At 32.5% G+C, this 57671-nt stretch carries 52 protein-coding genes (2 of these 52 cut by a window edge); 47 read left to right on the top strand and 5 right to left on the bottom strand.

The genetic code is table 11. The features are described 5' to 3' along the window. The 5 genes from JN09_RS01885 to JN09_RS01865 form a co-directional block, all read left to right on the top strand. Positions 1-164, top strand: the final stretch of a protein-coding gene (locus JN09_RS01885) for an ABC transporter ATP-binding protein (protein ID WP_204432095.1). It extends 502 nt beyond the left edge of the window; the window shows 164 of its 666 coding nt (coding positions 503-666); its start codon lies beyond the left edge, outside the window; its stop codon occupies positions 162-164. A 105-nt stretch (positions 165-269) separates the two neighbouring features. Then, the gene (locus JN09_RS01880) at positions 270-2051 is read left to right on the top strand and encodes an ABC transporter permease family protein (RefSeq protein WP_204432094.1); all 1782 of its coding nucleotides are present in this window, start codon (positions 270-272) and stop codon (positions 2049-2051) included. A gap of 8 nt (positions 2052-2059) precedes the next feature. Next, complete coding sequence (locus JN09_RS01875; RefSeq protein ID WP_204432093.1) at positions 2060-4615, top strand: ABC transporter ATP-binding protein; 2556 nt, start codon at positions 2060-2062, stop codon at positions 4613-4615. A 44-nt stretch (positions 4616-4659) separates the two neighbouring features. Continuing rightward, complete coding sequence (locus JN09_RS01870) at positions 4660-4851, top strand: DUF4250 domain-containing protein (RefSeq protein ID WP_204432092.1); 192 nt, start codon at positions 4660-4662, stop codon at positions 4849-4851. Then, complete coding sequence (locus tag JN09_RS01865) at positions 4848-5603, top strand: SDR family NAD(P)-dependent oxidoreductase (protein WP_204432091.1); 756 nt, start codon at positions 4848-4850, stop codon at positions 5601-5603. The genes JN09_RS01870 and JN09_RS01865 overlap by 4 nt, the downstream gene beginning before the upstream one ends. A 91-nt stretch (positions 5604-5694) precedes the next feature. On the opposite strand, the gene JN09_RS01860 is transcribed toward JN09_RS01865, so the two are convergent. Further along, on the bottom strand, positions 5695-6084 hold the full coding sequence (locus tag JN09_RS01860) for a TetR-like C-terminal domain-containing protein (RefSeq protein ID WP_204432090.1): 390 nt from the start codon (positions 6082-6084) through the stop codon (positions 5695-5697). Positions 6085-6202: 118 nt separating this feature from the next. Next, a complete protein-coding gene (locus JN09_RS01855; protein ID WP_204432089.1) occupies positions 6203-7054 on the bottom strand; it encodes a hypothetical protein in 852 nt (283 codons plus the stop codon). A gap of 254 nt (positions 7055-7308) precedes the next feature. On the opposite strand from JN09_RS01855, the gene JN09_RS01850 reads away from it, so the two are divergent. The 7 genes from JN09_RS01850 (at position 7309) to JN09_RS07675 (ending at position 13872) form a co-directional block, all read left to right on the top strand. Continuing rightward, positions 7309-7449, top strand: coding sequence for a hypothetical protein (locus JN09_RS01850; RefSeq protein WP_204432088.1), 141 nt, complete (start codon positions 7309-7311; stop codon positions 7447-7449). Between the two features lie 498 nt (positions 7450-7947). After that, positions 7948-8358 (top strand): IS3 family transposase, encoded by a 411-nt coding sequence (locus JN09_RS07680; protein ID WP_204432163.1) that lies wholly within the window; start codon positions 7948-7950, stop codon positions 8356-8358. A 689-nt stretch (positions 8359-9047) separates the two neighbouring features. Next, the gene (locus JN09_RS01840; RefSeq protein ID WP_204432087.1) at positions 9048-9446 is read left to right on the top strand and encodes a hypothetical protein; all 399 of its coding nucleotides are present in this window, start codon (positions 9048-9050) and stop codon (positions 9444-9446) included. A 214-nt stretch (positions 9447-9660) separates the two neighbouring features. Further along, on the top strand, positions 9661-10818 hold the full coding sequence (locus JN09_RS01835) for an AAA family ATPase (protein ID WP_204432086.1): 1158 nt from the start codon (positions 9661-9663) through the stop codon (positions 10816-10818). Next, the gene (locus JN09_RS01830; protein WP_204432085.1) at positions 10790-11314 is read left to right on the top strand and encodes a hypothetical protein; all 525 of its coding nucleotides are present in this window, start codon (positions 10790-10792) and stop codon (positions 11312-11314) included. Before JN09_RS01835 ends, JN09_RS01830 begins: the two co-directional genes overlap by 29 nt. Positions 11315-11350: 36 nt before the next feature. Then, entirely contained in the window at positions 11351-13657 is a 2307-nt protein-coding gene (locus JN09_RS01825) for an AAA family ATPase (RefSeq protein WP_204432084.1), read from the top strand. A 92-nt stretch (positions 13658-13749) separates the two neighbouring features. Then, positions 13750-13872, top strand: a complete 123-nt coding sequence (locus tag JN09_RS07675; RefSeq protein WP_268939089.1) for a hypothetical protein — start codon at positions 13750-13752, stop codon at positions 13870-13872. A 326-nt stretch (positions 13873-14198) separates the two neighbouring features. Here the strand turns inward: JN09_RS07675 and JN09_RS01820 are convergent, their stop codons facing one another. The 3 genes from JN09_RS01820 to JN09_RS01810 form a co-directional block, all read right to left on the bottom strand. Continuing rightward, positions 14199-14837, bottom strand: coding sequence for a hypothetical protein (locus JN09_RS01820; RefSeq protein ID WP_204432083.1), 639 nt, complete (start codon positions 14835-14837; stop codon positions 14199-14201). Between the two features lie 58 nt (positions 14838-14895). Next, on the bottom strand, positions 14896-16275 hold the full coding sequence (locus JN09_RS01815; RefSeq protein WP_204432082.1) for an AAA family ATPase: 1380 nt from the start codon (positions 16273-16275) through the stop codon (positions 14896-14898). Positions 16276-16795: 520 nt separating this feature from the next. Continuing rightward, complete coding sequence (locus tag JN09_RS01810) at positions 16796-17281, bottom strand: hypothetical protein (protein ID WP_204432081.1); 486 nt, start codon at positions 17279-17281, stop codon at positions 16796-16798. Positions 17282-17548: 267 nt separating this feature from the next. On the opposite strand from JN09_RS01810, the gene JN09_RS01805 reads away from it, so the two are divergent. The 35 genes from JN09_RS01805 to JN09_RS01640 all read left to right on the top strand — a co-directional run. After that, positions 17549-18736, top strand: a complete 1188-nt coding sequence (locus JN09_RS01805; protein ID WP_204432080.1) for a GHMP family kinase ATP-binding protein — start codon at positions 17549-17551, stop codon at positions 18734-18736. Between the two features lie 8 nt (positions 18737-18744). Next, on the top strand, positions 18745-19482 hold the full coding sequence (locus JN09_RS01800) for a nucleotidyltransferase family protein (RefSeq protein ID WP_204432079.1): 738 nt from the start codon (positions 18745-18747) through the stop codon (positions 19480-19482). A gap of 143 nt (positions 19483-19625) precedes the next feature. Continuing rightward, positions 19626-20246: a winged helix-turn-helix transcriptional regulator gene (locus tag JN09_RS01795; RefSeq protein ID WP_204432078.1), complete on the top strand. Its 621-nt coding sequence runs from the start codon at positions 19626-19628 to the stop codon at positions 20244-20246. 12 nt (positions 20247-20258) lie between these two features. Continuing rightward, complete coding sequence (locus JN09_RS01790) at positions 20259-21425, top strand: nucleotide sugar dehydrogenase (RefSeq protein WP_204432077.1); 1167 nt, start codon at positions 20259-20261, stop codon at positions 21423-21425. Positions 21426-21434: 9 nt separating this feature from the next. Continuing rightward, the gene (locus tag JN09_RS01785; protein ID WP_204432076.1) at positions 21435-22442 is read left to right on the top strand and encodes a GDP-mannose 4,6-dehydratase; all 1008 of its coding nucleotides are present in this window, start codon (positions 21435-21437) and stop codon (positions 22440-22442) included. A 6-nt stretch (positions 22443-22448) separates the two neighbouring features. Next, positions 22449-23078: a sugar transferase gene (locus JN09_RS01780; protein WP_204432075.1), complete on the top strand. Its 630-nt coding sequence runs from the start codon at positions 22449-22451 to the stop codon at positions 23076-23078. 10 nt (positions 23079-23088) lie between these two features. Next, the gene (locus JN09_RS01775; RefSeq protein WP_204432074.1) at positions 23089-23940 is read left to right on the top strand and encodes an NAD-dependent epimerase/dehydratase family protein; all 852 of its coding nucleotides are present in this window, start codon (positions 23089-23091) and stop codon (positions 23938-23940) included. Positions 23941-24024: 84 nt separating this feature from the next. Continuing rightward, entirely contained in the window at positions 24025-24837 is an 813-nt protein-coding gene (locus tag JN09_RS01770) for a glycosyltransferase (protein WP_204432073.1), read from the top strand. 39 nt (positions 24838-24876) lie between these two features. After that, positions 24877-25749, top strand: coding sequence for an ATP-grasp fold amidoligase family protein (locus JN09_RS01765; protein ID WP_204432072.1), 873 nt, complete (start codon positions 24877-24879; stop codon positions 25747-25749). Positions 25750-25804: 55 nt separating this feature from the next. Next, entirely contained in the window at positions 25805-26773 is a 969-nt protein-coding gene (locus tag JN09_RS01760; protein WP_204432071.1) for a glycosyltransferase family 2 protein, read from the top strand. A 15-nt stretch (positions 26774-26788) separates the two neighbouring features. Then, positions 26789-28012 (top strand): O-antigen ligase family protein, encoded by a 1224-nt coding sequence (locus tag JN09_RS01755; RefSeq protein WP_204432070.1) that lies wholly within the window; start codon positions 26789-26791, stop codon positions 28010-28012. A 5-nt stretch (positions 28013-28017) separates the two neighbouring features. Then, positions 28018-29028: a polysaccharide biosynthesis protein gene (locus JN09_RS01750; RefSeq protein ID WP_235985158.1), complete on the top strand. Its 1011-nt coding sequence runs from the start codon at positions 28018-28020 to the stop codon at positions 29026-29028. Between the two features lie 17 nt (positions 29029-29045). Next, positions 29046-29897: an SDR family oxidoreductase gene (locus tag JN09_RS01745; protein WP_204432069.1), complete on the top strand. Its 852-nt coding sequence runs from the start codon at positions 29046-29048 to the stop codon at positions 29895-29897. Next, the gene (locus JN09_RS01740; RefSeq protein ID WP_204432068.1) at positions 29890-31089 is read left to right on the top strand and encodes a glycosyltransferase; all 1200 of its coding nucleotides are present in this window, start codon (positions 29890-29892) and stop codon (positions 31087-31089) included. The genes JN09_RS01745 and JN09_RS01740 overlap by 8 nt, the downstream gene beginning before the upstream one ends. 1525 nt (positions 31090-32614) lie before the next feature. After that, the gene (locus tag JN09_RS07605) at positions 32615-32794 is read left to right on the top strand and encodes a hypothetical protein (RefSeq protein ID WP_235985153.1); all 180 of its coding nucleotides are present in this window, start codon (positions 32615-32617) and stop codon (positions 32792-32794) included. 163 nt (positions 32795-32957) lie between these two features. Next, positions 32958-33128, top strand: a complete 171-nt coding sequence (locus JN09_RS01730) for an IS3 family transposase (RefSeq protein WP_204432067.1) — start codon at positions 32958-32960, stop codon at positions 33126-33128. A gap of 66 nt (positions 33129-33194) precedes the next feature. Further along, positions 33195-33329 carry a DDE-type integrase/transposase/recombinase gene (locus tag JN09_RS07750; protein WP_506737257.1) on the top strand — a complete coding sequence of 45 codons (135 nt, stop codon included), beginning with the start codon at positions 33195-33197 and terminating at the stop codon, positions 33327-33329. A gap of 15 nt (positions 33330-33344) precedes the next feature. Continuing rightward, entirely contained in the window at positions 33345-33734 is a 390-nt protein-coding gene (locus JN09_RS01725; RefSeq protein WP_204432066.1) for an integrase core domain-containing protein, read from the top strand. A 218-nt stretch (positions 33735-33952) separates the two neighbouring features. After that, on the top strand, positions 33953-35419 hold the full coding sequence (locus tag JN09_RS01720; RefSeq protein ID WP_204432065.1) for a sugar transferase: 1467 nt from the start codon (positions 33953-33955) through the stop codon (positions 35417-35419). After that, positions 35419-36552 (top strand): glycosyltransferase family 4 protein, encoded by a 1134-nt coding sequence (locus tag JN09_RS01715; RefSeq protein WP_204432064.1) that lies wholly within the window; start codon positions 35419-35421, stop codon positions 36550-36552. Before JN09_RS01720 ends, JN09_RS01715 begins: the two co-directional genes overlap by 1 nt. Continuing rightward, positions 36545-37831, top strand: a complete 1287-nt coding sequence (locus JN09_RS01710; protein WP_204432063.1) for a nucleotide sugar dehydrogenase — start codon at positions 36545-36547, stop codon at positions 37829-37831. Before JN09_RS01715 ends, JN09_RS01710 begins: the two co-directional genes overlap by 8 nt. A gap of 1 nt (position 37832) precedes the next feature. Then, a complete protein-coding gene (locus JN09_RS01705; protein WP_204432062.1) occupies positions 37833-38801 on the top strand; it encodes an SDR family oxidoreductase in 969 nt (322 codons plus the stop codon). A gap of 2 nt (positions 38802-38803) precedes the next feature. Further along, the gene (locus tag JN09_RS01700) at positions 38804-39883 is read left to right on the top strand and encodes a glycosyltransferase (RefSeq protein ID WP_204432061.1); all 1080 of its coding nucleotides are present in this window, start codon (positions 38804-38806) and stop codon (positions 39881-39883) included. 11 nt (positions 39884-39894) lie between these two features. Beyond that, on the top strand, positions 39895-40764 hold the full coding sequence (locus JN09_RS01695; RefSeq protein WP_204432060.1) for a polysaccharide deacetylase family protein: 870 nt from the start codon (positions 39895-39897) through the stop codon (positions 40762-40764). Continuing rightward, complete coding sequence (locus JN09_RS01690; protein WP_204432059.1) at positions 40746-41693, top strand: lipid II:glycine glycyltransferase FemX; 948 nt, start codon at positions 40746-40748, stop codon at positions 41691-41693. Before JN09_RS01695 ends, JN09_RS01690 begins: the two co-directional genes overlap by 19 nt. A 9-nt stretch (positions 41694-41702) precedes the next feature. Next, positions 41703-43247, top strand: a complete 1545-nt coding sequence (murJ, locus tag JN09_RS01685) for a murein biosynthesis integral membrane protein MurJ (RefSeq protein ID WP_204432058.1) — start codon at positions 41703-41705, stop codon at positions 43245-43247. Position 43248: 1 nt separating this feature from the next. Further along, positions 43249-45585, top strand: coding sequence for a glycosyltransferase (locus tag JN09_RS01680; RefSeq protein ID WP_204432057.1), 2337 nt, complete (start codon positions 43249-43251; stop codon positions 45583-45585). Positions 45586-45600: 15 nt separating this feature from the next. Then, positions 45601-47052: an O-antigen ligase family protein gene (locus JN09_RS01675; protein WP_204432056.1), complete on the top strand. Its 1452-nt coding sequence runs from the start codon at positions 45601-45603 to the stop codon at positions 47050-47052. Positions 47053-47163: 111 nt separating this feature from the next. Further along, positions 47164-48153: a UDP-glucose 4-epimerase GalE gene (gene galE, locus JN09_RS01670; RefSeq protein ID WP_204432055.1), complete on the top strand. Its 990-nt coding sequence runs from the start codon at positions 47164-47166 to the stop codon at positions 48151-48153. A 20-nt stretch (positions 48154-48173) separates the two neighbouring features. Then, positions 48174-48419: a hypothetical protein gene (locus JN09_RS01665; protein ID WP_204432054.1), complete on the top strand. Its 246-nt coding sequence runs from the start codon at positions 48174-48176 to the stop codon at positions 48417-48419. Positions 48420-49006: 587 nt separating this feature from the next. Then, positions 49007-49717, top strand: coding sequence for a LytR/AlgR family response regulator transcription factor (locus JN09_RS01660; protein WP_204432053.1), 711 nt, complete (start codon positions 49007-49009; stop codon positions 49715-49717). Further along, positions 49717-51066 carry a sensor histidine kinase gene (locus JN09_RS01655; RefSeq protein WP_204432052.1) on the top strand — a complete coding sequence of 450 codons (1350 nt, stop codon included), beginning with the start codon at positions 49717-49719 and terminating at the stop codon, positions 51064-51066. Before JN09_RS01660 ends, JN09_RS01655 begins: the two co-directional genes overlap by 1 nt. A 124-nt stretch (positions 51067-51190) precedes the next feature. Next, positions 51191-55594 (top strand): glycoside hydrolase family 3 C-terminal domain-containing protein, encoded by a 4404-nt coding sequence (locus tag JN09_RS01650; RefSeq protein WP_204432051.1) that lies wholly within the window; start codon positions 51191-51193, stop codon positions 55592-55594. A gap of 178 nt (positions 55595-55772) precedes the next feature. Further along, positions 55773-57533 carry an InlB B-repeat-containing protein gene (locus JN09_RS01645; RefSeq protein WP_204432050.1) on the top strand — a complete coding sequence of 587 codons (1761 nt, stop codon included), beginning with the start codon at positions 55773-55775 and terminating at the stop codon, positions 57531-57533. 21 nt (positions 57534-57554) lie between these two features. Further along, on the top strand, positions 57555-57671 hold the 5' end (the start) of the coding sequence (locus tag JN09_RS01640) for a beta-glucosidase (protein WP_204432049.1). Its footprint extends 2757 nt past the window's final position; only the first 117 of its 2874 coding nucleotides appear in the window; its start codon is at positions 57555-57557; its stop codon lies beyond the right edge, outside the window.

Below are 57671 nucleotides of genomic sequence, written 5' to 3'. Positions count from 1 at the left end.
CTTTAGATGAACTGACTTCTATCCTAGTTATGGATTGTCTGAAAGAACTCAGTAAAACCTCTATGGTTATTATCGTAACCCACGATGAAACACTCGCTAAACACTATGCAGATAGAATCATTCGACTAAGAAAAGGCATTATCGAGAGTGATTCATCAGATTAGATTGAAATCATTAAAACAAAGACTACCGAACATAATACAAAGATTCCTTATAGAGTACTACTTTCTCAGACGTTATCCTCATTTAAGTATAAGAAGACCAAACTCATGTTAGCAACATTCATTCTTTCTTTAATTTTGTTGTTTATAACCAGTTCGCTTTTGGTTATTCGTAATGATTTTTCAAAGAATTACTTAATGGCTGCAAAAGAAGATAAAGTCGAATACACAAGTTTTAGAAAAGATAGTTTCTACAAAGTCGAAGGGGTTCTTCAAGAAAGAAGTGCTTATTTCACAAGAAATGATTATAACTTCTTAAAACAAATAACCAATGAAGACGTCTTATATGCAATAGATAATCCTACATGTAACAATCAAATCCGTACAAATCTATTAGAACATGGGTATCCTAACTATAAACTTGAAATGCCTGTTAATGATGCATTAATAGAAACATTAGGGTATGAACTTAAATACGGAAGAATGCCAGAGACTACTGACGAGACAATGATATCCTTACTTTATGCGGATCTTATCTTATCTTTAGGGAAACCCAATTTGGGCATCGATAGTTACAACGACTTAGTTGATGAAGAGACGATTTTACCCTATGTCGGGAATGTCGTTGGAATTATCGACACAGGGCTAAGAAAAGAAGACGTTATAACGGACGATTCCGATTTAATGCCCCTTCTAGAAATTGACCCATTTCATCTTACGAAGTTTTCATGTGAGACCTGTCTGTTTAATCATTTTAGTCTAGATTATCTATCGACAAATTATGGCGATAAAATCGTTGTCGACTATGACAAAGAAGGTATTATTTCAAAGACGATTACTTCGATTATGAGTCACGATTACGTGACAGAAAATGAAAGACAAAGAGAACCGCTTTATGACAACCTAGTAAAATCAGAAAGCTATGCCATTATTCATATATCAAGTTTGGATGACCTAACACAAACTAGTCTTATTAGTGGAATCGAAACATTAAAATATCAACAGGCATCTGATTATGTAGAATCAAATTATGAAGCACTAAAAGAACAGTATGATTTAACTTTAGATAAAGCACACTATCTAGACTACATACTAACAACCTCTTTAAATGAATACACCCCTGGGATTGACAGACATTACTTCAATCAGTCCAGTTATCAAAGTGTGATTGAAGCTTACTTAAGCGATAATCCTGTGAATGTTACCATTACAATCGAAACGGAATCAGGCATAAAGTCTAAAGAATTAGAAGTTAAATGGATTGATATGAGTAGTTCCAATTCAAGGTCAATCATTGTCGATAACGGGTTTTTGAATGAGTTTATGAATGATGTCCAAACCCCTTTTGACTTAGTATTTATTTCTAATGACCTAAGTGAGGACGCCCTTAAAAAGATCATCAGTCTTGATCCTTATAAGGACTTTAAGACCTATAGTGGGACAAACCCCCTTTATCACAGAGTAGAAAACTTATCAGAGTTCATAAACTCATTTAGAGTATTGGCTTTATCTCTTGGGTTAGTCTCTATCGTGCTTTTTGTGTTATTTATTTATCAATACACGACATTCCTTTTAGAGAAAGGCTCTATTAAAATTGGTTTATATCTTTCATTAGGTTTGACTAAACTAAATATAAGAATGATATATGCAATTGAAGTATTAGTGTTAGTGATTATAAGTGGGTTAATCTCGCTACTTGGACATAGAATACTCGTTACTCAAATCCAAAGGATACTATCCAACCGATTTGATAGTTCTACAAGTTTTATTAACCTTTCAAATAATACGCTTTTACTCATTGGATTAATTGGGCTTTTCTGTGTCACCTTAATCTATCTGATACTATCCAATAAAGTATTAAAAAAACCACTCATTGAGTTAATGAAATAGGAGGAGAAATGAAACTAGTAGGGATAAGGAAAATCTATTTATCAAAAACAGATGAAATCACAACGGCCATCAAAGACATTAATTTATCATTTGAGGAATTTGGATTGACCGTTATTGAAGGACCTTCTGGGTCAGGAAAGACTACGTTACTAAATATCATTGGTGGGTATGATGAACCTACAGGAGGGACTATCTATTACAATAACACCGAGAGATCCCGTCTAACTAAAACAGAGTTAGTAACGATTAGACGTCATGATATTGGGTATTATTTAAGTGACTATAACCTAATTGAACACTTAAACTTATATGATAACATCGCACTTTCATACAAACTCAAACATGAACCGGTTAATCAAACTGAAATCGATAGCATTCTTGATAAATTGGATATCAGTCATTTAAAAAATAGATATCCAAAAGAACTTTCAACAGGCGAACGTCAAAGAGGCGCACTAGCGCGTTTAATGGTCAAAAAGCCCGCGTTATTGCTTGCGGATGAACCAACAGGCGCCTTAGATGAAGTGAACGCTAAAATCGTCATGGATGTGTTTAAGGCATTAAGCAAAACAAGTTGTATTATCATGGTAACGCATGATGAGACACTAGCGTTAGACTATGCCGATAGAATCATCCGTTTGTCAAACGGTATCGTGATAGAAGATAAAAGATTTAAAGAGACTCCCAAAACTGTTATTTTCAAATCACTTAACCCTACCAAAGAGAAGTTCTATTATAGACCAATAGAATTAATTAAAGGCTCTTTTAGTAGGTTATTGAAACAGTCAATAAAAACAGTGGTTGTTAGCGTAATGCTTTTTCTTATCATTACGCTAGGGATGGTTATTCGAGGGTTTGGAAACTATAATACGAATAACGCCGTTTATGATACAGCTAGAAAAAACCAAATTAACGCCATATCGATTACTAAAAGAGATAGTAAAAACACCCCAAGTAATCTTAAGTTTGAAGACATAAAAACACTTTCTAAAAGGTTTGGGTCTAATGTCTTGTTTAAGTATGAAGAAATCGACTTAGATATGGATGACTATCGAACTAACTCTATAGAAGAAACCGATCAAGACTTATACCATGTGAGTTTTACAACCTCGTTATCGATAGACCAAATGACTAAATTAGGGTATGACCTCATTTCTGGGGTTTTACCTCAAAAAAATGATAATAGCAAAGAAATCGTCATCACGAAATTCATGTTTGATCAACTAAAGAAGTTCGGACATAGCGACATCGATACACCGATCACCGATTACGCTTCAATACTTCATAAGACGGTTTATTTAGGCGACTATTATGAGATTGTAGGCATTATTGACACAAAGCTTGATTCTAACTTATATAAAGCCTTAGATAAACCAGTAACCAGTTCAAAAGAAGAACGAATCTATCAAAACACTAAAACAAGTTATCAAAATGAACTTATAGAGTCATTTCATTTAGCACTTTTCTTATATGATGGGTATTTAGATGACTACCTAAATGAAATGGACTCAGTATTTATGGTTACAGATAATCAGTTTACAATTCCCTTTAAAGATGGGAAAGTGATTTACATCGATTCTTTTACCAAGTATATCTCTGGAACTAAGTATTATGAATATAAACTGCCTTATACCTTATTTGATAAAGACGTTAGAGACCAAATGGAATTATCAGCAGAAGAAGGATTGGATCGTGAGTATCACAGTCATGCTTTCATTCATTTCTATGACGTTAAAGATATGTTCCCTCCAGAATCTACTTGGTTAGACTATTATAGTTACCTACAATCAAATGAAGAAAATAGTTATGAACCTACCTATAATAGAGCCTACTTTTATCGAGAATCTCTGTATAGTGCAGTAACAGGCTATCTCATTAACAACAGTATTAGACCATTAATAGACAATAAAGAGCTAACTTATCAAACGTTATTAAGAGAAGTCTTGATGGATTCAGATACCGTGTATCTAAATGAGAACATGTATGATAAAATGCTCAAAGACTTAAATACCAGTGTCAGTGGGTTTTATCTAATTGGTAATGAGTCTAAAGAAGCAATATCGTTCGTTAACTCTAACTCAAATTATGGATTAGACGGGCATTTATTAGAGTCTATCGGTTTAATTGATCAGAAAATCATCAACATTAAAGACATTTCTATTTACTTAATCATTGGAATCATTGTGTTATTAACTTTAATGTTTCTTTGGCATATTAAAGAGACCCTTGACAGCTCAATCGAGGATATCGCAATCTATAAGAGTTTAGGTCTGTATGATTTTGAACAGTTTGTTATCTTTTGGATTTTAAATGCGATGACGGTACTTCTGTCAGCTATCTTAAGCTTAATTGCAACAGTAATCATAACAACCATCATCAACCATGTATTTAGTAATGAAATGCCTATATTATATAAACTAATTAGCGTAAATTACCTTGAGAGCATCGTTTTAATCATTTTTACTTTAGTCATCTATTTTGTGATGTCATATTTAATGTTTACTGCTAAGTTAAAACGTAATACAACAACACTATTTAGAGAAATATCTAACAGAGAGGTATAAACCTGCATAAATTTATGTATAATAAAGAAAAAGGGTGTGTTTACATGAATATCAATATGGATATCAGACTATTAGTTAGCATCATTAACACAAAACTCAGAAACGATTTTGAAACCTTAGAGATTTTATGTGAAGATGAAAACTTAAATCACAATGACCTCTTAAATAGGTTATTCAAAGAAGGGTATCATTACGATCACAACTTAAACCAAATCAAAGTAGGAGCAGGATTATGAAACTTAAAGATAAGAAAGTAGTTATCACTGGCGCTTCTTCAGGCATTGGATTAGAAGTGCTAAAGCTGTTGTTGAATGAAAATGCATACGTGTTAGCTGTATCGAGAACCATGTCCAAAAACCCGATTGAACATGAAAGACTGATCAAAGTAGATTTGGACTTAAGCTTAGAAGATTCCCCATATCAGTTATTAGAACTCGCTTATAAGAAATTAGGCGATATTGATATACTAATATCTAATGCAGGTTTTACATACTATGAACGCTTAAAGGTCTATGATTCCAAACACGTAATGGATATCTTTAACTTAAATCTATTTCAAACCATTAAGCTTGTAACAAAACTAAAAGCGATTAAGAAAGATAAACCCTTTCAGTTTGTAACAACCCTAAGCGCAGTTAGTTTTGTTTCATTACCAGGATATGCCCTATACTCAAGTACAAAAGCAGGCTTAAAAGGCTTTATTGATGGCTATCGATTTGAAATGGAGAAGAATCAGATCCTTCAAGCTGTATACCCGGTTGCAACAGAAACAAACTTCTTCGATAGAGCCAATCAAACCCATAAACCTTGGCCAGTTCAAACCCCACTTCACGTAGCTAAGAAAATCATTAAAGGCATAAAGAAAAAGAAAAAACACATTCACCCATCGTTAATCTTTAGATTAGGGTTTATGTTTGCTCCATGGTTCTTTACACTTTATAACAAAAGAGAAAAACGCATTTTTGATGAAACAATTAAGAAAGACTAGATGGCTTGATATGATCCCCTTAAAGTAGACACTACAAATAATTAAAGTTGTAGAAGTTTACAGAGAGGGGATTTTTCTTTTGATGAGCTTGTTATGGTTTTATAAGCCCTTTGATGAACTCTGTTGCGAGTAGTCCCATAGATCGATTGGATTCTTTCATACCATTTTTCAACCAATGAATAAGCATTTGAAATAATCCACCTTCAATAAATTCGATGATATAGTCCAGTTTATCAGGGTCTATTTGATGGTCTAAGTCTAGGTATTTAAATAGATGTCCGATATAGGCATCAAATTTTTTATAAAACACAAATTTATAAAAATAATAAAAAGGCATGTTTTTATTATGAATTGGTGTTATAATTGGGGTGTATTCAGCTATTCCATCATAAATATGATTTTCTAAGAGTTCTTTTTCATAACTCATTTTTTCACTAACAATACTCGTTAATCTCCTTTTTTTGCCATGATAAGATGACAAAAGGGATTTGGTCTTGTTCCCCACTTTTTATTCTGAAAATTCCATATGGTTTTATACCAAAGTCATTTTGTCAAACGAAAAGGAAGATTGCATTCAACCTTCCTTTTTGTCGTTTATATTAGGATTTTAGTGTAATTCTAGGGCCATCTGTGATTAAGAAGTTTGAAGAGTTAATCGCATATGTATTGGTATTGTCCCCTTCTATTTGTTCTGGGTTTGTGAAGTATAGTTCGCTATTACCCTCAATCTTAACACCTAGTAAGCTGGTGATATTGATATACATCTTTATCTTAGTGAACTTGTTGATTTCATTGGTGATGTAGAAGGTTGTATCCTTCTTCATCACAAGATTAATTATGACGTTGTTTCGTTTGGTTCTTTCATTATAAAGAATGAATGCTCTTGCTTCATTGGTTGGATCATTAGGGAAAAACTCATAGTTAACACCTTCTCGTTCAAATCTGAGTTTATCGAATGTAACAGAAGAAACAGTCTTACCATCTACTACTTTAAAAGGAATCTTTAAAGATAGAAATTGATAGTTATCGCTATTAGTATAGACATCATTAATATCAACACCTTGTTCGAACATATGAAATGAACTATTTTTTTGTTTAATGAATTTATCTACATAACGTTCAGATTCTTTATAGATTAGCATACGGTCGATAAAGTCAATGATTGAGTAGTTTGATGATGCAAACTGAAGTTCTCTAAACATCTCAGCACGTTTGTTTGTGTCATCATTAATTCTAACCACAGTCTTGTTGTGGATTAAGATTAATAAGCTAAATAACATACTGGATAAAAACGAAGCAAACGATAAGAATAAGGCAACGACACGAATTCCAATAACGTTATACATTCTATCGAGATCATCGCCGTAATGAAGCATCAATAGGCTAATGATGAATACAACTAACCCTGAAAAGGATATTAAGGATATGATTAATTTTGTTTCTTTTTTCATAGAAAATGACCCCCTGTTTTGTGTATATCTATTATAGCATTTATTAATAAATTTAGAAGTAAAATGAGTGAATATAATAGCCACTGATTTTTCTAAGAAAACCACAATAAAATCTTGTAATATGCATAAAACGATATCTTTTTATCAAAAAAATGAAAAACCAATAAAATTTTAAAAAATACCTTATTACTTAATAGTTATTTCAATTCAAAGTGGTAGAATCAAAGTGTCTTATAGACAAGGAGTGATTTAATATGGGATTCGAAAAAAAAGATTTTTCTAAAGGCGGTTCAAAACCTGGTGTACAAGCAGCTCCAAAAGCTCCACAAAAAGTAGTTCAACAAAAACCAGTAGAACCAACCCCTAAGAAAGTGGTTGCAGGCAATAAAAAATAACAGTCACACACAACTTGTTTATTCCAACTAAGGGTACTTAGTGAATAAGAAATTCAATTTACCCCATGTCACATAGCTTGTGACGTGGGGTTTTATGTATATTTTTCCTATAGATAGCCATAATTAGTTAATTCTCGTTTCAGTATTAAGGGTACCGTGGAAAAAATAGTATAAAAGCTATTTTTTTAGTTCGTATTAATATAATCTGATGATTGAATAATATGCTCATGTATACGATAATTTTCGAATATGGTAGGCTTTTGGTATAGAACAGTAGACATGAATAGATTAATAATTTACTCATGTAATAACCAATATGTAAAACATAATTTAGGAGGATTAAGGTGAGAAAGTATTTTTCAATACGTTTTCAAAACACTATTGACATCTGAGCGAAGAACCCAAATAATATAAGAACTCGTTAGTAAGGAACCTGGTATTTCGGTTAACAGAGTGCTGAAGTCATTAAACGTATCCAAATCAGGTTACTATTAATGGCTGAAAAGAACCCCATCAACTCAAGTAGCACAAAAACAAGAAGTCAAACAGGAGATTCAAAAAGAGTATGATGAGGCTAATCAAATCTATGGTGCACCCAAAATAACTGAAAATCTAAATGAACGAGGCATCTCATTTTCAACAAAGACTGTAGGAAACTATATGCGAGAAATGGGCATTATGGCTATTTATCGAAGTCGATGGATTAAAACCACAATCAATAGTGATTTTAGTACTGAACTAGAAAATATTCTTAAACGAGATTTCAAAGCAGATAAACCAAATACAGTTTGGGTAACGGATATCATGTATATTTGGACCTATGAAGGCTATGTATATTTAGCTAGTGTTATGGATTTATTCTCAAGAAAAATCATCGCTTGGGAACTCACAGACCATTTAAATGTGTAAAGAAAGCTAAATCGAGACGAGAACTAGATGAGGCAATCATAATACATAGTGACCGTGGGTCTCATTTCGTGTCTGAAGCTTACCGAAATCTAGTTGATGAGGACAACCTTGTGTGTGGGAACATATTCACATGCTTTTGAAGGTGAATTATGCTCTTAACTATGACAAAAAGAGACTCTTACATGTTAACTAAAAAACGATTTATTTTTCAGTTTTTCATAAGAATGACACAAGAAAGACAGTGCTTGAGCATGGCTTTCATAAGGACAGACAGTCGCGATAGCAGAAGGGTGCCACCGCCACCTCTAAACTAGAACGGTCGATGATTTGGCATGTGAATACAGTGAGTTGACATCTATTACACCTGAAAATGAAGAATTGATACAGATGGGACAAAATCCTATCTTTTTTTATTGTTTTGAACTGTTTTGTCCATTTAGTGTTTTATTTTACATAAGAGAATATTGACTTCATAGCAGAAAGAAGGCTATATGAGGTTTTCAAAAAAACGAGATTTTATAAAAAGTATGTCAGCTCACTACATAATCATTATAAGTTATTTCCGATAAAAGAATGAGTTCACGAGAATGAAGGATCACACTTGATTAACATCATCTTTTAAGTGATATATATACATCCCAAAGATATATACAATGGAAGGTGATTTAATCATGAGTAAGGAAATAAGCATGAAAGATTGGGTTGAACGATTCAATGACGGCAAATACGCATCTAGTGATGTACAAGCGCAGATTGAAGCTGGATGGTATGATTGGTTTTGTAGGGATAGCAGTTTAGTGAATAAGACGAAAAGAATGGGTAACATTATTAAACAGATCAAACCAGGTGGTAAGGTAGATCTTGAGAGTAATTTTGTATGGTTTAAGAACAACTGTCCTCTTGATGGACCACTCTATGATGATTTCAGAATTGCAGGTATTAATTCTGACCCAACTTTGATAGTTATTCAAATAAATAATCGAGCAAACGAATGTCGTTACACAGTATTTGGTAGACTAAACGACTTCAGGACACCAGTTTTTAGTTCTAACTCATTAAGAAAAATAATAAAGTGGCTGAATACATAATAAATATCCGAATAATTTAAGTATGCTGCTTCGGAGATAGACTAATATAATATAAAAAGTCAACTTAGTTTTAAGCTGGGTTGCTTTTTCCAACTAAACAACTCAAAAAACACTTAAAAAAGCATATGTAATATAATTTCAAACGAAATAAACGTGTGAATGTTTACAAATGACCGATTTGGGTATATAATGAAAATACTAGGAGGAATCTAAAATGAAAATACTTAAAATAAACATTTCGGGATACAAGTTGCTAGAAAACAATTTTGAAATAGATTTTTTAAATAAAGCTCGTGTGAATAGTTCTGATAAGGACGATGAAGTCATTGAGTTAGACGAAGGTTTATATATACCAACCACCATTGTTTTTACAGGTAAGAACGCCAGTGGAAAATCATCCGTGTTATCGATGATAGAATTCGTCAATGAGTTGCTTCTGAGTGGACGAATCAAATACGATAAATTAGATTTTAGATCAAAGACAATAAAGTTAACAGTCTTTTTCTATTTGCTTGAAACGGTATATAAGTACGAAAGCAATATCAGCATTCCAGAAGCAACATTACTAAACGAAACAAGTTACTGTAAGTTTTCTAATGAAAAGCTATACTCAAAAAAATATTCAAAGAGCTACAGCAAGCGAATCCTCGATTTAGATTTTGATGAAGACAACACTTACACTAGTAACGTTTCAGACACATCTATCCTTTATAAACTTACAAATAAGCGAACGCTTGTAATTAATACAAATAATTGGATCCATAATTATCGTATTGAAAGTATATTTGATATTTTTAATCTTGTGGAAGTTTCAACTGAGTTAATGTTGAAAATTACTAATTTATTTGATGAGGGGATCAAAAAATTCGAATACGATCTAGATAAGAAATTATTCGTTCTGGACTTGAATGGTATTGGAGCAAAAACTTACAGTGAGAAGGAAGTCGATATGCTTCTTTCAGACGGTACTAAAAAAGGATTGATTATGTTTGGATTAACCATCGCAATTCTAAAAATGGGAGGAACTCTCATTATTGATGAAATCGAAAACAGCTTCCATAAAAATCTCGTCGAAAACATCATTATGATTTTTAATGATAAGCGGATTAATGTTATGAACGCAAATCTAATTTTTAGCACACATTATGTGGAGATACTAGATATTTTTAGAAGAAGAGATAACATCTTTGTTATGAGAAAGAATGATCACATTACAGCATGCAATTTATATAAAGATTTTAAAGATCGCATTGACTTAAGCAAGAGTAATCAGTTCAATAACAATACTTTCCAAACCCTTATCAATTATGATCGTTTAATGGAGTTAAAGAAAGAATTGATTAATGAAATATCTAATACTGTTAGAGGGTAATACTGAAAAAGCATTTATTGAATTATTAATGGATAGGGGATTATTCAAAATAAATGCAGACGATATGTTAGATTTAAGACCACACCAAAAACGTCAGTTAGATACATACCTGCTTGCCATGATAAGACAACTTGAAAATGATGAAAAAGTGATTATTATGAGAATTGGTGACAAGCTGACAGATAAACTGAGAATTCCAAAAGATATAAAAGAAAAGATTCATTCAGAAGAGAAGTATTGTACAAAACCGGAATTTGAAATGCTTATCATAATTGCAGAAGGTTTATATGAGGAATATCAAAAAGTAAAAAGTACTATAAAACCAAAAGTATTTGCAAAACAAAGGGCAATGATTAGTGGCAAGAGGTATGATAACTCACAATTTTGGATCAAGAAATATTTTGAAGAAATTGATGTAGAAAAACTATTAAAAAAATATAGAAGTATGGCACATCATTCATTAGAAGAATTGTTCTTATGCGAGTTAATAAAATAAGCACCAATTATTACAGTAAAAGGAGGAAATCTTAATATGATTATAAATGAAATTCGTAAAGTTGGTTGTATAGATGCTATAACAAGTCAAGTCAACTTAAGTAAAAATGCTTTCATATATGGGTTAAATGGTTCAGGAAAGACGACTATAAAATCAATAATAAAAAGTTCATTTCTAGAAGGATCCAAGTTAGAACCTTCTTTCGGTTCAAAACCAAAAGATAGTGAAGCAAAATTAACCATTTTTAATGAAACTGTCGAGTTTAGATCTGGAAAACTTATTAAACCATTTTCAAACAAAATTAAATTATACGTGTTTGATACGGATTATATAGAGAACAATATCTATATTAACGGTGAAATCTCTGATAACCACAAACATGAATATTTTAAAATGTTTGTTGGTGATAATGTAAGTTCAAAAATTCAAAATTTGTTAGAAAAGTATACAGAATATTCAAATAAGTCGAAAGAACACACAGAATTAATCACTAAACTAGAGTTTGACTTTCAAGCATTAGAAAATTTCAACAATAATATAGATGAATCAGTAACATTACTAAGAATGGGTTATGACCAAAAATATCTATTAGAAGAAGTTGTTAGAAAAAGGATTCTTAGTAATGTTAAAGAAATAAATGAAACAACAATAGAATGGTTGCAAAAAGGAAACAAGATTCGGAAAAATGATGAACTTTGTCCATACTGTGGGCAATACACAAACGATGAAATCGAAAAAAACTTAATAGGCATGTATAATGAAATTACCGCTGAACTAAATCACCTAAATGAAGAAACGAAAAAACAAATTGATAATCTTTATGCAAATATTGCAAGTTTTGATACAAAGAAGATATACGCCCTTATTGAGATGGATCTTACGACTTTAAAAAACGAAGTCTTGCAGAAACTCATTTCAAAAAAAACTGATTTATCGAAAAAAATAGAGTTATCTTCTGCTAGCGAAAAGAATAATCTTAAAGAGAGACTTAGATATTTTAAACCATACATTGAAGAACTAAGAAGTATTAGTGAGGAACTAAAATTTGATGACATATTTTCTATTCCAGACGATAAAATAGAACATAGCAAAATCACAAACATTAACAATAGAACCGACAATTTAGTCAAAGATGAATCTCTACAAAAAGAGCTAAAGTCTTTGAATTCAGATGTTTATAAGAAAGCTAAGACTATCCAGTCAAAAATGAATGATATAAAGTTGAAACAAGAAGCTGAACTAGGTACTCATATCGACAAAATCAATAAAAAACTAAGAGAATATAATGTTAAGTATCAAGTTACATTTGAAAAGTACAAACAAAAAACAAACACAAAACAGAATCAAGCACAGTTAGAATTAGAACTTGTTCCAATTAGTAGTCCAACTATTAAAAAAAAGTTTAACAAGGATACATTGAAAAGAGTTTTAAGCGAAGGTGAAAAAGCAATGCTTGCATGGATTTTTTTCATCGTAGACTTAGAAAACAAGCTTACAGGAGGTAGGAACGTCATAATTATAGATGATCCAATTTCGAGTTATGATTCGTATCGTCGCTTCAATCTTGTTAATGATCTAAGAAAAGTAATATCCATACAGGTTGATAAAGAACTACTGATACTTTCACATGAAAAAAGTTTTACTAACGCAGTAGCATTTTTACCGAAAACTAAACATTTCAATCTAATAGATGGACAAATCAAAAATATTGATTTAAAAGAAATTATTGAAAGTGATCTAAAGTTCGATATTGAGTTTATAAAAGAAAACTCAGATAAAATAACGCAGGATAATATCTTGGAGTTCGTTATTAGATCGAGGAACTTTCTTGAATATATAAGGATGTTAAATACATTTGCAAAAGGAAAGTTTTTCAGAATAACCGAATATAACCTTTATTTTTCTGAAGCAAGCAAGCTGATTCACTTTAAAACTAATTTTATTAGTGAAGGTTATTTTAAATATGTTGAGAAGAAGTATCGTCAACTCACTAACCAAAGTATAACCTTCGACCTATCAAAAATTGATATAACTAACATCAACTTTGATCTTATAACCAATGGATCAATTGATAATATTTACAACGCTCGCTTAAAGATAGACAAATATTTGTTCAAAGTATTAAATGACAATAGTTTTGTTGACTTTAACGGAAAAGAAACAACTCATGATTTATTGAGATATGCTCGAAAATTCATACCTATTGTTCTTTCAGAAGGGCTAGAGTTACATATACCAATTATTAACACCTATAACCATCCAAATCAAAACTTTGGACTTAGAAGAGTAGATTGTTCTGAAATCTCGAAACAAAACTTATATGATTTTGTTAATTCTTTATAATTGATTATTTTAATTAAATTCATTAGTAATGATGATAAATGTTAGTTTGTGTTGTACCAAAAGAGATGAATCATCATAAGGAGGAAATTGATATGATAGAAAGTATGATTACAAAGAGAGATCTTCTAGATTTCATGAGAAAGGAATTGCCAGTTAAAGAACCATATGAGGTTTCATATAATATACTTGACAGATTTATTAATTTATCTAATTAGTATCCTAAAAAAAATAGAATCGAAGAAAACAACTATAGATCAAGACTTCACATATCAATATGGTATATATTTTTCCTATATAGTTACTGAATTGTCAATATTACTTCAACTTGATGGTAAGTCTTGTATATCGTAATATAAAACTGAGCCACCCATCGTCATTTAAAATTGAGCCACCTGGAAACTTCTTCTAAACTATAATAAATAATATAATAAAAGTTATGAAAAGTGTTTTAATCATGTGTTTAAAAAAACATTTTTTATAAGCTTTTCGCAATCAAAAAAAAGCAATTGCATGTACTGTGCAATCACTTTTTTGAATTAATTTATGATTTAGGCTTAAATTTTGCTAAATATAGATTGAAATTTGACCCACGGCTTAATGAAAGAAAATCTTTTTGAATCTCATTCCATGTATCAGAGTAATTTCCTCCTAATGCGATTTTGGAGTCTTGCATAAAATCAATAAAATCATTTTCTCGGTTGTAAAATGAATCACTGAATTCGGTAGCATAAGAAGTCTTTTTATTGGACTCAAGATTTCTTTCATCGTGTAAAACATGATCTAAGTTGCATGACATAAAATAAATAGAATATGGAACATAGTAATCCTTTTGAACTTCAAGTTTATTAATAGAAGACAAATGACTTAACACTGCCGATTTCAAGGCATTTCTTCTTTCGATTTTGTCTTTATGTTTTGTTAGAATTTGCTCATCTTGATATTCAATATCACCGTATAACTTGCTAACGACATTATCATTATCAATGAAAGCACCATCAGTATCAACAATATGTATTATTTCTTGTAAATCGCTCACAATAAATGTACTGCCTAAAAATTGTCTTACTCGTTTAGATAAGTGCAATTCGATATTTGTTACTGTAATGAAACTATAATCCCCTGTTAAATCAGTCTCTGTAACCTTAAATTTGATTGACCTGTTTGAAATTATCTTATTCAAAATTGGTCCTAGAGCATTTTCATCTGAAGGTCCTTCCACAATTAATAATATAATTTTCTTAGTTTGCATTTTCATATGTCTTTCCAGCCATTCTGAATGCTCGACCTATTTCATAAGGATCTGTTTCTTCATAAACACATTCCTTTTGGCCTCCAATTTCTATTGTTCTAAGATAAACATTCCGAAGGTTATGATTATTTTTAATATTTGAAAATCTTATGAATTTATTCATGTTATTTGTAGTTGAAAAATATATGCTATCTTTATTAAGAACTTCTAGAGCCCTTAAATTGTGGGAAGTGAATAGTAATTGTCCTTTACCAGTATCACTGATAACTTTTAAAATCTCTCCCAACAAGTACTCAAATATACCAGCATCAAGTTCATCTATAGCTACACAAATAGACTCACGATTATACATCGCAATTAAAGCGCTCAAAATAGAAATAATTTTTTTAATCCCATCTGATTCGTATTTAATTGGAATTTCCAAGTCACCACGTTTTGATAGAAGCTCTATACTATATTCCAAATCACCATTTTTAGATGTTTCTTTCCCATACTCTTTGTATATTAATGTCATTCCTGGAACTATTGCATTTATAAGGACACTCATTTGATCAATCAAACGCTTGAATACGTCCAGGTTTTTTTCTTCTAATTTATTAATGCCGAATTCTATTGGAAATTCACCAGACTGAATTGTTCTATTATCATCCAGTCTCATTGTCATAGGAATTAAAAAATTCGCATTTATTACACCATGGTGGTCCATTTGTACAACGAACAAATTAACGCGAGCAAAAAAGTGTAAAGCGCTGATAATATTCCTGTAATCTTTATTTTCAAATTCCTTAAAAATAGCAACACTTTTATCTCGAAATATAAACGACTCGCTTTTCTCATAGGCTAGTTTTTTTGATACAATGAGATCAGTTGCAAAAGTCTTCTTGATCTTCACAAGTTCATCATGTCTGACTTGAGGAACAAAAGCTCTACTATCATCTTCCTCGGTTGATTCAATGATAGTAGTACGAGAATGACTCTCATCAGTTAAATCCTTATAAGCTAGTTTCTCATAGAAAACAACAGGTATGTTGTTTTCGTTTTTTCTTATCTTAAAATCATAGAAAACAGTGAAATGTTTGCTTTCCCTATCAATTGAAAACTCAAAATTGAAAGTAGACTCAATAGACTCTTTGTTAATTATGTTGATTGTATCTCTATTTAAAGATCTTCCCGACATTATTACTTTCAATATATGCACAGAGTTTACGAGGGCTGATTTTCCGGAACCATTCTGACCATAAATACCAACTATTTCAGATTGTCTTTCTTTTACATCTTTATTTTGATAGGGAAAAGAAACACTACCAGATTTAACGTTTTTAACATTGTGGATTTCAACTTCTCTAATCTTAACTACAGCTTTATTCATAATGACCTCCGCTTTGATACGTATACTATTATAACATAATCTTTCAAATGTCAACACTTAAATCAATAATATGAAACAAATTGTTTCGATTTAGTCTATAAAATAATACATTGGAAAATTTAAGTCTTATTTAATAAATGCTTTAAAACGTAAAAATTACTATAACATAGGTAGTTTATTAATGAATTTAAAATAAAGAAAAAAGCGGAGTTACCCGATCTAGTTTAGGAGCTAATCTCCCCTTCGTCAGTGACATGCTATCAAACTAATTACCAAAAGTCAATAAAATGACTGATGATAGGTGCAACACACAGAAAAAAATTATCGATTATATCTACATCAACATGATTTTACAGTTTAATTGGCAACTGTTGCTAGATTTCGATTTACAACTACTCTCAAGTAGCGGATTAATCTCTGTTGCTTTTTTAATTGTTTCATTATCGATTTTTTTGCCACTGATATTTATAACAAGCACATAATATTCTGGATTGACAATAACCATAACATCGAATATTTCTTAAATCGTATCAATTGGCAATTCATCCATAGGCAGTTGAATAGATGAAATTGCTTTCTTAATGTCTTTGAATCGTATTAACTTATCATTGAATGGTATTGTTTCATCTTCAATTTTGATGTACCGAATACTTAACTTAATTATTGTTTCTTCAAGTTCATACATCAAACTATGTTCAGCTTCATCAAGTTCTGGTTTCTGTCTTAATATGAGGTATTCCTTTTTATAGGATCTAATCTTTTCAGCTATTTTTGCCATTTGCATATCATAGTGACTTGTATCTAAATGTTCTTTGACTTGCTTGTCAAACTTGGCTTCTAAGTCGCAAAAATTGCGTGCTAAGGCGATGGTTGCTTTCCTTAGGACATGAGTTGCATCTCTTGAATAAATGCGCGGAGAACCTGGTTTTCTAGCATTTTCATTTTCCACAAAATCATACTTAGGGTTATCTTTAACTTTTTGTTTTACATGGAGATATTTTTTCATGCATTAATGAGTAAACAAAACGATTTGCCCACCCCATTGTGTTTTTAGCTAATCTATAAGCAATTTCAACTGTATTAATTTAATCAAGAGTTTTGTTGTAGGTTTTCATGTAGTTTACTTTTTCTTGGAGTTTAATTCATATAAAAGCTATTGTTTATCTGTAAACCTTAGAAGTATTTCTTTGTAAAATGAGTTATAATTAACCTAGTTACTAGCGAATATCAATTTGAATTAGGAGGATGGATGTAATAGGCATCTGAAATTGTTATGAATGATCTAATCTACAAGCTTGAAGAAGTATATAAAGTTAAACCTTTAAGAGCAGTTAAATCCCCACTAAGAATATGTCCTCTTGGAGCGCATGTTGACCACCAAGGCGGACTTGTTACTGGGGTTGCAGTTGATTCAAGTGTAAACCTTGTTTACGCTTCGAATGATAAGGGATTTGTTAGAGTACAAAGCCTAGACTTCCCTGATGAAGAATACTTTTCTATGAGCAATGTACCTGAGATGGTTCCAGGATCATGGGGAAACTATATCAGAGGTGCAGTCTTATCTTTAAAACGCGATTACGTACTTAAAAAAGGTATTACAGGTATTATTAGTGGAAAACTGCCGATAGGTGGTTTGAGTTCATCTGCAGCAGTAACAACCGCCTATTTGATGGCCGTATGTGATGTAAACAACATCAAATTAAGCAAAATCGAACTAGTTAAATACAGCCACTGGGTAGAAACCGATTTTATCGGATTGAAGAATGGTATTTTAGACCAGTCTTCTAATATTTTGAGTGAAAAGAATAAACTCATGGTGATGGACTGTCACACAGATCAATACCATTTAGTAGATCTAGATGATAGAGTTGAAGATTTAGAGTTTGTTATCGTGTATTCTGGAATATCTACAGGATTAATGGGGACAGACTATAATAATCGTGTTGATGAATGTAAGGTAGCTTCATGGTTATTAAAAGAATATAATAACGAGTCGCTTCCCCGACTAAAAGACTCAATACTAAGAGATGTGGATAAATCAATATTTGATCGTTATAGAGACTTGCTTCCTGGTAGGTTCCAAAGAAGAGCTGCTCATTACTATACAGAACAAGAAAGAGTATCCCAAGGGATTAAGGCTTGGAGTAATGGGGACCTTGTTACATTTGGAAAACTTATGAATGAATCTGGTAATAGCTCTGTTTACTTGTATGAATCTGGATGCCCAGAACTCATCACCATCTTTAATATCTTAAAGAATACACCGGGTGTGTATGGGGCTAGATTTAGTGGTGCAGGCTATAGAGGCTGTTGTATAGGACTTATAAACCCTAGAGATAAAGAAAAAATCAAAAAGACAATTGATGAAAGCTATCCAAAACTACATCCTTTATACAAAGATGTCTATAAAGTTAGCTTCGCGAAACTAGACGATGGCGCAAGATACATCGAAATAAACTGAGGTAATTCATGAAATGTATTATATTGGCAGCTGGGTATGCAACTAGGTTATATCCGCTTACACAAAATAAACCCAAACCACTGTTAGAAGTATCAGGCATTACTATTTTAGACCGTATAGTAAATAAGATAGAAAGAGTGACTAACATTGATGAAGTAATAGTCATCTCAAATGATAAGTTCTTTACACACTTTCTAGAGTGGAAAGAAACCTATAAAGGATCTAAGAAAATAGTAATCGTTAACGATAAAACGAGTTCTAACGAGACAAGACTCGGCGCTGTAAAAGATATTTTATACTCAGTAGATGAACTGAACATTGTGGACGATTTAATGGTTCTAGCTGGTGACAATCTATTTGATTTTGAACTCGATGAGTTTGAGGCATTCTTTAATGAGAAGAAGACCAATGTGATTACGAGTCACGTAATCACAGACAAAGAACGACTCAAACGTACTGGGGTTGCATTGTTAGATGAGAACCAAAAACTCATTCACTTTGAAGAAAAACCACAAGAACCTAAATCTAACTTAGCAGTACCTCCATTTTACATATACACTAAAGAAACCATAAGCCTGATTAGACAGTTTATTCTAGAGGGTAACAATGGAGATGCTCCGGGTATGTTATTAGGATGGTTATTGAAGAAGTCTGACATTCATGCGTATTTATTCAAAGGTAATCGTTACGATATCGGAACCATTGATTCTTATAATGAGGTTCAAAAAATCTTTAAAGACAGATAAAACGCTTTAGCATAACACTATTCAAGGTAAAGATTAACATCTTGTTCACTTTTCGAACATGATGTCCGTTTTTACCTTGTTTTTATTATATAAATAGAGTAAAATACAATTATTCAATAAACGAACAATGGATGGTGGACACTTTGAACGATAACAGTTTTTTTAAGCCCACAGTATTGTATAAAGAATATATGATACTTGATATGATTGAGAAGAATCCAAATATTACCCAAAGAGAGATCAGCAAAGAAATTGGGATAGCTGTCTCTATGGTTAATGAATACTTGGATCAATGTGTAAAAGATAAACTTGTGAGAAAAAAGAAATACTCTATGAAAACAGTAGAGTATTTTATTACGAAAAAGGGTATTGAAAGAAGAAAAATGCTTAATATTGGGTACTTAAGCGCTTCTCAAAATCTCTATAGTTATGCTAAACAAGATATAGAGAAATTTTTAGTTTCTATTGAAGAAAAAGGGTTTAGAGACCTCATTCTTTATGGTGCGGGTGAGGTTTGTGAGATCTTATTAAACACGCTTGCGAGTAACCCGAGCATTCACTTAAATTGTCAGGCAATCATTGATGATGATTTAAATAAGGTTGGATTGAAAATGCTAGGTATCGATATTATCAAACGAGATGATATATCAAACTTTTTATACGATGGTGTATTAATCTCAAGTTATACAAATAAAGACTCAATAAGAGAAAAACTATTAGCAAAAGAAATCAAGCCTACTAAAATATTAGACTTTTTCAAATAAGGAGAATACAATATGAAAATCGCAATTATCGGTACTGGCTACGTTGGATTATCCAATGCAGTATTATTTAGCCAACATAACGAAGTGGTTGCCTTAGATATTATCAAAGATAAAGTTGAGATGATCAATAAGAGAATCTCTCCAATCGTAGATACAGAGTTAGAGGAATACTTAAAATCTAAACCGCTCAATCTAAAAGCAACCCTTAATAAAGAAGAAGCCTATAGGGATGCATCCTTTGTTGTGGTAGCTACCCCAACAAATTATGACCCTAAAATGAACTACTTTGATACATCGTCAGTTGACAATGTAATCAAAGACGTTAGTCTCTATAACCCTAACGCAACCATCATTATTAAATCAACCATTCCAGTTGGATACACCGAAGAACAAAAGAACGCACATCCAGCATTAAAAATCATTTTCTCTCCAGAATTCTTAAGAGAAGGTAAAGCTTTATATGACAACCTTTATCCCTCTAGAATTGTAGTAGGAGAACATTCTAAAGAAGCAGAAACTTTCGCACATTTATTATTAGAAGGCGCAATCAAGAAAGATGTTCCAATTCTATATACTGGTTCAACTGAAGCAGAAGCCATTAAATTATTCTCTAATACATACTTAGCATTAAGAGTGGCATTCTTTAATGAACTGGACACCTATGCAGAGATTAGAGGATTAGACACTAAAGAAATCATTGAAGGTGTAGGGTTAGATCCGAGAATTGGTTCTCACTACAATAACCCTTCGTTTGGATATGGTGGGTATTGCCTACCAAAAGATACTAAACAACTATTAGCTAACTATAGTGATGTGCCTCAAAACATAATGTCAGCGATTGTAGATGCCAACAGAACTAGAAAAGATCACATCGCAGACATGGTGATATCCAAAAATCCAAAAGTGGTTGGAATTTATCGACTTGTTATGAAATCCAACTCAGATAACTTTAGACAATCTTCGATTCAAGGCATTATGAAACGTATTAAGGCTAAAGGGATTGAAGTGGTTGTTTATGAACCGGTACTAAAAGAAGAAGCCTTCTTCGGTTCAAAAGTCGAAAGAGATTTTGAAAAGTTCATCAATACTTGTGATGTTATCGTATCAAACCGCTTCTATAAAGAGTTAGATGTAGTGAAAGATAAAGTCTACACAAGAGACTTATTCAACAGAGATTAGAGGGTTCGTATGAGTGATATATATTTAGTAACAGGGGCTGCCGGATTTATTGGGTATAACCTATCTAAAAGACTTTTGAAAGAAAATAAAATCGTGATAGGTGTTGATAATCTCAACGACTATTACGATGTCGGTTTAAAACTAACGAGATTATCTTTACTAGAAAAATACGATAACTTTACTTTTAAAAAGATAGATATTTCTGATAAAAGTACATTAGAAAATCTTTTTAAAAACCATAAAATCACGTATGTCATTAATTTAGCGGCACAAGCTGGGGTTAGATACTCAATAGATAATCCGGATGTCTACATTCAAAGTAACTTAATCGGATTTTACAATATCCTTGAACTATGCAGACATTACCCTGTTAAACACCTAGTTTATGCTTCAAGTAGTTCAGTATATGGTTCTAATCAAAAGGTTCCATTTGAAGAAACTGACTTTGTAGATCATCCAGTTTCCTTATACGCTGCTACAAAAAAATCAAACGAACTAATGGCTCATACATATAGTCATTTATATAAGATTCCATCAACTGGACTAAGGTTTTTTACAGTCTATGGCCCGATGGGAAGACCAGATATGGCATATTACTCATTTACGGACAAATACTTCAAGGATGAAGTAATTAAAGTTTTCAACAATGGTGATTTTGAGAATGATATGTATAGAGACTTCACATATGTGGATGATATCATAGAAGGCATTATTCAAGTATTGAATACGCCACCAACCGATATCAACCCAATGCACAGAGTCTTAAACATTGGAAATAATAATCCGGAAAAACTAATGTACTTTATTAATACATTAGAAGAATGCCTATCTAACTCGCTTGGAAAGAAAGTAGAGTTCAAGAAAGAATTTGAACCAATCAAACCTGGAGATGTTCATAAGACTTACGCTTCAACAGAAGCTTTAGAAAGGCTAGTTGGGTTCAAGCCTAAAACGTCAATAAAAGACGGACTACAAAGATTTACAGATTGGTATGTTTCATACTACAAGAAGGTGTAATGAATAATGTTTTATTTGAAATTTAAGAGATTCTACGACTTTGTATTAGCTTTAATTGGGCTAATTGTATTATCGCCACTGTTTTTGATTCTAATGATCTTTATTAAACTTGATTCTAAAGGGCCAATTCTTTTTAAACAAAAAAGAGTTGGCAGACACAAGAAGCATTTTAATATTTTAAAGTTTAGAACCATGAGAATCGATACACCAAGAGATATGCCAACCCACTTATTAGAGAATCCAGACCAATGGATTACTAAAATGGGTAAGTTATTACGAAAAACCTCTTTAGACGAACTTCCTCAAATTATCAATATCTTAAGGGGAGATATGTCTATAATCGGACCAAGACCTGCACTTTGGAATCAATTTGATTTGATGGAAGAAAGGGATAGATACGATGTTCATAGACTCTATCCGGGATTAACTGGTTATGCACAAGTTCATGGTAGAGATGAACTTACAATTGCAGATAAAGCCAAATTAGATGGTTTTTATGTAAAACATATATCTTTATGGTTGGATATTAAAATCTTCTTCAAAACAATCATTAGTATTTTTAAATCTGATGGCGTTGTTGAGGGTGGGACCGGAACCATCGAGAAAAAACAAATAGAAAAGAAAGAAAGTAAGTAGGTGAACACTCGTGAAACGGGTATTAATAACTGGCGCAAATAGTTATGTAGGAACAAATGTTGAAAAATGGTTAATGAGAGACCCAAAACAATATTATGTTGAAACTTTGGATATGATAAATCCTAACTGGAAAGACTTTGATTTCTCTAGGTTTGATGTCGTGTTTCATGTAGCAGGTATTGCTCATGTTTCTACAAAAAAGAGCATGAAAGACTTATACTTTAAAGTCAATAGAGACCTTACGATAGAAACGGCAATAAAAGCCAAAGAATCTGGGGTTAAACAATTTATTTTCATGAGTAGTATGATTGTATATAGTTCCAAAGAAACAAGGATTACACTTGAAACTAAACCAAATCCAGATAACTTCTATGGTTTAAGTAAACTTCAAGCTGAAGAGGGAATTTTACCGTTACAGTCTGAAGATTTTAATGTGTGTATCTTAAGACCGCCGATGATTTATGGGCCAAGATCCAAAGGGAATTTTCCAAAACTAGTTCAACTATCTAAAATGAGTTTTATTTTTCCTAAGTACCATAACAAAAGGAGTTCATTATTTATAACTAATTTATGTATTTTTATTAAATATTATATCGATAATGCTTCAAAAGGAATTAATCTTCCTCAAAATGATTCTGTTTTTTCTATTTATGAAATCGTAAAACAATCAAGAAAGTTTTTTGGAAAGAGGACGGTTTTTATTAGTACTTTTAACCCATTCATTTTTTGTTTGACTAAGTTACTGTCGGTAGTTAGGAAGATGTTTGGTGATTTTTATTATGATGTTTTTGAAGAAAATCATTTGAGTTTGGTATCTTTAGAGGAGAGCATTGTTAAGACGCTATCATATTGTGAGACTTAGGATAATTATGATGGATTAGTATAGAAAATTTATCAATTATATTGCGAAGTAGTTGTATATGAATACATAGTAAGGAGAGAAAATATGGATTTTTCAGTTTTAATGTCATTGTATGACAAAGACAATGAGGATTATCTAGTTCAATCTATTGAAAGCTTATTAAATCAAACAGTGTTAGCAAACGAGATAGTTTTAGTGATAGACGGGCCAATAAACCAAAAACTACAAAATATCGTAAATTTTTATAGTATTCGGTACAAGGATCTTTTCAAGATAATACAACTTCCCGAGAATATGGGTTTAGGCAAAGCATTGGATCAAGGTATTTTTCATTGTACAAATGAGTATGTTGCCCGCATGGATGCTGATGACATTTCTTTGCCAAATAGGTTTGAAAAGCAAGTTGAGTTCATAGAAAAAAATCCAGATATTGATATTTTTGGGGCTATAATTGATGAATTTAATGAAAATGGTGAAGTTGTATCTACGAGAACAGTTCCTCTAACGGATAAGGAGATTAAGAAATACATAAGAAGAAGAAGCCCTTTTAATCACCCGACTGTATTTTTCAAGAAGTCAAAAGTAATTTTGTTTGGTGGATATGGGAATTTAGGTAGAAAGCAAGACTATGACTTATTTTCTAGAATGCTAATGAACGACTGTAAAGGTGCAAATCTGAATGAAAGTCTTTTGTTATTTAGAAGTGATAACAACAGTTTTAAGAGAAGAAAGAGTATCAAAAATGCTAAGAGTTATGTAAGGGTAGCTCGTAATAATTATTCTAGAGGTTATTGTAGCTTAAATGATTTGGTATTTGTTATTTGTAGCCAAATTCTTGCAGTTATACTGCCTATATGGGTGTTTAAAATTATCACTAAAAAGTTTTTAAGAAAATAACAAGTTTTGAATGATAGAAATAAAGAGAGGCGTCCGGCAATGAATAAAATGAGATTTGTTAATTTGATTTTTAAAATGATTCCTGACAGAATAGCTGTTAAAATGACGTATAAGTTTGTTACTAAAAGAAAGCTTAATTTAAGCGAACCCAAAAGATTCACCGAAAAAATTCAGTGGTATAAGTTAAATTATCGAAATCCGCTAATGACGATATGCGCCGATAAATACAAAGTGAAATCGTATCTATCTAGCAAAGGATTTGATGATTATATTATTAAGACGTATCAAGTTTTGGACAGAATAGAGGATATGAACTTAAATCTTTTGCCTCAAAGTTTCATAATTAAATCAAATAACGGATCTGGAGATAATATCGTTGTTAGAGACAAAAGAAATATAAACTTGAAAGAAATACATGAGACAGCGAAAAAGTGGAAATCAACATCAACAATAAATATTGGTAAAGAATGGGCATATAAAAAAATAAAACACAAGATAGTTATTGAACAATTTTTAGATGATCGCGAGGACAATGAAACGGATCTTAGAGACTATAAAGTCTTATGTTTTCACGGTAAAGCAGAAGTTGTATGGGTAGACTTTAACAGATCAACAAACCATAGAAGGAACTTTTATACGCCACAAATGGTATTGATCGATATTAAAAGTGATAAGCCTAATGAAGAAAAAAAGATTATTTCTAATTCCAAAGAGATTGAAGAAATACTAAGAATATCTGAAATTATTGCACAAGATTTTCCTTTTGTTAGAGTAGACTACTACATAACAAAGTCTAAGAAAATTTACTTGGGCGAAATAACGTTTTATCCTTGGAGCGGGAATATTAAGTTTGAACCGGATAGTTTTGATTTTTATTTAGGGAATTTGCTACAGATTAATTGCATTAATTAAATGATAAGGTAAAGGAGATATGCTCAGTTAATTTGAGTATATGTGGTTAGATAACATGATAACAGATGAGTGCCTAGTTTCGATCATAATTCCAGTATACAATAGCGGTACAAGAGTTTTAAATCTCATTGATGATCTAGAAAGACAAATGAATTTAAACATGTTTGAAGTATTATTTATTGATGACTGCTCAAAAGATAACTCTGTGGAAATTTTAGAGCAAGGTCTTTCAAAAGTAAGTTTCAAACATAGTGTGATAATGAAAAAAAATAACGACGGTCCTGGTGAAACACGAAATATTGGTATTTGCAAATCAAAGGGGAACTATATAACATTTATAGATGCAGATGACAGAATATCTAGCGACTTTATGTCTATAATAGTTAATGCTATACGTTATAATGAAAATAAAGACATTTATTGTTTTGATGCAAGATATGTAAATAGAAATAACAAAACGATTAAAATGTATGCACACAGTGAATATATCAATCGCGAAAACGCATCGTTGTACATGAATACTTCTACATGGGGTAAAGTAGTTAAAGCAGACTTATTAAAACTAAACGGAATAAGGTTTACAAGATTTTTTAGAGGTGAGGATCAAATCTTTTGGCAGAATGTTATTTCTATTTCGGAAAGTTTCTATTATGAAGAAAAGTGTATTTACTATTATGAGCAAAACGATAGTTCTCTTACGAAAAATAAAGGCATAAAGGTTGATTTCGAAGAGACGATTAAGAAGTATGAATTATCTGTAACTCGGGCAGAAGATAACTATAAAATTAAAATATTTGTTCATAGGTTTCTATTTTTAATTGCCAAAAGTATTCAAATAAGCAAAAAGACAAAAAACAGAGTAAGTTATGCAAATATTAATCTTCCGTTTGATAAAAAATCTATTTTAGACGAAATTAAAGTATCAAAATTAAGTATTTCAAAAAAAATTATTTGTAGATGGTTTATAAAAGATAGAAAGCTAGCTCTTTATTTATATTTTAGATTATATAATATAATCAGGTAAAGTTGGAGGATATAAGTGAAAAAAAGCATTTTAACCGCGTTTTCTTTTCAAAAGATTTTGTTCGTTTTTTGCATTGTTGTTTTATTGTGGGTAACACAAAATCAAAAGATCACGAATCAAGGCGTAACTTTGCCTTATTTTAGTTTTAATCCAGTTATTATTTTGTTCACAATATCAGTTATTTCGTTAGCGCATAATTTTATCTTTAAAATAAAGTTAAAGTTGCCATCAATATTGTTTTTTGCTGTTTTGTTTGTAGTTGTTAGCATTATTCCTATTGTTTTTATAAAGGATCCTGATACCTACTATGGAAATTTGTTAGGGAGATCCTTGATAGTTTTATTTTTTTTGATGGGATTTTATATGGCAAACGAAAAAATAGTTTTCAACTCGCTTATATTATTAGGGGTTATAATGTCTATTCAAATAGTACTAACATTTATGCTGGTTAATATACCTTTTGACGCGCTTTATTATAAGCAATATATGGTTATTCCTGTAGGAGCTAGTAATCATCTTTCAGTAATGTTGCTGCCACTATTGATTATTAACGATTTTTATACAGTTAGAATATTCAGAAAAATCCTATACAGTCTCATTCTAATCATTGGTATATTTTTAACAAAATCTAGAACAGGTCTAATTATTCTATGTTTTTTATTAATTGTTAAATTTATATACTATTTAATAATATTATTGAGGAAGTCAAATAAACAAAATATTACGATAGCAATAACACTAATAACAACGGTTCTAAGTGTAATTGTTTTACTCTTAACTAAGATTGATTTAGGGTTTATTCGTGATTTTCTACTTGGATTTGCGAAAGAGGATAGTACAATTTCTATAGATGCGTTATTAAGTGGAAGACTATCTCTACTAATTGAAGGATTTAAGACAAGTCTTAACAATCCTTTGTTTGGTCAAGGATTAGAATATGAACTTGGTGCAGCAAAAATACATAATTGGTTAGGTCAATTGTTTTATGAAGTTGGCTTATTTGGAGTAATTATATTTTCAATCATACTTATTGATATATATCAAAAAATAAAAAAGTACGATACAAAATCTAATGTGTATAAAGCAGTTGTTACTGTTTTATTAATAAATTCTCTAATAGAACCGGGGATATTTACTTATCAAGTTGATTTTATTTTTTGGATAATTATAGGTACTTTGTACGGAGTGTCAAGAATGAATAAAGGAGAAAAACCTCTTGAAAATTTAGAGGAAAAGTGATGAAAATGGATATTTTTAAGGATAAGGTTTTATTGGTCACTGGAGGGACAGGATCATTTGGAAATGAAGTTGTTAAGAGGTTTTTAAACTCTGAACTTAGAGAAATAAGAATATTATCGAGGGACGAAAAGAAACAAGATGATATGAGAAAAGTATATAATAACAATAAAGTTAAGTTTTATATTGGTGATGTAAGAGACTATAAATCTATAAGTAGTGCATTTGTAGGTGTAGACTATGTTTTTCATGCTGCTGCACTTAAACAAGTTCCTTCCTGTGAATTTTTTCCGATGGAAGCGGTTAAAACTAATATTATTGGAAGCGATAATGTTATAGATGCTTGTATCGCAAATAAAGTTAAGAAAGCTGTATTTTTATCTACCGATAAAGCTGCATATCCAATAAATGCAATGGGGATTAGCAAAGCTTTAATGGAGAAAAATGTGATAGCGAGATCAAGACAACTAGGAGAGAGTGATACAATTTTATGTCTAACCAGATACGGAAACGTTATGTCTTCAAGAGGATCAGTTATTCCATTATTTCTTGAAAAAATAGCAAATAATCAACCGCTTCCTATAACAAATCCTGACATGACAAGATTCATGATGACGTTAGACGATGCTGTTGAGCTAGTAATCTATGCGTTTCAAAATTCTAGCCAAGGCGATTTGTATGTTCAAAAAGCTCCTGCAGCATCAATTGAAGTTTTAGCTAAATCAATTTTAGAAATTACGAAATCGGATGTAGGAATGAAAATCATCGGTGCAAGACATGGAGAAAAAATGTATGAAGTCTTAGTCACTGATGAAGAAATGAGCAAAGCAGTTGATTTAGAGGGATTCTATTGTATTAAAGCCGACAATAGAGATTTAAACTATGAGAAATATCTCGTTGATGGTAACAATAAAATTATTATGGGAAAACAGTATACATCGCATAATACAAAGCAGCTTAATATTTCAGAGATGAAACAATTATTAATGAAACTAGATGATTTTAAAACCTATAGATGAGGAAGTTGGTAGATATGATGAAAATACTAGTACTTGGAGCAAATGGTATGGCTGGACATATGATAAGTATGTTTCTCGACAAAAAAGGTTATGACGTATATGCTTTTGCTAAAAATAAAAAGATGAATAATATCAAATATATTATCGGAGATGCCCTTGATACGGAAAAATTGATTCAAGTTATTATCGAAAATGGATTTGATTATATAGTGAATTGCATAGGTGTACTAAATAGTGATTGTGAAGTTAGGGAAGACGAGGCAATTTACCTCAACTCATATTTGCCCCATCTATTAGCTCGCATTACAAAAGGATTAGCAACTAAAGTAATTCATTTGAGCACAGACTGTGTTTTTTCAGGATATGATGGACCGTATTATGAAAATAGTACTAAGAACGGAAAGGGTATTTATGCCTTAAGTAAATCATTGGGAGAACTAGAAGATGATAAAAATATAACCATTAGAACGTCAATAATTGGGCCTGATATGAATTTCAATGGTATTGGTTTATTCAATTGGTTTATGAATCAGCAAGGCGCCATAAATGGATACTCGAGAGTGTATTGGACAGGTATTACGACATTAACTTTGGCCAAGGCGATCGAAAACTTACTAACTTCCAATATAAGCGGTATATATCATCTTGTAAATAATGATAAAATATCCAAATATGATTTGTTAGTACTCATATCAAGTGTATATAATAAAACTATTTTGATTAAACCAGTTGATTATCCAGTTTTTAGTAAAGAACTAATAAATACTAGAGCAGACTTTAAATTTTCCGTACCTACTTATCTGGAAATGTTAGAAGAACAAAAAGAATGGATTCTAGAAAATAAGGAGCTGTACCATTACAATGTCTAACACTACTTTATTATCAATTGTGATGCCAACTAGAAATCGGCAAAAATATGCATTAGAAGTAGTGAAGAATATTCTATTATTCAATAAAGCGGAAGTAGAAATAGTAATTGAAGATAATAGCGACGATGAATGTTTGAGGCTTATGCTCGGTGATTTGATTAATGATAACCGAGTCAAGTATCGATACAACAAAAAGAGAGTATCTTTTGTAGAAAATTTTAATAATGCTATATCAAGTTCTACCGGAGAATATATTGTAATAGTAGGAGATGACGATGGAGTGCTCCCGGAGATTGTAGATGTCGTTTATTGGGCTAAAAGAAACGATATTGAAACGATACAATACAATAGGTCATATTCATACGTATGGCCAACAGAAGAAGGTTCGGGGAAGTTAACGCTTAGAGGATTTAGGTTTAACAGAAGATGTATTGACACCAATAAAGAGTTAAAAAAGATGGTAATATCTGGAGATTTTTACTATACGAAATATAAACTTATGAACATATATCATGGAATAGTAAAAAGGAAATGGCTTGAAAAAATAAAAGAGATAACTGGAGCATATATAAATGGACTTACCCCTGATATATATGCCTCAGTGTCGCTCTCGTTATTGATTAACAAATATTGTTACTTAGATTACCCTTTAACTTTTAACGGAGTATGTAGACAAAGTGGTACGGCACAAGCTATAAGAGGTGAACATACCGGAAATGACATTTATAGAGCACCTCACTTTATTGGACAGGATAGGTATGAATGGGATCAAAGATTTCCAAAAGTTTATACAGTTAGCACCATTTGGGGTGAAACAGCTATAAAAGCGCTAAATGATATAGATCAAAGTGGAACATTCGAGAAAATGATAAATTTCAAACGGGTTTATAAAAATATAAATTTGAGACATCCGGAGTTCTATCAACAAATTTTCGATTGTGCCAAACACAACAATAGTTCATTTTCTAAAGGTTATTTTAGCAGATTTATTTGGTTTCTTGCCAAAAGGAGTGAAAAGATTTTAATTTATTCTTTAAGACTAGTGAAGTATTTATTTTATGGAAGACAAATCAAAGAAAATGTTAACAGTACTACAGAGGCTTTAAGTACAATTGAAAAAGTTAGGAATTATAGAAAAAATAGAAGAAAATTGTACCGTTTTCTAGATGATGAAAGAAGCAGAAAATGCTAGAAAAATCGCATTATGGAAATATCTTAAGAGTCGTTATTAGCAATTTTCTCAAACTAATATCGAGTATAATGACAATGCTTTTAATTCCTATGATTTACAGTGAACTTAATTATAGTTACTATAAGTTGTTTATCTTATTTATGTCATATGCCGGAATTTTTAATTTTGGATTAATTGATGGTATATATCTTTATTATGCGGGGAGTAGTCTAGAGGATTTACCTATTAATGAGTTTAAATACTATACAAAATTTCTTTCTCTATTCATCGTAATCGCGGCATTTCCTTTTGTTTTATTTAGTACCACTTTAAATGGAGATAGATCCATTATTGTTCTTGTGTTTTCTCTAAATATTATTCTTATTAATTTGACAGGATATTTCCAGTTTATATCTCAAATAACTAGTAGATTTAGAGAGTTTGCAATTAGAAACTTCATATTTACGATTCTTTCATTGATATCGGTCCTCTTAATCTTTATTTTTGAAAATGATAATTACTTGTCAATGGTAGTTTCTATGACGATTATTAATTTTGTTATTCTCATTATGTATGTGATCACATATAGAAGATTTTTACCCTTTGGACTATCACCAAATAGCAAAGAGCATGGTAATAAAATGACAAGAAAAATGTACAGGATGGGAATTCCGCTTTTATTGTCAAATCTTATTGTTATTTTAATTGGAAACATCCCAAAACAATTTGTTGAGTTTTATTATCCAATTGAAAATTATCCAAATGTGTTTGCCCATTTCTCATTTGCTTACACGCTAATGACGTTCACTAGTGTTTTTTTATCAGCAATAAGTCTAGTTATTTATCCAGTACTCAATAAAACTAATGAAAGTGTGTATATTGGTGCATATAATAAATTAAATACTATCATTATTGTGTTTAGTTCGTTTCTACTTATAGGGTATTTCCCTCTATTTTATATAGTAGATAATTATATTCCCAAATATTTTCCGTCATTAGAGTATTTTTACATACTTATACCAGGAGTAATTTTTACTTCCTCGATTACTGTAATTCAACACAGTTATTATAAAACTATGAAGAAAAACTTTCAGTTTTTGTTAATTGGAGTTTCAGTGCTATTCCTTCAAGTGATAATGATTTATATATTATATTATGTTTTTAATAAGAGCTTAGTAATGATAGCTATTTCGACTTTAGCAACTCAAATTCTTTGGTTCTTGATATCTGATCAATATATTATTAAGATAACAAAGCAATCTATAGCTAAAAAGAATTACTTGTACATTTCTTCCGTGATAGCAGCATTCTATTCAATTAATGCAATATCGAATATATTTTATCAATTTGTCGTATTTTCTGTTTTATTGTTATTGATTTCCTTATTTGTTTATTTCAATGAAATAAGAACAATTATTGATTATTTATTATACCAATGCAAAAAAGATAGAAAATAACTAAAAAATCAGTAATACTGGTTATCAATTAATACTTATCTTTTGCTGTTAATATAGAATAGTAGACACGATGAGTAAGAATCCTTCTTATGTTAGAATATAAGAAAAGAGTTAATTTCATGTCTTCAACAGGCAATCGTTATTCAAACGAATTTAAACAACAAATCGTCGAACAATTTCAATCAGACAATCAGTATCTAAGCTGTTTCGTGAGTATGGCATCCCCATCGGGACAATCTACAAATGGACAAAAGAGCTTACACCTGTGATCACGGAAGATGGAAAGTTTGTTACACCAAAAGAAGTTAAAGCATTAGAAAAGCGAATCAGGGAACTTGAAATGGAAAATGAAATCCTAAAAAAAGCGACCGCCATATTCGCACGAAAACCCTAAATGAAAAAGTCGATTTTATCGAGTTATTCAAGCATTAAATGTCTGATAGAGACATCAAACGATTAGAACTCGAATCCAAGATTATTGAAATCTATACCGAGTTTGATAGCGTCTACGGTGCACCAAAGATTCGTAGAGAACTTATTAAACAAGGTTATTACGCTTCACTTAAGCGCGTCAGCGTCTATATGAAGCGATTAGAGCTTTGATCCATCATTTCCAAGAAATATAAGCCAGGATCAACTTCTAAAGCACCCAATGATAAAGAAAACATCATGAATCAAGATTTCACAACATTATACCCAAACCAGAAATGGGTGATGGATATCACCTATATCTCGACTGTTTATGATGGGTGGACATATCTAGCATCCGTCATGGATCTTCATTCAAAGATGATTATAGGATAGAGTTATCAACGCCACATGAAACAGGGAATCGTCCTTGAGTCTTTACGCCAAGCGGTGTATAAGACAAAACAAACAAAAGGGATTATTGTTCAATCAGATTTAGATAGTCAGTATTTTAGTTATGATATCGAACAGTTCATCGAAAATTATGAAATGATTCACTCATATTCAAGAAAAGGAACACCATATGATAACGCGCCGATTGAAACATTTCATTCGATCATCAAGAGAGAATGTTTAAGTCGTATGGTTTTAAAGACATTCGAAGAAGCTAGATTGGTGATCTTTGAATATATTGAAGGGTTTTATAATCGTAAAAGAATCCATAGTTTAATCGATTATCAAACGCCTTATCAAGTGTATTACTCAAGTAAGAAATTCTCACTTAATGTGTCACTTTATTGACTGTTAAGCAGGTTAATAATATTATCAGTGGTTAGTATTTAAGATGTATGGATTCTTATTACAATAAATAACAAATATTTTTGATAGAGATGTTGAGTGCTATCACATAATATTATCAAATAACACATAGTTTACATAATTTGAGTATTCACGATATAATATATACACATACTTAAGGTATTGGTTCACTATGTGAACATCTTTATAGGAGGACATTCATGTCTAAAGATTTTTTCAAAAGACACTATGCAATAATAAGAGTAATTGAACTAGGATTAGACTTATTCTTTGTGATTTTTTCATTCTTACTAGTCGTTCAACTTAATAAATATATTGAAAATGGTGACTTCATCAAGAGTCTAATTGACTTATTTGGACACTTTTTTGATACATATATAAATGTCCTAACTACACAACTACTCTACTTAGTAGTTGTGATGATGTTATTTGTTGTATATCAAGTAACACCTACTAGAAAACCCTATCCAGACACAATGGTAAGTGCAATACTCGCCTTATTTATGGGTAACATGATTGTTATTGTCTTAAGTGTCATGCTTTCAAGAGTATTAGTTAGTCCGGATGTGATTGGGTTTACATTCTTAACTCAAATAGTTGTCTTTGGAGTGTATAAATACTTATTCTATAAGATCATTTCTAAGATAGATAAAAGAAGTGTATTGATTATCGGACCCAAAGTAGAAGCTGACTTAATGGCTACTAAATTCCTAATGGGTAAAGAACATAAAAGACATCTTAAGTATGTTATTTATCAAGAACAAATCGATAACACCGAATGTGTTATCGACTACATCGATAAAGTCGATGATGTCATTGTTACTGATGGATTGAAAGAAGTATTTAAGAATAATATCATGACATACTGCCTATCTAAGATGCACAAAGATGTCTATTTAGTTCCAAAATTATATGAGATTAACATCGTTAACTCTAAGATAGATCAAATAAGAGACACTCCGGTTTTCTTGTCTCAATCGTTACATTTAACAATAACCCAACGTTTTATCAAAAGAACGATTGATATCGTTGTTTCAGTCATTGGACTAATTATAGCTTCGCCTATTATGCTAATTTCAGCGTTATTAATTAAATTGAATGATAAAGGACCAGTACTTTATAAACAAGAAAGAATCACAAGAAACAATAAAACGTTTATGCTTTATAAGTTTAGATCAATGATTGTTGATGCCGAGAAGTACACTGGTGCTGTATGGCAAATGGAAAACGACCCAAGAATTACAAAGATTGGTAAGTTCTTACGTGCAACACGTATGGACGAACTTCCACAACTTCTAAACGTAATCAAGGGTGAAATGTCGTTGATTGGTCCTAGACCAGAACGAGAAATATTCATTCAAGAGTTCGTGAAGTCTATTCCAGACTTCAAATACCGTGTGAATGTGAAACCCGGAATTACAGGGCTTGCACAAGTATTGGGTAAATATAACTCAGAACCAGTAGATAAACTTAGATTTGATTTAATCTATATTAGAAATTATAGTCCATGGTTAGACTTCAAGATACTATTCTTAACAATAAGAGCAGTACTTGATAAGGATTCATCAGCAACACTTGGTATACCAAAGTTAGATGAAGTCATCACACGTCGTGAACTAGCTTCAGTTCCGTTTACACTTGGATTAGAAATAAAAGGAAAAAAATGATGAAGAAAATATTGTTTGTCGCACATATGGATTCTCATATTGCTAATTTTCATCTACCCTATTTAAAATGGTTTAAAGAACAGAGCTATGAGACGCATGTCGCGTCTAATAGTAAAGAATCTACAAGAGATATTCTTTATTGTGATAAGAAACATCAAATTGATTTTTCAAGATCACCCTTTTCTTTAAGTAACTTCAAGACCTATAAAGCGTTTAAGAAACTGGTCAAAGAAGAAAAGTTTGATTTGGTGCATTGTCATACGCCTATGGGCGGGTTATTCACGAGACTCGCATTTAGAAAAACAAAGACACCTGTTTTTTATACAGCACATGGATTTCATTTCTTAAAAGGTGGGTCTAAGCTTTCTTGGCTTTTATACTATCCTATTGAAAAGTGGTTATCTAGATATACTAATGAACTGCTTACCATTAACTATGAAGACTTTACAATTGCTAAGAAGAAATTCAGTAAGAAATGTAATGTTTCATATGTGCCAGGTGTTGGCGTCGATTTAGCATCTTACTACACTTTGCCAAAAGAAGAAATCACACGCATTCGTAAAGAGATGGGTTTAGAGGATAAGTTTGTTCTAACGTATGTGGCTGAACAAACCAAAGGCAAAAATCAAGGATTTATTATCGATTTTGTAAGTAAAGCCCAAATTAAATATCATGACTTACGAGTCTTACTCATAGGATATGGTGAAGAATCCGAAAACTATGCCCAACTGATTAAAGAGAAGAAACTTGAAAAAAAGATATTCCAATTAGGGTTTAGAAAAGACATTAATGAGCTTAACAACATCGCCGATGTTGTTATTAGCACTTCCTTAAGAGAAGGCCTTCCAAAAGCATTGCTTGAAGCAATCGCAATTGGAAAACCAATACTCGCCAGTGATATTCGAGGCAATAAGGAATTGGTATTAGATGGGTATAATGGATTCTTATATCCGAAAAATGATATTGAAGCATTTGAATATAAACTTGATAAGTTATATAAAGATAGCGCATTAAGAGAAAGATTCTCAATGAATTCTAAAGAGCATTCATTGAGATATGATATTAGCCTTGTTTTAGACCAAGTTACCGGTCTTTATAACAAGTATTTAGGGGGAGGACAAAACCATGAATAAACCACTAAAAATAGCGGTTATTGGATTAGGATATGTTGGACTTCCAATCGCATATGCTTTTGCTAAAAGGGGCGTAGATGTGATTGGGTTTGATGTGAATAAACATAAGATTGAACTTTACAAGAAAGGAATCGATCCAACCAATGAAGTTGGGAATGAAAACCTAGGTAAGGTATCTAATCTTCTTTATACTTATGATGAAAATGATTTAGACAAAGCTAACTTTTTCATTGTTGCGGTTCCAACACCAGTTAACGAAGATAAAACCCCCGATTTAGTTCCTGTAATTAAAGCCAGTGAAGTGGTTTCTCGTCATCTTAATAAGGGAGATTATGTGGTTTATGAATCCACTGTATATCCTGGAGTAACTGAGGATATCGCTGTTCCAATTCTTGAAAGAAGTGGATTAAAGCGTGTGGTTGATTTCAAGTTTGGGTATTCGCCTGAACGTATTAACCCAGGTGATAAAGTACACAGATTAGAAACAATTACGAAAGTTGTTTCTGGTTGTGATATAGAATCACTCGAACACATTGCAAAAGTCTATGAAATCGTTGTGGATGCAGGTGTATTCAAAGCCAAATCTGTAAAAGTTGCTGAAGCCGCAAAAGTCATCGAAAACTCACAAAGAGACATAAATATTGCCTTTATGAATGAACTAGCTATTATTTTTGATCTTTTAAACATTGATACAAAAGATGTTTTAGACGCAGCTTCAACCAAATGGAATTTCCTAAGATTTACGCCAGGTTTAGTCGGTGGACACTGTATTGGCGTAGACCCGTATTACTTAACCTATAAAGCTCAAAGTCTTGGTTACCAACCAGAAGTGATTCTTGCAGGTAGACGTATCAATGACAATATGGGTAAATACATTGCAGAAAAATCTGTTAAAAAGATGTTTGCGCATGGGGTTACACCACAAAGCGCAAAAGTCCTCGTTATGGGTATAACCTTTAAAGAAGACTGTCCGGACATTAGAAACTCCAAAGTCATCGATATCATAAATGAATTAAAAGAGTATGGCATTACACCTATGGTATGTGATCCACTTGCAGATAAAGATGAAGTAAGACATGAATATGGATTAGAACTTGTAGACTTTAATATAGTCAAAGATCTAGATGCCATCATTTTAGCAGTATCTCATTATGAGTATAGATCACTTAAAGAAAGTGATTATAAGAAACTATATCATCAAAAACACTCTAAGTTCACATTGATTGATGTCAAATCCATCACGAACTTCAGTGATGAATTTGACACTTGGAGGCTTTAAAATGTTAGACATCAAATTTCCAAAAGGCACTAAATTTTTAGTGACAGGATGTGCAGGATTCATAGGATCCAATACAGTTGAGTATCTTTTAAGTGAAGGGTATGAAGTCGTTGGACTCGATAATTTTGCTACAGGTAAAAAATCCAATATCGAGTCACTAGCTCATAATAGATTTCATTTTATTGAAGGAGACATTAGAGACTTAGATACATGTACTAGTGCAACGAAAGGTGTAGACTACGTTATTCACCTGGCAGCATTAGGCAGTGTACCAAGATCGATTAAAGATCCTAAGACGAGTAATGACGTCAACGTGAATGGTTTCTTGAACATGTTAATAGCTGCTAAAGACGAGAAAGTTAAGACTTTTGTCTATGCATCAAGTAGTTCTGTTTATGGAGATGAACCTAACCTTCCAAAGGTTGAAAATCGCATTGGTAAACCATTATCACCTTATGCAGTCACGAAGTATGTGAACGAACTTTACGCTAAAGTATTCTTCGATTTATATGGATTAAGAACCGTCGGATTAAGATACTTTAACGTATTTGGAAGAAGACAAGATCCTAATAGCATCTACGCTGCAGTGATTCCTCAATTCGTTAAAAAAATCCTAGACAATGAGTCTCCACAAATTCACGGAGATGGAACACAAAGCAGAGACTTCACGTATATTGATAACGTCATTGAGGCAAACCTCAAGGCGTGTTTAGCCAAAGACGAAGCCTTTGGCAAAGCTTTTAATATTGCTTATGGTGGACAAGTTACTGTAGATACACTTTTCAAAGAAATGAGAAAACTATTAAACTCTAACATCGAACCGGTTTATATCCCAACAAGACCTGGTGATGTTAAACACTCTAATGCTGATATTACACAAGCTAGGACTTTAATGAATTATAACCCTTCATACAGTTTTGAAGAAGGTTTAAAACTTACATTGGATTGGTACAAGAAAGCGTTGGTATAAACATGAAGAAAGTAGTTGCGTATGTGATTCCAAGCCTTGAGATAGGCGGATCTGAATCCAAAGTCGTTGAACTTGCTCAAGGTTTAGACAAAACAAAGTATGAACCAATTATCATCACCATTTCCAAAATGGGACCATTATTGGAAAAAGCCAAAAACTCTAACATTAGAGTTTTTTGCGTTAACAAGAAGGGGAAGTTTGATTTATTTGTCGTTAATCGAATTGCGCGATTATTAAAAGATCATAAAGTCGATATTGTCCAAGTCTTTACCAGTACAGGTAAACTCTGGGGAAGACTAGCGGCTTTTAAAGCAAAAATCAAAGTCGTGATTTCTACTGAGGAATCTTTATTTAGAAATAAACCAATGGATAGATTATTAGAAAGAAGATTGGCTAAGAAAACCTCTGTTATTATCACAAACTCTAATGCCTCTAAAGCTAGTGCAATTAAAGGAACTGGCATACATGAATCTAAGTATGTAGTAATTCATAATGGCATTGAGCTTACACGTTTTTATAAAGGTGTTTCTCACAATGTATTAAGGTCTGGAAATGAACAGGTTTTAATGACCATTGCGAGATTTGACCCAAGAAAAAAACTGGACTTTCTGATTAATGCATTTTCTATAGTGGTTAAGACCCATGATGCCAAGCTTGTATTGGTTGGTAGTGGACCTCTTGAAGAATCACTGAAAAAACAAGTTAACGACTTGAACCTTCAAGATAAAGTTCTATTTCTAGGTTACCGAAAAGATACGCCTGACTTATTAAAAGAAGCTGATGTATTCTTACTGACATCCAGTGAAGAAGGATTCGGCAATGTCATCATTGAAGCGATGGCATCTAAAGTACCAGTGGTTGCATCCAGTGTTGGTGGCATCAAAGAAATCATTAAACACAATCATAATGGCCTTTTATTCGAAAGTGGTAATCAAACGGAGCTAGTCCGTTTGATTAAGAACCTATTAGACAGTAAAGATACGCGTGATAAACTATCTACAAATGCATTTAATGAAGTAGAACAATACAGCCTTTCGCGCATGATTAAAGACCACGAAGCGTTATATCAAAAACTAAGTTAGGAGGATTATACATGTTAATATATGGACTCTTAAGTCTTTTAGGGCTTGTTGTAATCATCCATTTAATTTGGTTTATGATCTTTAAGAGAACCTTTACACCAGTCTTAATGTATCACCGTGTAACGGGTGATACTAAGAAAGATGATGTTAGATTTATCATACATAAAGGTAAAAGATTAGACCTAGATTCTATGAAAGTAAGTCCTACCAATTTTGATGTTCAAATGGCCTATTTAAAGAAAAAAGGGTATCAAACATTAGATCTTAAAAAGGACTTTCATAAACCGAAAACAGTTTATATTACCTTTGATGATGGTTATGAAGATAACTATTTGTTTGCTTTTAATAGCTTAAAGAAACACGGATTAAAAGCTACTTTTTTTATCACAAGTGAACTTGCGATAAAAGGCTTGTTTATGCCAATTGACAGTAATGATAAAAGGGTTGAAAATAGGCTTCTTACGACAAATCAAATCAGGGAAATGAGTGAGGCTAAAATGCAAATAGGCTCACACACATTAACACACCCATGGCTTACACATGAAGGTGTTAATATCGAAGATGAGATTATTAAATCCAAAAGAGAACTTGAAGAAATTATTGGAAAAGAAGTTACTACCTTTGCCTATCCTGGTGGACTATATAATGATAAGGTATTAGAACTGGTTTCTAAGCACTATGACGTTGCTGTTACTACGTCTTTGGGTGAGTCATTTAGAAAGAAAGATGAAACACCTTATACCATTGAACGCGAAACGATATCTAGTACAGATTCACTTCTAATGTTTAAGTTAAAAGTATGGGGCGTAATGAAGTTCATTCGAAAACATCCTTTAATAGGATTATTGAAAAAGGTGATTAAATGGTTATTAAGAAAATAGAAGTCGGTTGTTATACCGACTACGATTATTTACTCCAACAATCTAATCACTCTGTTGTATTCCAAACGGTTCCCTATTTAGAGTCGTTAAAGGTATTAGGGTATGATTACATGATTCTAGGGGTTTACAATGATAATCACTTAGTCGCATGTTTTCCTGTCCAGTATAAAAAGTTTCCTTTGATAAACAAAAGATTCTATGTAATTCCATATTGTGGGGTATCCTCTGATAGGATTGATCCTGAAATATTGAAAGCAGTATTTGACTATCTAAAAAAAGATGGATGGATTATTAAGTTCTCACACAACGAAGAAGTTTCATTAAAAGGCTTAATCGCTAACGATTATCACACAACATTTCTGATCGACCTTAATGAGGATATCGAAACGCTATTTGAAAGATTATCAAAAACCAATCGTAACTGTGTTAGAAAAGCAGAAAAAGAACAAGTGGTTGTTACAATGGATTATTCTAATAAGTACATACTAGATTTTATTAAACTCTATGATGAACGGATGAAAGAAAAGTCTGTTGATGCTTTAAATCTTGAGTTCTTAAAAAGCAATCTAGAAATGTTAGTTAAGCATCATCTTGGGTTCTTTGCTGTGGCAAGTTTTCAAGGTGTGGTATACAACATGGCATTCATTTCCACAGTTGGAAAGAATGCAAGATATTTATATGGTTCTACAAAACATGGTGACAAGTTACCACCAATTGGACAGTACTTACACTTTGAGATTATTAAAGAACTAAAATCAAAAGGGTTTAATACCTACGACTTAGGTGGTATTCCTAATCTACCCGTAAGTGAGGACAATCCTGCTTACTCAGTATATAAGTTTAAAAAGGGATTTGGTGGTAACGACAAAATCATTCGGTATGATTATCATTACCACAGATATAAAATACTAAAGAAGATTATTAAATAGGGGTATATTGTGGAAAAAAGACTTGTAAAAGGCGTGGTAACTACGGTTAGTTTTCTAACCATCATTACCATTGTTTCAAAACTATTAGGATTATTAAGAGAAGTAGGCATAGCCGCTTCCTTTGGTGTTGGCCTAACCACAGACGCCTTTTATGCAGCTTTAATCATTCCTGCTTTACTATTTACCTCTGTTGGTGTTGCGATTCAAAACTTATTTATGATTGAGTTTACGAAGATTAAGAAGTTGTATGAGGATAAGAATGAGGAATCCAAACTATCTAGTAATATATCGAATATCTTATTATTAACCTCATTTGTGATATTTATTCTCTCATTTTTATTCACAAAACCAATTATTAGAGTGATTGCACCTGGATTTGAAGATCCAGTTAAATTAGAGTTAACGATTAAACTAACGAGAATACTATTACCAACCATGGTAATCATTCCGTTATATCAAATTAGAGCTTCAATGCTGAGGGTTTATAATAAGTTCATCACCGTGTCGGTGATTGACCTAGGATTCAACTTATTCCAGATTGCTTATCTCTTATTATTTAGTACAAAATTCGGGATAGAAGGGCTCGCCATATCGATTTTAGCGGCTTACTTGACACAGTGGATTACCATAGAAGTGATTGCCTTTAGAATGGGATTTAGACATAAAGCCATATTGAACTTTAATGATTCACATTTTAGGACCATCCTAAGATTGTTTATCCCAACGTTTATATCGTTTGGAATCATTCAAGTCAATGCGATGGTAGATAAAATGATTGCCTCCAATCTAGGAGATGGGGCAATCTCAGCTTTGAGCTTTGGGTTCATGGTTAGAAACATTGTTTACACCATTTTAATATCACAACTGTTGGTTGTGATCTATCCTATGTTATTAAAACATGAAGAACATAAGGATGAAAAAGCTTATACGGAGTTGGGATTAACGACATTTAAATTGATATGGTCTCTTGTGTTACCACTAAGCGTCATATTGATTGTATTCTCAGATTCTGTTATTAGAATATTATTTGAACGCGGGGACTTTGATGGCGCCGCAACCAAAATTACTGCAGGTGTATTATTCTATTATGCAATTGGGATTACCTTTTTTGCAGTAAGAGAATTCTTTATACACATTGCCTACACAAAGAAAAATACGAAAATGCCACTTTATATCACACTAATTGGGGCATTATTGAATATAATATTTAGTATCATCTTAAAGACTTATATGGGTGTAAATGGCATTGCTTTTGGATTAGCAATTAGTGAGATCATTACGGCAATTGTTATTGTCTGTTATAATCATAAGAACAAGTACTTAGACATGAGTCATTTGTTTAATGACTTCATAAAGATTTTAGTCATCAATCTTGTGTTAGGATTGGGTCTATATTTCTTATACCCTTATCTATATTTACCAGCTTCAAGCATAGTCGAAGTCCTTATGGTTTTAATATATGGATTAATATTCTTAGGGCTTTATTACTTAGTTTTATCACTATTTAGAGTGACGATTATTAAAGATTTGATAAAACAACTAAAGGGGGAGTAACGTGGAACAATTCAATAGGGTTAGATCTCAAGCACTGAATATATTCGCTCTATTCTATTTGCTGATGATGTTTGTGATATGGAATATCAATTATCTAGAGATACTGCTTAATAATACAAACATTTATACAACTGCAAACATGGTTTTAGCGGGACTCTTTATTCTGAACATCGATCTAATATTTAAAGAGAAACGATTTAAAACGGTATTGATTTATGTCGTTGTGATACTTCTTTTGGTATTCAACAGTTTCTTTATTGTTTATGGAGAACGGTCTAGAAGTTACATATTTTCTTTAATTCCTTTATTCATGCTTTATCAAATCATCTATCAAAGGAACACAAAGAAATACCTAGACATCGTGCTTCATTCCTTATTAGGTTTGTTCTCATTTTACAACGTTGTGGGAATCATTGGATTCTTATTCAAACTAGATACATTCTTCTTAGGCATTCCTAATTTCTTAACAGATAACTACAGATACAGTTCAATTCTAACCAATCCAAATGCCTGGGGCATATTCGCTTTTATTGGATTATGGATTAGTGTTTATTATTTACTGAAATCTAGAAACATATATAAAGAGATTTTATATGGTGGCTTAGTAGCGCTTGCTTTTGGGGCGATCATTCTTTCCATGTCAAGAGTTGTACTCGTGATGACTATCATTCTTTATGTTGGGTTAATCATAACAAGCAAACTTTATGAAAAACGCATTAGAATGCTATTATACGCTTCAGCAATTCTAATCCTTTTAGGCATTATCGGTCTAATGATTTATGACATTGATTTCATGATTAATCTTTTCAGACTCAATCAAGGGTTAACAGATCGTGAAGAAATATGGAATTACATGATAGGATTAATTCAAGAAAACTTCTTCTTTGGTATTGGGTATGGAAATAGTACAATGGTTTTATCTTTATCAGAACAGTTGATAGTTACTTCATCGCATAATATGTATTTAGGGTTACTATTAGAAATGGGTTTCTTGCCTTTGCTCGTTTTACTGGGTTATTTCTGTTACCACATTTATAGACTCATTAGAACCATTAAGTATACCAATGTTTATAGGATTGAACTTATATTTGTTGTATTGTTTTTAATTGGATTTTTAGTGGGACAATTCTTCGAGTTTTCATATTTCAAGGTTGACTCAGTCAATACATTTATATTCTTCTTGTTTGGTCTTTCAATCGAAATCACAAGACAAGTTAGAAAAGAAGGCATTTATAAAAGAAAGATTACGCATTTGATTACAGGACTAGATAATGGTGGTGCCGAATCAATGCTTTATAAAATTATCAAGAACAGAGATCAATCTAAGTTTACTTATCAAGTTATATCTCTAGACAGTAAGGGGTTCTACGGCCCTTTAATTGAAAAAGAAGGGGTTAAAGTGGTCGCTCTCAATATGAGAGGCATCAAAAAGAGCATTTTAGGATTATTCAGTCTTGGGTATCACTTAGTAGGAACAAACACTTTACAAACATGGTTATACCATGCTAACCTAATTGGGGTTATCATGGGCAGACTCTTATTAGTAGATTCAATCATCTGGGGTGTTAGACAAGCAGATATCTCAATGGAACATAACAAAGCATCTACGGTAAGGATTGCGAGAATCTCCAAATACTTTGGATTCTTAACAGACCAAATCTTAAGTTGTTCAGATGAAACAACGCTTACTCACAAGAAACTAGGGTATCAAGATAAGAAGTTTGTTACAATCTATAATGGTTTTGAGTTAGATAAGTTTAAGTATGAACCTAGTCACCGTGATGAAATGCGAAAATCATTAGGACTATCTAATGAGCTTACGTTTATTAACGTTGCAAGATTTGATATTCAAAAAGACCACGAAACACTCTTTAAATCCATGTCTTTATTGAAAAAAGAAGGTGTTTCATTTAAGTTACTATTATGTGGTATTGATATTAGACCAGAAAATGAAACACTTACTAAAATGATTCAGGATAATGACTTAGTAGATAACGTCATTTTGCTTGGTGTTAGAAACGATGTTAATAGACTACTTGTCGCAAGTGATTATTTCTTATTATCGAGTTTAGGTGAGGGGTTCCCTAATGTATTAGGTGAGGCCATGGCATCTAAACGCATTCCGATTACAACCGATGCAGGCGACTGTAAGATGATTGTCGGAGACTGCGGGAAAGTAGTCGAAAGAAGAAATCCAGAAGCGTTTAAAAATGCGATTAAAGAGATATTGTCACTAACAGTTAAAGAAAAAGAAGCATTAGAAAATAAATCAAGAATTCGTATTGAACAACATTTTGATATTAAATCAATCACTAGATCTTACGAAGCACTATATTAGAAAGAAGGGGGCATTATGATTAAAAAAATACTATATCCATTTCATTTATTCTTAAGCAGATATTTGGATATATTTGCCATGTTATTTTTAATCATGAATGCCGTCATTTGGTATTTAAACGATTCAAATATGGACGTGACAAAATACAGGTTGTTTCAACAAATGAGTTATGTATTATTAGCGATTGCGTTAACGAACTTTTACAGGTTTGATCTTAAGTCGTTTGTTAAAGATAATCTATTTTTTCTAGCGATATTTGCATTAGGTTTATATAATGCCTCAAGCATTATTGTAGACTTTAATGGGTATTCACTAGATATGGGCTTAAGAAGTAAAGAGTTAATTTTAGAAGCGTTTCCTACGTTTTTAATCATATTGGTTTCATTTAGATTGGTTCATAAGAATGCATTTATCGTTGGGTTAATTTCATTGTTAGGCTTGATGGTGTTTTACCAATCTTTGGCGATTGGTAATAAACACTTTGGACTTAAAGTGTTTGAGGGAATCACTTTGGTCGTTAGTGCCGAAAGACACCAAGCAATTCTTAATAATCCCAATGTGTTAGGAGAATATGCCTTTATCGGCATATATGTCTCATTCTTTATTGCGATGATCACGAAACCATTCGGTTTAAAGATTATAGCGCTATTACCCATTCCTATATTAGGATACGGGCTTATTTTATCAGGTAGTAGAACAGCCTTATTTATGACAATCATTTTATACATCATGATTAACGTTTATCTTGCCTACTTTAAAAAAGCATCGAAGATCATCATTTTATTAGGAAATCTCTTATTACTTTCTGGTATTGTTTTAATCTCATTAGGGTTATTCTCAAATTACATCGAGATGATTAGGGATGAGATTAGTTTTTCAGGAAGAGATACGATTTGGATTAACACATTCAAGATTATTAATGATAACCTAATAAAAGGGGTTGGGTATAACAACTTCACGTTTGTCTATAATGAACTCTTTTATTCTGTGACATCTCCACATAACATGTTACTTGGCGTAACTGCTGAACTTGGAATACTTGGATTATTATTGGTAATTGGATGGTTCATTTATAGTATTGTAAAAAACCATAACGCGATTATTAAGAATAAGGGTAAGGAAGAAAACACGTATTTGATTTTGTTTAATGTGTTTTACATCACGTTCTTCATTGGTCAAATGACTGAAGCCTCCTTCTTAAAACTTTCAACGATATTCCCATTATTCTTAATGCTTCAGGCATTTAACCAAAACATCATTAGTGAATATGGAGAAGAACCTAACTTACTACTTAACTGGTTCTTAATGGGCGTTAGTTTTATTGCGTTGTTCATATTCTTTGGGGCTTATTTAAAGAGTATTTCTGATTTATATTTATATGGCATTTTAGTGACATCTTTAATGGTCATCATCTATGATGTCGTTACCTCAATTGAGAGATTATTTAAAGACCCACTAACCGATTAAGTGTCCTTGTTTAGATTAAACAAGGCCTTTTTTATTCGCTAGTCGGGGAGTATGAATATTTAGTATTTTAGTATATAATATTATTAGTTATAAGAGGAAATGAGGATACATATGAAAATATTAGTTACTGGCGGGTTGGGCTATATTGGGTCTCATACGGTTGTAGAACTCCAACAAAGAGGTCATGAGGTGGTTGTTATTGATAACCTTTATAATTCACAAGAATCTGTTAAATCAAAGATTGAATCTATTACGAAGAAGTCACTAAAGTTTATTAAGATGGATGCTACAGATTATGAGGGCTTATTAGAACTATGTAAATTAGAAACATTCGATGGTATTATTCATTTTGCAGGTTATAAAGCAGTGGGAGAAAGTGTCAAAGAACCCCTTAAGTATTACCACAATAACTTACTATCAACCATTAACCTAGCTAGGGTTGCTGTTGAACTGGGCATTAATAAGTTTATATTCTCATCATCCGCCACAGTTTATGGCGATGGTGTTTCACCTTTTGATGAAACCATGCCACTATTAGAAAGAACAAATCCATACGGCGAAACTAAAGCGATGTGTGAAAGAATTCTAACAGATACTGCGAAAGCATCTAACTTAAACGTCACCCTTTTAAGATACTTTAATCCAGTAGGTGCACATGAGAGTGGTCTAATTGGGGAAATTCCTAATGGTATCCCTAATAACTTAATGCCTTATGTGACACAAGTCGCAAAAGGCATTAGAGAAAAGCTTTATGTCTTTGGGGATGACTACGATACCTCAGATGGTACAGGCGTAAGAGACTATATCCATGTGGTTGATTTAGCTAAAGGACATGTAGCTGCAATCGAGTCTACTAAGACAGGGGTTAATGTCTATAACTTAGGTACAGGTAAAGGTACATCCGTCTTAGAAATCATTAATGCTTTTATGGATACTAATAAGATTAATATCCCTTATGTGATAACAGACAGAAGACCTGGCGATATTGCAGTTAGTTATGCGGATGCGACCAAGGCATTTAAAGAATTAAAATGGAAAGCAGAAAAAGACATTAATGAAATGGTTAAGTCTGCTTGGAACTTTGAAATGAATTTGAAATAATCATTATAAGACAACATTTATTGGAAACTTTAAATGTTGTCTTTTTATCTTTACTACTAAACATAAAGGGATACTCTGAAGGAGAAGCCTTTGAATTCAGTTTAATCGGTAATCTATCTAGATTAGATTGTAAATTCATACTCTTATTAGTTGGACTTGTATTGCTAATAGTTATTCTAATAGTCGTGTATGCCTTTCTTATCTTCTTCGAACAAAGAAAGACTGAATTAGATAAGGAAAAGCAGAACATAAAAGAGAGTGTCTAGATAAAGACTCACGCATCAGACAACTCGAAAATGAAAAAAATGAACTTATAAGAAAATGTTCAGAGATAACATCTAGTCAATCATATATTGATCAAAAAGAAGTATTTAAAACGATGGAGAGTAAACTCGATAAGATTATAGAATTACTTAGTGGTAATCAAGGGCAATAATATCTTTTTGGATAATAAAGACAATATTTGTAATTTTTTCAATGAAATTGGATTATCGAAGGGGTCAGTTTAGTTGAGAAGGCGATAGTCTTCTAGAAATAAACCACTAACAAGGATAAAAACATAATACTTTTATCCTACATATCAATTGAAATTTGGACCTCAGTTTGAGGTCTTTTTTTGTTACCGTTAAGTAATGAAAATAGCACATCAAACTTAATCTTACTTTTGATAAACTCCTATAAGTACGTTTGTGTATAATCGATTTAGCAAATGAGAGTATGTAAGTTTACTATTATCATAGTAGCGACATATGGACTCTTTTTTGGCTATGAAAGCCCTTAAATGATAAGCTTATTTTGATTTTTTCTATGCTATAGTATTATTGAGTGACAATTTATTGGGAGGTGTGTAGTTATGAAAATCAGTATAGCGATTGTAGAGGATAATCTACAATTCACTGAAACATTAAAACAGTATTTAGAAAGGTATAAAACAGAAAATGGTGTTGAGTTTATTACGTATACATTTACGGATGGCGATGAAATAACTTCTGATTACGAAGCTAAGTATGACATTATCTTTTTGGATGTAGAAATGAAAAGATTGGATGGAATGTCAGCAGCAGAAACGATTAGAAAGTATGATCAAGAGGTGATCATTATATTTATCACCAATATGGCCCAATACGCAATTAGTGGATATCACGTAGGTGCATTAAGTTTTCTTTTAAAACCATTGCCCTACTTTGCTTTTTCTCAAGAACTGACTAAATCGATTGAAAGGCTGAGAAAGAGAAAACAAAAAGCCATTTTAATTCCTACTGAAAATGGCATCATTAAGTTGAACTCACAAGAGATTCTATTTATTGAATCATTTGGACATGACTTAATCATTTATACCGAGAAACAAACGTATCAAATCAGAGGAACCATTAAACGGATGGAAGAAGAGTTATCAGGGTTGTCATTCTTTAGATGTAACCATGGGTATTTGGTTAATTTAGCTTATGTATCTGCTGTGAAGGGGGATGAGGTAATCATCAAAACCCATCAGCTAAAGATATCTAGACCAAGAAAGAAGAGTTTCATGCTCGCGTTAACGCAATATATTGGAGGGACAGTATAATGGTTAATTTATTGATGTCGATTGTTCATACAGTACCAGACATTCCAAGATATCATACAGCCATTGCAGAGTGGCTATTTACATTTGTTATTATTCTCTATCTACCTAAGCGTATTAAAGGGAATAGTAATTTATTATTGCATGCTTTTTGGTTTATCCTAATCCTAGGATTCCAATTACTTGCAGGTACAATGCCAATTCAGTTTTGGATTATTAACATGATTATTGCTGTATTAATTATGTTTGCATACATCCTAACAATAAATAGGGTATCACTCAATACCGCAGGTTATTTTGTAATCATCGCATTTACAATGGCAGAGTTAGCTGCATCTTTAGAGTGGCAGATTTCTTATTTCCTGCAAGTGAATATTGAAGGGGCTACAGACATTATCAGTCTGTTAACGTTGATGGTTGTTTATGCTGTGCTTTTTTCTGTTGTGATTGTACTAGAGAAAAGATATAAGGCAAGAAACTTTCAGATTGATGTCACGAAGAATGACTTGTGGTCGGTTTTATTGATTGGCATCACCATATTTTCTATTAGCAATATCAGTTTTGTTAACATACAAACCCCATTTAGTGGACAATACCCTTCAGAAATCTTATACATCAGGACACTAGTAGATCTCGCTGGTGTTATTTTATTGTACTCACAAAGAGAGCATAAGATGGCTGTGTTCTCAAGCAGAGAAGCGTATACAATGCAGCACTTATTGAATAAACAATATGAACAATTTCAACAGTCTATCAAGAATGCGGAAATTGTTAATCAACGTTATCATGATTTGAAACACTATATAAACCTTCTAAGAAGTGAAACAGATATCAATCAAAAAGAAGCCTATTTGAATGAACTAGAACAATCCATTAAACCTCATGAAGCACAATATAAGACAGGTCACAGTGAGTTAGATATCCTTCTGACACAAAAAGCAGTAGAAATACTAGAACATCAAATTAACTTTACGTGTGTCGCAGATGGCGTACACTTAAAGTTTATCAATGTTCTAGATTTATTAAGCATCTTTGGAAATGCGATAGACAATGCAATCGAAAGTGTCAGAAGCATTGAGCAAATTGATAAAAGAATCATTAAGCTCGCAATATTCAAGCAAAATCAATTATTATTCATTAAATTTGATAACTACTTCAATAACGAATTGAATGTTATAAATGGCAACTATTTGACGACAAAAAGGGACAAAACCTATCATGGGTTTGGTTTGAAAAGCATTAAGAACATCGTGGATAAATACGGTGGAAATGTAAAAATTAGCACTGAGAATCACTGGTTCACGTTGATGATTCTTATCCCGATCATTGAAGACGACTCAAACAATGTATGACGTTTAAACGACAATTTGTTCCATGACTTATCAAACTGATATTTTTTGTGATAAGGTTATAGTGCTACAAATTGATAGCGCTTTCTAAGGTTATCGAAAATACAATGCAAAAAAGGAGAAAAAAATGAAGAAGACATTGTTCAAGAAAGTATTGTACATTGTTTTAGCCATGCAGTTGGTTTTATTTACGACTGCAATGGAAACTTATGCTGCCTTCGAAGATGGCGTAAAAGCAAAATATGTTACTGATTTTGCTTCATTCGAAGAAGAACAAAAAGCAGCTGCTGAGTTTAACATCGAACTAGCAGGTGAAAGCTTTATTCTAATGAAAAATGAGAATAACGCTTTACCACTTACTTCAAGTGAGAAGTATGTTAGTTTATTCGGCACACGAAGTGACAACATCATACTTGGTGGTGCAGGATCTGGTGGAGGTAGCGCAGTAGGATCATCTACTGTTAGACAGAGTTTAGAAGCTGTAGGTTTAAAACTAAACCCAACACTCTTAAATATTTATTCAGCAACTAATTCTGACAGAGAATTACCTATTACTGATTTAGACGGTACAGAAAGCTCATTTGCTATGTATGATGATGCTGCAATCGTTGTGATTAGTAGAACAGGTAGTGAATTTAATGACGCTGCACTTTATCAAGTAGTAGGACATTCAAATTTACTAGATCATTATTATTCACTAGATGACAATGAAAAAGCCCTAATCACTATGGCTTCAAACCAATTCGATAAAGTGGTTGTTGTTATTAACAGTGCTCACCCAATTGAAATGGGATGGCTTGAAGATCATGCAGGTGTTGATTCAATCCTTTGGGTTGGTCATCCAGGTACAACCGGTATCATGGCACTCGGTAAAACACTTGTTGGTGAAATTAACCCTTCAGGTAAAACCAGTGACGTTTACCCAGCACAATTTGCAAAAGATCCAACATGGGCAAACTTCAAAGGTAACATTCAAAGCCAATTAGTAGAAGGTACTGGCGCAGACGCGGGTAAATTATTTACTCATTATGAAGGCGAAGGTCATGCGAACAACGTTTTAGCACCTCTAAATAATGGTACAGACGGTATTGCCAACAATGACTGGGCATATTATAGCTATTCGCGTGTAATGGACAGTTTTGGGAGAACTGTTAGTGCTGATGGCCCTTCAAAAGGTGCAAGATATTATGCAACTTTAGACTATGAAGAAGGCATTTATATGGGTTATAAGTGGTATGAAACTGCAAAAGAAGCTGGATATTTTAATATGGATTCCAACGGTGTTACAGTTCTAGATAGAATTGCAAACACTCCAGCAAAATATGCAGGCGATCTATACTATAACCGCATTGACGGTGTTATTTATCCATTTGGTTACGGTTTGAGCTATACATCATTTAATGTAGAAATAGACAGTGTTAAACACGATGGAGCAAACTTTGTTTCAGGTAGTGTTTTAAATACAGCTTATGGTAAAGATATCACATTAAACATTAAAGTTGAAAATACTGGTAAGGTAGCTGGTAAGAAAGTAGTACAAGTTTATTACAGCGCACCTTACATTAACGGTGAAATCGAAAAAGCAAGTGTAAACTTAGTTGAGTTTGTTAAGACCAAATTATTACAACCGGGTCAATCACAAACACTAAGCGTTACATTTAAAGTTCAATATATGGCTTCATTCGACTATGATGATGCAAATAATAACTTACATGCTGGATATGAATTAGATCCAGGTACTTATGTAATTGGAGCATTTGACGATTCAAATACACCATTAGATACTATTAATGCAGTAGTCGCTGGTCCAGCAGTTAATTACGATAAAGATGCAGATAATGGAAATCCTATTACTGTTAAATTTACAGGTGATGGCGTTTGGGATGGCACAAGAAGTGATTTAGACTATTATGACAGCCGTCGTACAACATTAGTCAGTGAAACAGAAATGACCTATTTCTCAAGAGCTGATTTTGCAGGCACAATGCCAAAAGCACCAGTTGAAAGTGACCTTAAATGGACAGATGACGCTATTCATATTCTACAATCACAAGTTTATTACACATCATTCAATGACTTACCAACTGACCCTTGGTACAAAACTGCTACTGATTTAGTAGGTTGGACACAAGCAAATGATGCATCTGAAAGATTAGATGGCAAAACACTTATTCAATTATATGATATGTCTGGTGTACCATTTGAAGATTCTAGATGGGATGATTTCATGAATCAACTAACATTTGATGAACTTAGAAACCTAATCACATCAAATCAATTCAGGACACCACAACTAGATGCAATTGGAAAACCTGCAAGTAGCGACCAAGATGGTCCAGCTCAACTTAAAGGTGGTACATTCTGGGTAAGTGAAGTGAACATCGCATCTACATGGAATAAAGATCTAGCTTACAAACAAGGTTTATTCGTAGGTAATGAATCATTATTCTTAGGTGTTCAAGGTTGGTACGGTCCAGGTCTAAACATTCACCGTAACCCTGCTGCAGGTAGAAACTTCGAATACTATTCACAAGATGGTGTTCACAGTGGTTTAATTGGTGCAGCAGTAATTAAAGGTGCAACCGATAAAGGTATCACTGTTTACATGAAGCACTTACTAGCTAACGACCAAGAAACTAGCCGTTACACAGCAAGTACATTCCTAACAGAACAAGCGTTAAGAGAAATCTATGCTAAACCTTGGGAGTATGCAATTAAGTTTGGTAATGCTACAGCTTCTATGAGTGCGTTCAATAAAGTTGGTTTATTATCAACTACCTCTCATTACAACTTATATGAAGGTTTATTAAGAGACGAATTCGGATTTAGATATTCATCAGTTACAGATATGTTCGGTTGGGGTTATAGCCCAGGAACATCTGGAGATATGGCAGCAAGATTAAACATTACACCACTTGGTTCATGGAATAACACATTCGGTAGAAATGTCGAAGGCGCATGGGATCCGGTTAATAAAAATGTTGTTGTAACATTCACAGAAGATATCACTAATGGTACAAGATGGACAAAAGATGATGCTACTGGCACATCAAGTGCTGCTATTAATGCAAACAATCCAGTTAGCATTAACAAGATTAATAACCGTGATTTCGCTGATTATGCTACAACAGGCGTCACAGTTAATTATGCAACATCAACTGTAAACGGGCCTTCTGCAGCATATAAAGATGCAAACACCATGAAAGATGGAACTGAACTTTATGTAAAAGGTGATACCATGGTGAGTTACACTCAATGGTATGCAGTAAGAACTGCAGCTAAGAGCTTACTATATGCACAAGCAAACAGTAATGCAATGAAAAATGGTATTAATTTATCTGCACTAGATAAGAAAGAATTTACGGGTTCACAAGGTGTTGCTCTTCCTGGCACAGGTTTAGATGTAACTCAACCTTCAATGCCAGATGCAATCTATACAGTAGCTAAAGGCTCAGTGTTACCTGCAGGTTTAAGTTTATCAACTAAAGGTATTATCACTGGTACCCCAGTTGGTGCAGGCGTTTATAACTTCAGTGTTACATCTGCTGTAGGTGGTTATGTTTCTGGAACACAAGAACATACTATGACGATTGCTCCAAGCTTCACATTAACAGGTTTAGATTCAGTAGAACTTAACATCGCTGCTAACGGATCAATCGGCTCAGTTGATTGGTATTTAGGTAAGAGCGTTGGTAGTGGATGGTCAGCTTCAACTGTAAACGTGATTGAATATGTCCTTAAAGATGGTTCATTACCTTCTGGTATGACTTTAGGCGCAGATGGTTCAATTAGTGGAACACCAACCGTAGAAGGTACTTTCAATGCTGTAATTGGAACACACGTAGTTGCAAGAAACGCATGGTTTGGAAATACGGTTTATGATTTCGAAACTCCCGTATCTATTACAGTAACTGGAATCGATCCAACTAATTATCATACAGTTACTTTCAACGGCAACTATGAAAATGCAGTTGCTCAAGAGTTATCTGTATTCAAAGGCAACACAGCAAGTCCATTAGCAGCACCTTATCGTCCTGGTTATGTATTCACTGGATGGTTTAGTGATGTTGCAGCTACAACACTTGCAGACTTCTCAGCAGCAGTTAATGCCGATATAGAATTATTCGCAGGTTGGGTTGCAATCGATGCTTCTGAACAAGCACTTCAACTTGCTTTAGATGAAATTGATGAGCTAATTGCAGAAATCAATGCAAAAATTGTTGCTTCTAATGGAGACATTACTCAAGCAGAAGGATTAATCGCTACAATCAATCAAACAATTGCACAAATTAATACTGCACTTGAAGGATTAGATGAAGTGGATAATGCTCGTATTGCAACAATCAATCAAGCGATAAGCAATTTAAACACAATTGTTAACAATCAAAATCAAGATATTGAAGCAATCCAAACTGAGATTGCCAAAGCAGATCCAAACAAACCTATGATTATCGTTTCAATCGTTTTAGGTTCGTTAGGTGTTATTGCAGCATGCGCTGTAGGCTTCGTTGTTTTCAAAAAGAAATTCTAATTTGGTTTCATAGCTTTTAACAAGATTACATCAATCATAGCAGGGTAGCAACTAACTACCCTGCTAGTGGTTGATTTATTTAACTCAAATCAACTCATATTCACTTAGAAATCTAGTAAATTACTGAATTTACTTTATATAGGTTTAAATAAAGCATTGCTTACTATTAGGAGGAAAAATGAAAAAGACTATTTTTGCAAGACTATTTTTGGTTACACTGTTGGCATTAACAGCAAGCATCGTTACAGCATGTGACAAGAAAAAACCTGAACCTACCAAGGAAAAATACACGGTTATTTTTGATGTAAACGCAGGTGATGATGTTGTAACTAATGATCCAGGTACGGTACGTGTAGATGAAAACACGCCAGTAAGTAAACCTAAAACTGACCCAGCAAGAACTGGATATAATTTTGATGGGTGGTATACAAATGAAGAAGGAACTGGGGATGAATATAATTTCTCTACTTTAGTTACTAAGAATAATTTTGTGCTATTTGCCAAATGGAGTAAACAAATAATTACTCATTCGGTTCATTTAGTTATCGGTGAATCAGATGAAACTACTGTTCAAGTTGAAAGTGGCAAAACACTTTCAGTACCTGCTGAACCTACCAAAGATAATCATCGCTTTGATGGTTGGTTCTTAGATGAAAACTATAGTTCTAAGTTCAATTTTAATACGGTGATTTCTGAAGAAATTACGTTATATGCCAAGTGGGTTCTACGCATCTCTGTTACCTATAAACTAAACGACGGACAAACAGAAGACATCATTAGCATGTTTGATATCAATACAGAGCATAGTTTAATTGATACACCAACAAGAGAAGGATTCACATTCGGTGGATGGTTTACCAATAGCGAACTCACAGCTGCTTATGAGGCAGATATACTTTCTACTAGCGTTATTCTTTATGCAAAATGGATTGATAATTCAGTATCAATCAAACATAATGTACAGTTCAATTTCAACTTTACTAATACACCTGAAAGCATCACTGTTGAAGTTACTGAAGGTGCAGTCGTTACTCAACCTTCAATTCAAAGAGAAGGCTACAGATTAGTAGGATGGTTTATAGATGACCAATCATTTACTCAAAGATTTAGCTTATCAACTCCAATTGATAAGGATTATGTCCTATACGCAAAATGGGTAGAAGTCGTTAAGCTAACACTTGACTATAACTATGAGAATTCAATTAATCCTGGTGACATAACAGTGGATGTAAATAACGCGATCACTACACCAAATACGCCTTCAAGAGTGGGTTATACTTTTGCAGGATGGAGTATAGAATCTAGCGGACTCGTTGGCTTTGACTTTAGTAAAGGAATTCAAGAAAATACGACTTTATATGCACAATGGCAAAAAGTTCATGTCTTTGAAGCAGAGTATCTTGACTTCAGTGATTTCTTTGGTTGGGGCTTCTCTGGTAATGCAACAGGAACAGACGCAATCGTAGAAGATGTCACCGGAAATGCCGGAGTTAGTAATGGACGTTTTGTAACTTATCTTTATGGCAATGGCATCACACTCGACTACGAAATCTATTCAGATAGAGCAATCGACAATGTTAAATTCATTTTGAGATTGTCAGGTGAAGTTAAAGATTTCTTCATTCAATCGGAAAGAACACCTAATATGTTAGAAGAAGAACCGGTATATACCATTAAAGTGAACGATGAAACGATTAAGTATGACTCAATTTACTTTATCGGAGTTCCTTCACAATCTTCTAACCAATTACTACCATTTGAAGATTATGTAATCTCTATGAATATCAGTCTTAAAGAAGGTTTGAATACATTTACGCTAATTACAGATAATAATTTATTAATGGGTGGAACGATGGGTGCTACTGCACCAATGATCGACTGCCTTAAGTTAGAAACCTATGCAGTATTAACATGGAATCCTAAGTTAGATAACTACTAATAAAGGATATTGGAGGAAATTATGAGTACTTTAAAAAGAATGTTTAAAACGAGACAGTCTAAGGTCTGGGTTATTGTAACCTCGGTCGTTACAGTTTTATTATTGGTGGTAAATATTTTAGCTTTATCCATGTTTTAT

The organism is Paracholeplasma morum, assembly GCF_016907055.1.
Taxonomy (GTDB): Bacteria; Bacillota_I; Bacilli_A; order Acholeplasmatales; family UBA5453; genus Paracholeplasma; species Paracholeplasma morum.
Note: the sequence above shows the minus strand (reverse complement) of the source record. Positions and strands in the feature narration are given on the sequence as shown.

Coding starts and splice junctions, on each gene's coding strand:
- JN09_RS01880 (WP_204432094.1), top strand. CDS start 270: ATGTTAGCAACATTCATTCTTTCTTTAATTTTGTTGTTTATAACCAGT.
- JN09_RS01875 (WP_204432093.1), top strand. CDS start 2,060: ATGAAACTAGTAGGGATAAGGAAAATCTATTTATCAAAAACAGATGAA.
- JN09_RS01870 (WP_204432092.1), top strand. CDS start 4,660: ATGAATATCAATATGGATATCAGACTATTAGTTAGCATCATTAACACA.
- JN09_RS01865 (WP_204432091.1), top strand. CDS start 4,848: ATGAAACTTAAAGATAAGAAAGTAGTTATCACTGGCGCTTCTTCAGGC.
- JN09_RS01855 (WP_204432089.1), bottom strand. CDS start 7,054: ATGAAAAAAGAAACAAAATTAATCATATCCTTAATATCCTTTTCAGGG.
- JN09_RS01850 (WP_204432088.1), top strand. CDS start 7,309: ATGGGATTCGAAAAAAAAGATTTTTCTAAAGGCGGTTCAAAACCTGGT.
- JN09_RS01840 (WP_204432087.1), top strand. CDS start 9,048: ATGAAAGATTGGGTTGAACGATTCAATGACGGCAAATACGCATCTAGT.
- JN09_RS01835 (WP_204432086.1), top strand. CDS start 9,661: ATGAAAATACTTAAAATAAACATTTCGGGATACAAGTTGCTAGAAAAC.
- JN09_RS01830 (WP_204432085.1), top strand. CDS start 10,790: ATGAAATATCTAATACTGTTAGAGGGTAATACTGAAAAAGCATTTATT.
- JN09_RS01825 (WP_204432084.1), top strand. CDS start 11,351: ATGATTATAAATGAAATTCGTAAAGTTGGTTGTATAGATGCTATAACA.
- JN09_RS07675 (WP_268939089.1), top strand. CDS start 13,750: ATGATAGAAAGTATGATTACAAAGAGAGATCTTCTAGATTTCATGAGA.
- JN09_RS01815 (WP_204432082.1), bottom strand. CDS start 16,275: ATGAATAAAGCTGTAGTTAAGATTAGAGAAGTTGAAATCCACAATGTT.
- JN09_RS01810 (WP_204432081.1), bottom strand. CDS start 17,281: ATGAAAAAATATCTCCATGTAAAACAAAAAGTTAAAGATAACCCTAAG.
- JN09_RS01805 (WP_204432080.1), top strand. CDS start 17,549: ATGAATGATCTAATCTACAAGCTTGAAGAAGTATATAAAGTTAAACCT.
- JN09_RS01800 (WP_204432079.1), top strand. CDS start 18,745: ATGAAATGTATTATATTGGCAGCTGGGTATGCAACTAGGTTATATCCG.
- JN09_RS01790 (WP_204432077.1), top strand. CDS start 20,259: ATGAAAATCGCAATTATCGGTACTGGCTACGTTGGATTATCCAATGCA.
- JN09_RS01785 (WP_204432076.1), top strand. CDS start 21,435: ATGAGTGATATATATTTAGTAACAGGGGCTGCCGGATTTATTGGGTAT.
- JN09_RS01780 (WP_204432075.1), top strand. CDS start 22,449: ATGTTTTATTTGAAATTTAAGAGATTCTACGACTTTGTATTAGCTTTA.
- JN09_RS01770 (WP_204432073.1), top strand. CDS start 24,025: ATGGATTTTTCAGTTTTAATGTCATTGTATGACAAAGACAATGAGGAT.
- JN09_RS01765 (WP_204432072.1), top strand. CDS start 24,877: ATGAATAAAATGAGATTTGTTAATTTGATTTTTAAAATGATTCCTGAC.
- JN09_RS01760 (WP_204432071.1), top strand. CDS start 25,805: ATGATAACAGATGAGTGCCTAGTTTCGATCATAATTCCAGTATACAAT.
- JN09_RS01750 (WP_235985158.1), top strand. CDS start 28,018: ATGGATATTTTTAAGGATAAGGTTTTATTGGTCACTGGAGGGACAGGA.
- JN09_RS01745 (WP_204432069.1), top strand. CDS start 29,046: ATGAAAATACTAGTACTTGGAGCAAATGGTATGGCTGGACATATGATA.
- JN09_RS01740 (WP_204432068.1), top strand. CDS start 29,890: ATGTCTAACACTACTTTATTATCAATTGTGATGCCAACTAGAAATCGG.
- JN09_RS07605 (WP_235985153.1), top strand. CDS start 32,615: ATGTTAGAATATAAGAAAAGAGTTAATTTCATGTCTTCAACAGGCAAT.
- JN09_RS01730 (WP_204432067.1), top strand. CDS start 32,958: ATGTCTGATAGAGACATCAAACGATTAGAACTCGAATCCAAGATTATT.
- JN09_RS07750 (WP_506737257.1), top strand. CDS start 33,195: ATGAATCAAGATTTCACAACATTATACCCAAACCAGAAATGGGTGATG.
- JN09_RS01725 (WP_204432066.1), top strand. CDS start 33,345: ATGAAACAGGGAATCGTCCTTGAGTCTTTACGCCAAGCGGTGTATAAG.
- JN09_RS01720 (WP_204432065.1), top strand. CDS start 33,953: ATGTCTAAAGATTTTTTCAAAAGACACTATGCAATAATAAGAGTAATT.
- JN09_RS01715 (WP_204432064.1), top strand. CDS start 35,419: ATGAAGAAAATATTGTTTGTCGCACATATGGATTCTCATATTGCTAAT.
- JN09_RS01710 (WP_204432063.1), top strand. CDS start 36,545: ATGAATAAACCACTAAAAATAGCGGTTATTGGATTAGGATATGTTGGA.
- JN09_RS01705 (WP_204432062.1), top strand. CDS start 37,833: ATGTTAGACATCAAATTTCCAAAAGGCACTAAATTTTTAGTGACAGGA.
- JN09_RS01700 (WP_204432061.1), top strand. CDS start 38,804: ATGAAGAAAGTAGTTGCGTATGTGATTCCAAGCCTTGAGATAGGCGGA.
- JN09_RS01695 (WP_204432060.1), top strand. CDS start 39,895: ATGTTAATATATGGACTCTTAAGTCTTTTAGGGCTTGTTGTAATCATC.
- JN09_RS01690 (WP_204432059.1), top strand. CDS start 40,746: ATGGTTATTAAGAAAATAGAAGTCGGTTGTTATACCGACTACGATTAT.
- JN09_RS01675 (WP_204432056.1), top strand. CDS start 45,601: ATGATTAAAAAAATACTATATCCATTTCATTTATTCTTAAGCAGATAT.
- galE (WP_204432055.1), top strand. CDS start 47,164: ATGAAAATATTAGTTACTGGCGGGTTGGGCTATATTGGGTCTCATACG.
- JN09_RS01660 (WP_204432053.1), top strand. CDS start 49,007: ATGAAAATCAGTATAGCGATTGTAGAGGATAATCTACAATTCACTGAA.
- JN09_RS01655 (WP_204432052.1), top strand. CDS start 49,717: ATGGTTAATTTATTGATGTCGATTGTTCATACAGTACCAGACATTCCA.
- JN09_RS01650 (WP_204432051.1), top strand. CDS start 51,191: ATGAAGAAGACATTGTTCAAGAAAGTATTGTACATTGTTTTAGCCATG.
- JN09_RS01645 (WP_204432050.1), top strand. CDS start 55,773: ATGAAAAAGACTATTTTTGCAAGACTATTTTTGGTTACACTGTTGGCA.